This window comes from Spirosoma arboris (assembly GCF_009754945.1).
Taxonomy (GTDB): Bacteria; Bacteroidota; Bacteroidia; order Cytophagales; family Spirosomataceae; genus Spirosoma; species Spirosoma arboris.
The window spans coordinates 115,343-155,944 of record NZ_WPIN01000020.1; the positions used below are offsets into that span (position 1 = coordinate 115,343).

Annotated in this window: 29 protein-coding genes (1 of these 29 running past the window's edge); 4 read left to right on the top strand and 25 right to left on the bottom strand. The window is 45.4% G+C overall.

All coding sequences use genetic code 11. The features are described 5' to 3' along the window. From murC to GO755_RS34250, 19 genes are all read right to left on the bottom strand, one after another. Positions 1–44, bottom strand: the 5' end (the start) of a protein-coding gene (murC, locus tag GO755_RS34160) for a UDP-N-acetylmuramate--L-alanine ligase (RefSeq protein WP_157589930.1). The gene continues 1,342 nt to the left of window position 1, outside the view; 44 of the gene's 1,386 nt are visible here — the first part of the coding sequence; its start codon is at positions 42–44; its stop codon lies off the left edge, out of view. Positions 45–86: 42 nt separating this feature from the next. Beyond that, positions 87–1,199 carry an undecaprenyldiphospho-muramoylpentapeptide beta-N-acetylglucosaminyltransferase gene (murG, locus tag GO755_RS34165; protein ID WP_157589931.1) on the bottom strand — a complete coding sequence of 371 codons (1,113 nt, stop codon included), beginning with the start codon at positions 1,197–1,199 and terminating at the stop codon, positions 87–89. A gap of 89 nt (positions 1,200–1,288) precedes the next feature. Continuing rightward, on the bottom strand, positions 1,289–2,410 hold the full coding sequence (locus tag GO755_RS34170) for an FtsW/RodA/SpoVE family cell cycle protein (protein WP_157589932.1): 1,122 nt from the start codon (positions 2,408–2,410) through the stop codon (positions 1,289–1,291). A gap of 56 nt (positions 2,411–2,466) precedes the next feature. Further along, positions 2,467–3,822 carry a UDP-N-acetylmuramoyl-L-alanine--D-glutamate ligase gene (gene murD / locus GO755_RS34175; RefSeq protein WP_157589933.1) on the bottom strand — a complete coding sequence of 452 codons (1,356 nt, stop codon included), beginning with the start codon at positions 3,820–3,822 and terminating at the stop codon, positions 2,467–2,469. 89 nt (positions 3,823–3,911) lie between these two features. Then, a complete protein-coding gene (mscL, locus tag GO755_RS34180; RefSeq protein WP_157589934.1) occupies positions 3,912–4,244 on the bottom strand; it encodes a large-conductance mechanosensitive channel protein MscL in 333 nt (110 codons plus the stop codon). A 75-nt stretch (positions 4,245–4,319) separates the two neighbouring features. Next, positions 4,320–5,333, bottom strand: coding sequence for a DUF3078 domain-containing protein (locus tag GO755_RS34185; protein WP_157589935.1), 1,014 nt, complete (start codon positions 5,331–5,333; stop codon positions 4,320–4,322). A gap of 74 nt (positions 5,334–5,407) precedes the next feature. Beyond that, a complete protein-coding gene (locus tag GO755_RS34190) occupies positions 5,408–6,250 on the bottom strand; it encodes a mechanosensitive ion channel family protein (RefSeq protein WP_157589936.1) in 843 nt (280 codons plus the stop codon). Then, on the bottom strand, positions 6,247–6,450 hold the full coding sequence (locus GO755_RS34195; RefSeq protein ID WP_157589937.1) for a hypothetical protein: 204 nt from the start codon (positions 6,448–6,450) through the stop codon (positions 6,247–6,249). The genes GO755_RS34190 and GO755_RS34195 overlap by 4 nt, the downstream gene beginning before the upstream one ends. 7 nt (positions 6,451–6,457) lie before the next feature. Beyond that, entirely contained in the window at positions 6,458–7,063 is a 606-nt protein-coding gene (locus tag GO755_RS34200; protein WP_157589938.1) for an RNA polymerase sigma factor, read from the bottom strand. 512 nt (positions 7,064–7,575) lie between these two features. Beyond that, the gene (tsf, locus tag GO755_RS34205; protein WP_157589939.1) at positions 7,576–8,409 is read right to left on the bottom strand and encodes a translation elongation factor Ts; all 834 of its coding nucleotides are present in this window, start codon (positions 8,407–8,409) and stop codon (positions 7,576–7,578) included. 208 nt (positions 8,410–8,617) lie between these two features. After that, a complete protein-coding gene (rpsB, locus tag GO755_RS34210; RefSeq protein ID WP_157589940.1) occupies positions 8,618–9,451 on the bottom strand; it encodes a 30S ribosomal protein S2 in 834 nt (277 codons plus the stop codon). A gap of 152 nt (positions 9,452–9,603) precedes the next feature. Beyond that, on the bottom strand, positions 9,604–9,990 hold the full coding sequence (rpsI, locus tag GO755_RS34215) for a 30S ribosomal protein S9 (RefSeq protein ID WP_093825819.1): 387 nt from the start codon (positions 9,988–9,990) through the stop codon (positions 9,604–9,606). Between the two features lie 6 nt (positions 9,991–9,996). After that, positions 9,997–10,440, bottom strand: a complete 444-nt coding sequence (gene rplM / locus GO755_RS34220) for a 50S ribosomal protein L13 (protein WP_317166015.1) — start codon at positions 10,438–10,440, stop codon at positions 9,997–9,999. 123 nt (positions 10,441–10,563) lie between these two features. Further along, on the bottom strand, positions 10,564–11,772 hold the full coding sequence (mraY, locus tag GO755_RS34225) for a phospho-N-acetylmuramoyl-pentapeptide-transferase (protein WP_157589941.1): 1,209 nt from the start codon (positions 11,770–11,772) through the stop codon (positions 10,564–10,566). A 107-nt stretch (positions 11,773–11,879) separates the two neighbouring features. Beyond that, positions 11,880–13,358 carry a UDP-N-acetylmuramoyl-L-alanyl-D-glutamate--2,6-diaminopimelate ligase gene (locus GO755_RS34230; RefSeq protein ID WP_157589942.1) on the bottom strand — a complete coding sequence of 493 codons (1,479 nt, stop codon included), beginning with the start codon at positions 13,356–13,358 and terminating at the stop codon, positions 11,880–11,882. 107 nt (positions 13,359–13,465) lie between these two features. Beyond that, entirely contained in the window at positions 13,466–15,580 is a 2,115-nt protein-coding gene (locus GO755_RS34235; RefSeq protein WP_157589943.1) for a penicillin-binding protein, read from the bottom strand. Then, on the bottom strand, positions 15,570–15,968 hold the full coding sequence (locus GO755_RS34240) for an FtsL-like putative cell division protein (RefSeq protein WP_157589944.1): 399 nt from the start codon (positions 15,966–15,968) through the stop codon (positions 15,570–15,572). The genes GO755_RS34235 and GO755_RS34240 overlap by 11 nt, the downstream gene beginning before the upstream one ends. Positions 15,969–16,051: 83 nt before the next feature. Continuing rightward, positions 16,052–17,545: a M20/M25/M40 family metallo-hydrolase gene (locus GO755_RS34245; protein ID WP_157589945.1), complete on the bottom strand. Its 1,494-nt coding sequence runs from the start codon at positions 17,543–17,545 to the stop codon at positions 16,052–16,054. A 220-nt stretch (positions 17,546–17,765) separates the two neighbouring features. Beyond that, a complete protein-coding gene (locus GO755_RS34250) occupies positions 17,766–18,440 on the bottom strand; it encodes a DUF3431 domain-containing protein (RefSeq protein ID WP_157589946.1) in 675 nt (224 codons plus the stop codon). Positions 18,441–18,634: 194 nt separating this feature from the next. On the opposite strand from GO755_RS34250, the gene GO755_RS34255 reads away from it, so the two are divergent. Beyond that, positions 18,635–20,710: a S9 family peptidase gene (locus tag GO755_RS34255; protein WP_227687192.1), complete on the top strand. Its 2,076-nt coding sequence runs from the start codon at positions 18,635–18,637 to the stop codon at positions 20,708–20,710. A gap of 129 nt (positions 20,711–20,839) precedes the next feature. Next, entirely contained in the window at positions 20,840–22,402 is a 1,563-nt protein-coding gene (locus GO755_RS34260; RefSeq protein ID WP_157589948.1) for an FG-GAP repeat domain-containing protein, read from the top strand. On the opposite strand, the gene GO755_RS34265 is transcribed toward GO755_RS34260, so the two are convergent. The 5 genes from GO755_RS34265 to GO755_RS34285 all read right to left on the bottom strand — a co-directional run bounded on the left by GO755_RS34265 (position 22,380) and on the right by GO755_RS34285 (position 31,312). After that, positions 22,380–23,753: a glucoamylase family protein gene (locus tag GO755_RS34265; RefSeq protein WP_157589949.1), complete on the bottom strand. Its 1,374-nt coding sequence runs from the start codon at positions 23,751–23,753 to the stop codon at positions 22,380–22,382. The genes GO755_RS34260 and GO755_RS34265 overlap by 23 nt on opposite strands. A gap of 100 nt (positions 23,754–23,853) precedes the next feature. Further along, positions 23,854–25,521: a glucoamylase family protein gene (locus GO755_RS34270; protein ID WP_157589950.1), complete on the bottom strand. Its 1,668-nt coding sequence runs from the start codon at positions 25,519–25,521 to the stop codon at positions 23,854–23,856. A 75-nt stretch (positions 25,522–25,596) separates the two neighbouring features. Continuing rightward, the gene (locus tag GO755_RS34275) at positions 25,597–26,517 is read right to left on the bottom strand and encodes a LamG-like jellyroll fold domain-containing protein (RefSeq protein WP_198175014.1); all 921 of its coding nucleotides are present in this window, start codon (positions 26,515–26,517) and stop codon (positions 25,597–25,599) included. A gap of 176 nt (positions 26,518–26,693) precedes the next feature. Continuing rightward, on the bottom strand, positions 26,694–28,229 hold the full coding sequence (locus GO755_RS34280) for a RagB/SusD family nutrient uptake outer membrane protein (RefSeq protein ID WP_157589952.1): 1,536 nt from the start codon (positions 28,227–28,229) through the stop codon (positions 26,694–26,696). A 14-nt stretch (positions 28,230–28,243) separates the two neighbouring features. Continuing rightward, positions 28,244–31,312 (bottom strand): SusC/RagA family TonB-linked outer membrane protein, encoded by a 3,069-nt coding sequence (locus GO755_RS34285; protein WP_227687193.1) that lies wholly within the window; start codon positions 31,310–31,312, stop codon positions 28,244–28,246. A 230-nt stretch (positions 31,313–31,542) separates the two neighbouring features. On the opposite strand from GO755_RS34285, the gene GO755_RS34290 reads away from it, so the two are divergent. Beyond that, positions 31,543–34,401 carry a two-component regulator propeller domain-containing protein gene (locus GO755_RS34290; RefSeq protein WP_198175015.1) on the top strand — a complete coding sequence of 953 codons (2,859 nt, stop codon included), beginning with the start codon at positions 31,543–31,545 and terminating at the stop codon, positions 34,399–34,401. An 85-nt stretch (positions 34,402–34,486) separates the two neighbouring features. Here the strand turns inward: GO755_RS34290 and GO755_RS34295 are convergent, their stop codons facing one another. Continuing rightward, on the bottom strand, positions 34,487–35,770 hold the full coding sequence (locus tag GO755_RS34295) for a Gfo/Idh/MocA family protein (protein ID WP_157589954.1): 1,284 nt from the start codon (positions 35,768–35,770) through the stop codon (positions 34,487–34,489). Positions 35,771–36,049: 279 nt separating this feature from the next. Here GO755_RS34295 and GO755_RS34300 point away from each other — a divergent pair, with 279 nt between their 5' ends. Then, the gene (locus tag GO755_RS34300; protein ID WP_157589955.1) at positions 36,050–40,501 is read left to right on the top strand and encodes a beta strand repeat-containing protein; all 4,452 of its coding nucleotides are present in this window, start codon (positions 36,050–36,052) and stop codon (positions 40,499–40,501) included. Positions 40,502–40,602: the final 101 nt, after the last annotated feature.

A 40,602-nucleotide genomic window follows, 5' to 3' on the forward strand; every position in this document is an offset into this window, starting at 1 on the left:
CCGATACCGAGGAAATAAATGTATTTGAATTGGTCTAATGTCATTTTTGTCTGGGTCAAGCTCAACCTTGGCCCGTTAAAATATAGTTATACGGCCAAGCCTGAGCTTGGCCCAGACAGCTTAATTACTTCACTTGCAATGTCGCGGGCAGCATTGGGCTTGGCTAACGTTTTAATTTCGACACTCAGCTGCTGCCGTTGAGTCGGATTGTTCAGCAAATTTAAAGCAGCAGTAACAAGTTCTTCACGTGCCGTTCGATCATTGACAAGTAAGGCTGCCTTATGATCAACTAAGCTCATCGCATTTTTGGTTTGATGATCTTCGGCGGCTGTTGGTAAGGGAACCAGAATAGCCGGACGACCTACCAGACATAATTCAGATACTGATAAGGCTCCTGCCCGAGATACGACAGCATCGGCAACGGCATACGCTTTATCCATATCATAAATAAAATCGTATGGCTTAATTAATGATGAGCCAAGCGTGGCCACAGCTGTTCGTGCCCGTTCAATGAAGGCCGGCCCTGTTTGCCAAATAACCTGAATACCTGCATCGACAAAACGCGCCAGCCCACCTTCTATACTCTCGTTTAGAGTTCGTGCACCCTGACTGCCCCCAATAATTAATAATGTTGGTCGGTTAGTTTCGAGGCCAAACAACTTAAGGCCAGCATCCACTTGCTGATCAGCAAACTGAATATCACTCCGAACAGGGTTTCCGGTTAGTTTAATCTTATCAGCCGGAAAGAACGCGTCCATACCAGGGTATGCAACGCAAATGCGTTGTGCCCAGCGAGCTAAGACTTTATTCGTGAGACCAGCATACGAGTTTTGTTCCTGGATGAGCGTCGGGATTCCTTTTAGCGATGCCGCAAGTAAAAGAGGACCGCTGGCATAGCCACCTACACCTACGGCAACATCGGGCTGGAAGTCACGAACGATTTGCCTCGCCTTAAGTAAGCTCCGACCTAATTTTAGTGGAAAACCAAGGTTGGCCAGTGTTAACTCTCGTTTGATACCTACGACAGGTAACCCCACGATTTCATACCCTGCACGAGGTACTTTTTCCATCTCCATCTTGCCTTCGGCCCCAACAAATAGAATCTTCGTTGATGGATCTATTGCCTTCAGCTCATTGGCAATGGCAATGGCTGGATAGATATGGCCACCGGTTCCGCCCCCACTGATAATAACTTTCATTCTATGTAGAATTCAATGTTTCAGGTTCAATGTTTCAGGTTCAATGCTTATTAACATGAACCTTGAAACCTTGAACTTGGAATGACAATCTATATTTTACTTTCATCGGCCTCATCACGACTAACACTAAGAACAATGCCAATCGCTAAACCTGTGAATATCAATGATGTTCCTCCCATACTCAATAAGGGTAAAGGTTGACCTGTTACAGGTGCTAAGCCAATAGCCACACAAATACTGGCAAATGCCTGAAAAACAATACTGAATGTGAGGCCTGCTGAGAGTAACCCACCAAACGGTCGAGTTGCTTTCTGGAGCGTTTTCATACCTCGCCACAAAAACCACAAATAAGCTAGCACAACGGGAATACCGCCTAATAGAAGCCCATATTCTTCAACAATAATGGCGTAAATGAAATCAGAAAATGGATTAGGCAGTGTATTGCGCTGATGGCTGTTGCCAGGCCCTTGACCGGTCAGTCCACCATTGGCAAGTGCGATGTACGACTGCTCGACCTGATAGACGATGGTGTCTGAGTCTGAAAAACTTTTAACTCGATTAACGGCTGTTCCCAAACGTTGACCTGCCGCTAAGGCAATGCCCCCAAAGACGACGCAAACAGCAATCATATAGCCCAAATAGCGAACTGGAACACGGCCAATATACATTAGCAGAAAGCAGGTTGCGCCTAATAAAAGAGCTGTAGATGTATTGGAGAGGATTATAAGCGAGCAAATAAGACCTATCCAGAGAATAAGATTGAACAACACTGTTGGGTCATTCATAAAACGCTGCCGTTTGGCTAGCATCGCAGCTAGATTAGAAATGAGCGCCAGTTTTGCTAAATCAGATGGCTGGAACGTCTGATTTATAATGGGAATGGTTACCCAGCGCGATGCATCATTCAGAGTCGAGCCTTTAAAGAAAGCCCATAACAACAGAGGGACAGAAAGCCAAAGTCCATATTTCGACAGACGGGCATAATACACATAATTAATCTTATGAGCGAAATAGGTGCAGGCCAATCCAATCAAAAGGAGAGACCCATGCTTGAGTAGAAAAACTTCAGTGTTTCCGTCGAGTTCCCGAAATGCCTTCGTTCCAGTTGCGCTATAAACAACCAGAACGCTCATAATCGAGAGATAGAGAACGATCCACCAGATTTGGCGATCGCCTTTAAGATGCGTACGAATCCACTCGCGGAGGGCCATGTTTTCTGAATGATGAATGATGAATGATAAATGATAAATGCAACCTGCGGCATTCATCATTCATCATTCATCATTAGGTTTTTAACTGCTGCTTTGAACTGGTTACCGCGATCTTCGTAATTTTTGAACAAATCAAAACTGGCGCAAGCAGGCGAAAGTAGAACCGTATCCCCTGATTGCGCTAGCTCAAGTCCTTTCGCTACGGCATCGATAATTGACTGTGTTTCATAAATGACCGGTACTTTCGAGCCGAAATACTCCACTAATTTATGGTTATCGACGCCAAGGCAAATCAAGGCTTTTACTTTCTGATCGACTAATTTATCTAATTGGCTATAGTCGTTGCCTTTGTCCTGACCACCAGCTATCCAGATTGTGGGAGCATCCATACTCGATAAGGCATAAAAAACAGAATCGACATTCGTTGCCTTCGAGTCATTGATGAATTGAATATGATTAATCGTTCCGGCTGGCTCAAGCCGATGAGCTGCATTCTGGAAGGTTTTTAGCCCAGTTGTAATCTCATCATTAGCTACTCCTATCGACTGAACTGCCAGTATGGCTGCCAACATATTGATTGCATTATGCGGACCCCGTAAGGGTGTTTCAGACTGCGAAATTGCAAATGAATGCGCCTTATTTGTTGCTATTAATTCTCCATCATCCAAATAACCACCTTGCGAAACGGCTTTTTCTAATGAGATAGGAAGTTGATGTACCGATGGATTATGTTTGGTGAGTTCGTCCAGAATGGGCTGACTTTCTGCGAAATAAATAAAGTCATCGGTGGGAACTGCATTTTGCAAAATCCGAAATTTAGACGCTACGTAGTTCTGGAAGTTGTATTCATAGCGGTCCAGATGGTCAGGTGTAATATTGAGTAACACCATTACATTGAGATGCACTTTATACATATCGTCTAACTGGAAACTACTTAGTTCCAGCACAAAATAGTCGAATGTATCTGTAATGACTTGTTCCGCAAAACTATCACCTATATTTCCTGCGAGGCCGACATTCAGCCCTGCCGTTTTAAGCAGATGATAAATTAATAATGTTGTTGTGGTTTTACCGTTGCTTCCGGTTATACCAATCAGTTTGGCGTTCGTGTAACGGGCCGCAAATTCAATTTCTGAAATAATGGGTGTTCCCTGCGCTCGGAGCTTTTGTACTAAGGGTGCCTTTTCGGGGATACCAGGACTTTTTATTACTTCGATAGCATCCAGGATGCGTTCTTCTGTGTGATAGCCCTCTTCAAATGCAATAGTTTCTGCCTGGAGCGTTGCCCGGTAGCTTTCTTTCAGCGCTCCTTTATCGGATAAAAAAACATCGAACCCTTTGGCTTTTGCTAGCAAAGCAGCACCCACACCGCTTTCGCCCCCACCAAGAATAACTATTTTCTGGACTGCCATAGTGAATCTATACTACTGGCAAAATAACGCATAAATGAAGAAGCCCCGACTATTGGCCAGGGCTTTTCAAGCAAATTTTGTAAAAAGATTTATTCTTTCGGTGCCATTGAATTTGACAATCGTGCGCGGTTGGCGGCTTTTACGATGAGAAAAATAACCCATGCAATAAGCAAAAATTGAATTAATGTGTTAAGGAAATTACCGTACCTAATAGCGACCTCGGGTGTTGTACCTACTGCTTCCTTTAGCACAATCTTTAACTGGCTAAAATCAACTCCACCCAGCACTAAACCCAGAATTGGATTAATAATATCCTCAATTAACGACGTGGTAATTTTACCAAAGGCAGCGCCAATAATGACGCCAACGGCCAGGTCGAGTACGTTACCCTGAGCAATAAAAGTTCGAAATTCGCTTAACATAAGGGCGCATTGTTTAGGGTTAGAAATATAACTAATACGGATACATACGGTAAAGTATGCACTCTTTAGTTCAAATCAAAATCGGCCTTCGCCGGGTTTCGCGGGATCCTTTTTCGTTTTAAAGGAACTGATGTTATAAGATAACCCAATAGCCAGCGTTTGCTGAACCTGTAGTGATGAACTAAAATCTTTATTGTAAAGTAAAATCAGCCCGAATGTAGTATTCAGATAACGACTTGCTTTAGCGGTCATAATAAGATCGAGCCGATGGTTGATATTATCTAAGCTTGCATACTGCGTAAAGAGTTGATAACGAGCATTTACCGATACATTCTGACTTATGTTTCGATTTAAGGCTGCTTGTAATTGAAACGCCAGCCATTCTGTCCGGCTACTTTTACCTGGAGCAACACCATAAGCTGTTTGAGTAGCATCAGGAATATAGGTACCATCTGCCAATTGTCTCACTCGAACGCTCTGGTCGGCTAAGAATGTAAAACGTGGGGCTATGGGGCTAATTCGGAGGGCAAACCAGTCGTTGGGTTTATAAGCTAAACCGGCAGCCAACGTCAATTGCGCAGGGGCAAAAAAGTTAGATACGCGCAGCCGGGTTTGGTCGGCAGGAAGTTGATCGTACCGATAACCAGGGGCAAAAAACGTATTGAACGTTCCTGAGGCAAACAAATCCCATTTTGGCGCGATTTTATGGCCTAATACCGAAATGATAATGATCTGGTCGGCAGCTTTGCGGGTATTTCCTAACTGAGTAACATAACCCAATTGTAAATCAGCCGTATTATCCCAGGAGGTTTTCCCTTTTTCGTAGAGGGCACGAGCTGCCACAACGCCACCTATGGCAACTGAATTAACGCCACCGCCCGACCAATTACTAAACGATGCCTGATTGAAGTTGACCCCTCCACTGAATGATCGCTGCCAGTAAGACGTGTCTGGCTTAATAGCCACTATATCTTTAAAATTCGTTGTGACCCGAACGGAATCGGGCGGGACAACCTTGGGTGAGTCCTGAGCCAACGCATGGTTCAGGCAAATCCCAATCATAAGTACAGATAGTGCACTTGTTTTCATAGCGTGTATTGAAAGTTACAGTCCCTCTGACGAGGTAGGTAGTCTTTGGTAACGACTGTCCACCTCGTAGCAGGTTATACGGCAGTAGGATTATCAAATACTTCTACTTTTTTCATTTGCAACGTTTGGAGTGGCACCACTGTAGTTGTTGACCCTGTGCGGAGTGTAAGCGATAAATTATCCACTTTTATGATTTCGCCCTTTGCATCATCGACCTGAATAATCTGGCCTTCTCTATACTTGTTTTTTGTATAGAATGATGACAGGATATTGGCCATCAAATCGCGTGAGGCAATTCCATAACCTATAGCAAAAGCGAAGATGACTCCTCCAATAATAAGATTAAAGCTCGATTCAAGTAGCTCTGTATTGATACCTGCCTGCCCCAGCGCACTAATAACTGTAATGACTAAAAAGAAGACAAATACAATCATACTGAGCAGTCGACCTGAAGCAATATTAAAGGATTGACATACACTTACAACAGCTCCTCTTAACGTATCGGCTAACAAAACACCAACTTGTAGCATAATAGCTGCTGCAATCAGTTTAGGGATAAAATTGATCAACGAGGCAACCATCTCGGTGATTGCAGCTACGCCTAATTTCTCGGTAGCGGCTTTAATGAAAACCAACAGAATGAAGTAATAAAGAACTTTCGCGATGATTTCGCTCAGTTTGATTTCAGTTTTTAACTGTTTAATAATACTGATTTCGTTCAGGCGATTACCAATTTTATCAAAGCCAACTTTCCCAAGTACCCGGAGTACAATGAACGATACTAATCTGGCAAAGCCAATTCCAATTAACATAATGATTATTGCCCCGAGTAAGCGTGGAACGAACTCGACGAATTGGTCAATCAGGGTTTGAAATGTATTCCGTAAAACATCAGTCAATGCAGGAAGTTCTTTCATAAAGGGGGTGTTGTATTATCAGAAGTTACGTAAGGTGGGTTAACAATAGCAGAAGCCAGATCGAATAAGTCGCCGATGTAGAGATCTATAATTGTTATAACATTTCGAATCAAATCAATTTCTGAAACTAATTCTGTTTTCAGATTCGGTGGACAAATAGCGTCCGACTCAAGTTCTTTAAAAGGATTTGTGTTTTCCATAGTTTGGTTAACGAAAAGGCCAGCGAATAGATAATACCATTTTAATAGCCAGTAATAGCCAAAATACAACTCCTTCGAGGTAGTGTTTACGAAGTTTATCCCGAGACCGTTTAAGGCGCATCTTGACGGCGCTCTCCGTAATCCCATTTATGTTAGCAATATCTCGAATGCTAATATCATCCTGATACTTCATGAGGAGCATAGCCTGCTCATCGGGTGGAAGTTGATGTAGCGCATGCTCAAGTTGACGCGCTTCCATCTCCGCCAATTCAGCTAAACCATCATCTGCACCTACATCTAACCGCTCCCAACCATCGTCCATATAGACTTCCCGACGCAGGTTATGTGATCGAAGTTGATCCGTGCAGTAATTATAAGTAATTGAATATAACCAAGTTGAAAATTTAGACTGTTCCCTGAACCCACTGAGTTTAACGACTAATTTCAAAAATATATCATGAGTCAGGTCTTCTGCCCGAGTCGGATCTTTTGTAAATGACAAACATTTCCTGTATACTTTATCACAGTAACGTTCATACAATCGCTCAAAATAGACGTTCCGCTGTGTTTCGACATATTGCCGAACCAACTCCTCGTCCGAAAAATGTTCCATTTTATACGGTGGTGGCTGTTAAGACCTGAAAGTTTAATAAAAGTAACTACCCCTAGAGACCAATATTAGGGAAAAGCTCGGTTACATATTAAATAAAGCAAAAGCTTCGCCAAACAGACGAACTCTACTTTAATTAGGTATGGTTTTCATCATTTTGGGCTGATTATCAACTACAAACAATTTAGATAGTAAGACCCAAATGTATTCTAATTGCAGTGACAAAACCTACTATACAATTACTTAAATCTCATTTTTTAAAGCATTTTTAACCTATGAAGCCCAATTTGATACTTATCAAATACTGACATTAGTTTTATAGCAGATGCTATTAAAATCATAGAAATCTAATTAAACTTGATCCATGTTTAATTTTAAGTGTGCTAATAAATATCACGGGTTACAAAAATATAATGAGAATAACATTGAGTAATTGATGGGTAAATCGGTATATGGTATAAATGAAAATACCCAGCTATTCAGCTGGGTATTTTCATTTATATTCCTTCAAATGATTAGCCAATAGCTACCCGTTTGAAAGCTGATACTGTTAAACCTTTGCTGGTTTTTTCTAACAGTTGCGCGATCGTCACCGAGCTATCTTTCACAAATTCCTGATTGAGCAGTGTATTGTCCTTGTAGAACTTGTTTAGCTTACCCATTGCAATCCGTTCGAGCATGGCTTCAGGTTTACCTTCCTGGCGAGCCTGTTCTTTGCCAATTTCGATTTCGCGTTCTACAACAGTAGCATCAACACCGTCCTTGTCCAAAGCAATGGGTTTCATAGCCGCAATCTGCATGGCAATATCCTTCCCAACTTCAGTAACGTCGGTGCCATTTGTATTGTTGAGGGCAACTAATACGCCAAGCTTACCATTTGAGTGGATGTACGAAACAACTTTATCTGCTGAAACAATTTCATACGAGGCCACGTCAATTTTCTCCCCGATTTTACCCATCAGATCCGTGATATGATCCTGTAATGAGCGACCATCTGCCTGAGGAGTAGCCAGCAATGCGGCCTTATCGGCAGCATCTGTTGAAACGGCGGTGCTCATAACAGCCATTGCCAGGTTTTGGAAATCGGCGACTTTTGATACCGGTTCTGTTTCGCAGGCTAATGCAATTACTTTGCCTGATGTGCCATCAGGACTAACATGGGCTAAAACAATACCTTCGGCTGTTGTATTATCAGCCCGCTTATCAGCTATTTTCTGACCTTGCTTACGCAGGATTTCTTTTGCTTTTTCAAAATCGCCATCGGCTTCGGTAAGGGCCTTTTTGCAGTCCATCATACCGGCTCCGGTCTCTTGCCGAAGTTTGTTTACGTCAGCAGCAGTGATTGCCATAATAAAAGGGTGTTTATGTAATTAAACGCCAAAAAAAAATTGGGTATAGTAAATTATAGTCTGAAATGGAATAGCCCATAGCGGCTGGCTACGGGCTATTTTTGAGTTATAAAACGATCCGCCGTAGCGGTTGTATAGTTACAGTGTTATGAAGTAGTAGTTAGTCTGAACCTTGATAACTCCATAACCATCTAACTCTATAACTCATTTATGCTTCCTGCTCATCGTCAGCCACGGCAACTGGTGCGGCTTCTGCTTCAGGTTGAGTTGCGCCTTCGGCACGAGCCTGAGCCAGGTCTTCGTTCCGCTTAGCTTCTTCTTCTTCCTGAACGCGTTGGTCGTCTTTGTCCTGTTTCCGCTCCATCAGGCCTTCTTCAATGGCCTTACCAATGGCAAGTGTAATCAGAGCAATTGACTTATAAGCATCATCATTGGCCGGAATTGCGAACTCTACGTCTTCTGGGTTCGAGTTCGTATCGCACATAGCAAATACGGGGATACCCAGGCGATGTGCTTCGGCAACAGCAATGTGTTCACGCTTAACGTCAACCACAAATAGAGCGGCTGGTAAACGAGTCAGGTCAGCAATACCACCCAATACGCGTTCCAGTTTCTCTTTATCGCGGGTGCGAGTCAAACGCTCACGCTTGGCAATACTCTTGACGGTCTCCTCGTCTTTCAGCATTTTGTCCAGCGTTTGCATTTTCTTCAGCGACTTACGAATTGTAGCGAAGTTCGTTAACATACCGCCCTGCCAGCGATCTGTAACGTAAGGCATTTTCAGGCGACGTGCTTCTTCCGAAACGATTTCCTGGGCCTGTTTCTTTGTAGCTACAAACATTACTTTCCGGCCCGAACGTACAATGCCTTTAATTGCATTGCAGGCTTCGTCAAGCGCAGCAACTGTTTTATTGAGGTCAATAATATGGATACCGTTCTTCTCCATGAAAATATATGGAGCCATCCGGGGATCCCACTTACGCGTAAGGTGGCCAAAGTGCACACCAGCGTCTAATAGATCTTTATATTCGATTTGTGCCATTTTCGTATTGAAAAATGAATGTTGTAAAAAATACGCAGCACCACCCGTCGGCATCATCTAAGGGCAGTCTGGACAAATGAGTAGTAAGTGGTAAGTTGTCAAGCCGTAAGTAACAATACCTACCACCGCAACTTGTTAACTTACTAACTGAATTAACGTTTCGAGAACTGGAACCGGCGACGGGCTTTTTTCCGACCTGGTTTCTTCCGTTCAACCATACGTGAATCCCGTGTCAGGAAGCCTTCTTTCTTGAGGGCTGGACGGAATTCAGCGTTCAGTTCGACTAACGCACGAGCAATCGCCATGCGGGTAGCTTCGGCCTGACCAGCCACACCACCACCACGAACGTTTACTTTTACGTCGTAGCCACCTACACCGTTAACGGTTGCAAATGGTTGGTTCAAAATGATTTGCAGGACTTCGGTAGGGAAATATTGTTTGTAATCTTTCCCGTTTACCGAGATGGCTCCGCTGCCCGCCGACATATAAATGCGGGAGATGGCAGTTTTACGGCGGCCAATGGTATTAATACGATCCATTATGACTTAGAATTTAACTGCTGTTGGTTGCTGAGCCTCGTGCGGGTGTTGGCCACCAGCATAAACGTACAGGTTGGTGTACAACCGACGACCAAGCCGGTTTTTCGGTAACATACCTTTTACAGCATGCTCGATGATGCGCTCGGGATGTTTTTCGAGCAGCAACCGGGGCGTTGCGAACCGTTGACCGCCGGGGTAACCCGTGTGGCGAACGTAAATTTTGTCGGTCATCTTAGCACCCGTCAGGCGCACCTTATCGGCGTTGATGACAATCACGTTATCTCCGCAGTCAACGTGTGGAGTGAAGTTGGTTTTGTGTTTGCCGCGAATCAGGCGTGCGATTTGGCTGGCCAGCCGACCGAGCACTTCACCCTGAGCGTCAACCACAACCCAATCCTTCTGCACCGTTTCTTTGTTGGCAGAGATGGTTTTGTAACTGAGCGTATTCACTGTTATGGAGACTAATTGTTTGATTTATAATTGCTTACCCACAAAAAATATGGGCCCGTTCTGAAACGGGAGTGCAAATATAGGTGGTATGAGTCTGAAAAACAAGGGTATGCAAAGAATTCCTTATCGCAGCTTTAGCGTTACCAATGCCAGAACGGCCAGCATGATACCGACAATCCAGAAACGCGTTACGAGTTTGGCTTCGTGATAGCCTTTCTTCTGAAAGTGATGGTGCAGGGGTGACATCAGGAAAATTCGCCTACCCTCGCCGTATTTACGCTTTGTATACTTGAAATAACTGACCTGCATAATTACGGACACAAGCTCAACCAGGAAGATTCCGCAGATAATCGGAATCATTAATTCCTTACGGATGGCTAAAAATAAAACCGCGATAACTCCACCGAGCATTAAACTGCCCGTATCGCCCATGAATACTTGAGCAGGATAGGAATTATACCATAAAAATCCGACGCAGGCACCCACAAAAGCAGCACAGAAAATCACCAGCTCACCGGCATTCGGGATGTACATAATGTTGAGGTACTGCGAGAAAACTTTATTTCCTGATAAATAAGCTAATACCCCGATAGTCAGGCCGATAATAACAGAGGTGCCTGCTGCTAATCCGTCAATACCGTCGGTAATGTTTGCTCCATTTGAAACCGCTGTAATGATAAAAATACAGATTAGTACGTAGACAATCCAGGTGTAGCTATCTGGTAAAAAACCAAATAGAAGCGAACTATAATCGAATTCGTTGTTTTTAACAAACGGTACAGTCGTTAGGGTAGATTTAATGTCGGTATAGATATCGGGTACGTTCGACGTGCTGAGGAGACGGGGTGCGTATTTGCGTATTTTAACGTACTGATTAAAGGATAGGGTAAGGCCAACAATTAGCCCTAAACCGACCTGCCCTACGACCTTGAACTTGCCCTGTAAACCTTCTTTGTTCTTTTTGAAAACTTTAATGTAGTCATCCAGAAAACCAATCATGCCAGTCCAGACGGTAGAGACGAGCGCCAGGACAACATAGACGTTGGAAAGTTTCGCAAATAGCAAAGCTGGGATTAAGAGTGAGGCTAGAATAATAAAGCCGCCCATAGTTGGCGTACCTCGCTTTTGCATCTGTCCTTCCAGGCCAAGATCGCGAATAGATTCGCCAATTTGTAACCCACGCAGTATATCAATAATACGTCGACCAAAAATTGCTGCAATAAGCAGCGAGGTTATAACCGCGCCGAGTGCACGAAATGAAATATATTGGAAAACCCCCGCACCAGGGAAGTTGTAGCGTTCGTCAAGAAACTGGAAGAGGTAATAGAGCATAGGTGATTAATGAGTGAATGAATGAATGAGAAAATGAGTGAATAAAGTCGTAGAAACTATTCGCTCATTCTCTCATTCATTCATTCACAATTATACATGTGCCAAAGTTACTGATTTCCGCGTTCTGCGAAAGTGTCCCTCAGGACAGTCCGGTCGTCAAAGTCGTATTTGACTCCTTTAATTTCCTGGTAGGTTTCGTGGCCTTTGCCCGCTACTAGAATAATGTCATATGGATGAGCGAGTGAAACCGCTTTACGTATAGCCTCTTGCCGATCTTCAATGGTTTGCGTTTTTTTTGCATCTACCGGAGGAACACCAGCCTGCATTTGCTCCAAAATAGCCATCGGGTCTTCGTTGCGGGGATTATCGGAAGTTAGAATAATGCGGTTACTGAACTTACAGGCGATTCCAGCCATAATCGGGCGCTTGGCTGCATCCCGGTTTCCACCACAACCCACAATAGTAATAATCTGTGGAAGGCGACCCTGCTCATCCGTATGGCGCAACTCGGTGATCGTTTCCAATACGTTCTGTAGCGCATCGGGCGTATGGGCATAATCGACAATTCCGACAATGTTATCATCTGAAACAACCTGCTCAAAACGACCTTGTGGCGGAGTAATACCCGACAGTAAGGTTAATACTTCTGTAGGCTCCTCGCCAAGTAATGCAGCTGTACCATAAACACTTAGCAGATTATAGGCATTAAAGCGACCGATAAGTTTAAACCAGACTTCGCGATCATCGACCAGCATATGTAAGCCAAATAGACTATCGGCTATAATTTTACCTTTAAAGGTGGCTAGTGTTTGTAACGAGTAACTTTCTTTACGAGCAGCTGTGTTCTGAAGCATCACCAACCCCCGCTTATCGTCAACATTGGTTAGAGCAAAGGCCGACGAAGGAAGCTGGTCAAAGAACCCTTTTTTCGCCCGAATGTAATTATCGAAGGTTCCGTGAAAGTCAAGATGGTCGTGAGTGATGTTCGTGAAAATGCCACCTACGAAGGTTAAACCGGCAATTCGCTCCTGCACAACGGCATGTGAACTAACTTCCATGAAGACGTGCGTACAGCCATGAGCACGCATCTTCACTAGTAGTTGATTTGTAGTGATGGCGTCTGGCGTGGTGTGCGTAGCTGGAATAACCTCATCATCAATCTGGTTCTGAACTGTCGATAGCAGGCCACACCGGTAACCCAACCCGCGAAACAGTCGGAAGAGTAAGGTGGCAACAGATGTTTTACCGTTAGTACCGGTTACACCTACGAGTTTGATTTTTTGGGAGGGATGTTCGTAGAAATTTGCCGCAGCTAATCCCATCGCCCGGGCCGAATTCTGCACCGATACAAAGGCCACTGATGGATTAACTTCTGAAGGGAATTCTTCGCACAGGATAGCTGCTGCTCCCTGGCGAATAGCCGTTTCAATAAATTCATGACCATCAACAACGGTTCCACGAATGGCAATAAACAAACTGCCGGGTCCGACTCTGCGCGAGTCCATCGTCAAGTTTGTGATCTCTGTATTCATGCTGCCCGACGTTGCTAGCAGCGGAATTTTATAAAAGAGGTCTTTGAGTTGCATACAGATATAACGAGCAGCACGTTCGTTTGGCGTCTGCAAAAAAACGGCTTGAGTGCGGGACTACCTAATTTGCTCGAAAAGTACTGTGACTAAAAAATGGCTGAATACTAGCCCAACGTCAGCGTTATAGACTTTCCTGCCGTTTTTTCGATGCCTATTCCCGGCGAAACAGACTGGTCTTTAACCTTACCCCGACCTTCAACTGATACCCGGAAACCCCGATTTTCAAGTAGGAACAGCGCATCACGTAGCGTTAGTCCACGTACGTCAGGTACCTGATCAGTACGAGTTGGGCGCGATTTCCAGCGTCCGCCCGATGTTGATTCTACCCAACCTTCAGTGGAAGGTTCGTTGGTAATATTCAGTGTTGAGCCGATGGTGTGCAGATCGTCGGCATACCCTGCTATTATACCTGTTGTTGAGCCGGGTTGTGATGTACGACTCCGGATAGGGGCATGTATTCGATAATCATAAGCCACAATTCGGTCGGCGACAGTTTTGAATACGGGCGCAGCGACAGCACCGGCATACAACAAATCAATATTGTCTCCCTGTGGGCTGTCGACAACTGTAATCATGCTGTATTTAGGATTATCGGCAGGGAAGTAGCCAATAAATGAAGTATAGTATTTACCTACCTGATATTTACCATTCACGATTTTCTGAGCAGTACCCGTCTTTCCGGCAATGGCGTAATAAGGGTTGTTAATATGCTTAGCTGTACCATGTTCAACCACTCCGCGCAGTAGTTGTTGCGCTTTCCGAATCGTTGCTGGTGAGCATATTGGTTCTGGTGCTATATAAGGTTTGTTATCTTCAATGATCTCGTTTGCAAGCTTGATCTGCTTGACAATAACGGGGCGTACCCAATGACCGTCATTGGCTACTGCGTTGTAAAACGCCAGCATTTGCAGGGGTGTAATCTGCATTTCGTAACCGTATGACATTGAGGTGAGCGATACCTTGCTCCAGCCTTTCATATCAGGGTTACGCACAACAGGTATTGCTTCACCTTTCATGTGAATACCTGTTGGTTTCGTTAGATGAAACTGCCGTAGATATTGACAATATAAATCGGGCCTTCGATAGAAATAGCTGCGCATAAGCAGGTGAGTACCAACATTTGACGATTTCTCAAATACCTGTCGGGCTGTAATCGTTCCATGTCCTGCCCGGCTGGCGTCGTGAATGCCCAGTCCATTGTAAGTGGCAGAACCGTTTCCTGTGGCTACCATCTGGTCGAGCGAAATGGCCTTTTCCTCCATTAAAGCCATCATGGTAGCTAATTTGAAGGTTGAGCCAGGGTCGGTACGATCTGCCAGAGCGTGGTTGAAGTTTTCGACATAACCATCGCCCTGTTTCGTAAGGTTGGCCATGGCCCGAATTTCGCCGGTAGCTACCTCCATGACAATAACACAACCTTTAGCGGCATTGTATTTTTCCAAAGCTGAGCGCAGGGCCGATTCGGCCATATCCTGATAATTGACGTCGATCGTTGTGTAGAGATCCATGCCGGGCTCAGGCGTCATGTCGGGGCCATCTTCAACGGGTTTTCGAATTCCACCCGATAATACTTCCACTAGACCCACGGCATTTTTACCCGCCAGAGCGGGTTGAAAACTAGCTTCCAGGCCAATCAGACCTCGATTGGTTTTAGCATTAAGATTCCCAATGGTACGTTCGGCCATTTGGCCATAGGGATGATATCGTTCGTAATAAGGACGTAGAACACCACCACGGGCAGCAACCTTGGCAGATGATCTGAAAAAAGGCCATTTAAGCATTTCCTGCCGTTCCTTAAACGTCACTCGTCGACGATTCAGTAAGAGGTACCGGCGCTTATGGTTGCGAGCAGCAACAATATCTTCTCTATAGTCGTTGGCCGAACGATCTCGATAAATTCTGGATAGCAAAAGAGCCAGCGAATCTATTTTTTTAGCAAAATATTCAGGTTTTGCCATTGTTGGATCGAGCCCGACGACATAGGTGGGCAGCGACGTTGCCAGCAGGCTTCCATCATTAGCGTAGATGTTACCACGCATGGCTGGAATCGTGTCGCGCCGGATCAGTGTTTCTTCTACACGAGAGCTATAGAACCGACCTTTTAAGTCCTTCTTGAAGTACTGAACAGATACAAGGCGTACAACAATGCATAAGGCAAGGGCAATAACGACATAGAAGATGTGATTGGCCCGCTGAATAATATCCTGCTTAATGTTCATCTGACTTGACGACGATTTTATGGGGTGGTGTTTGGCTATCCGCTAAACCAAGTCCTACAACACGTTTACTGATTTCAGATTGTTTGCCGCTTTTATTGAAATCTGCCTGCAACACAGTGAACTGCGAGCGCAATTCATCGACCTGTGTTTTGGTGCGCTGAATGCGTCGAACCAATCGTTCTGCGTTGTGATTCAGTCCAATATAGAGTATGAGTAAAAACGTGACCCACAAAATGCGGTCAATATGCTGAATGGGCCAGGCATTATCTTCGCCGAAAAGTCTGTCCAGACCAATGGCATCATTGAGCCAGGATGCCAGTTTGAGTTTGCGCCGTTGCTGCTTTTGTTTAGCAACTCGTTCGGGCTGACGGAAGGTATTTTTAGCCATGGCTGGGTTAGGACACGATGGTAGTACAAATAAACAAAAACATCGTTGCCTAACCGATACCCAATTTTTCTTTCACTAGAAAATTACTCTTTCCAGCGCCATTCGTTGGCAATCTGCAAAGGAGTTCGTAAGCCCTGTGTTACCAGGTAATCACGGGTTTGCGTATCGGTCTGTCGTTTTGTTGGAATTGCGTCGGCGTCGGCTAGGGCATATAATAACATAGTCGAATAGCGAACCGTATTTTTTAGTTGGTCGGCATTGACGAGGTTCATTCGATCGCAATTAGCATGATAGCAATCGAGTACTTCCCGGGCGAGATGACCGTTCATACCCACCACCGGAACACCTTCGAGCATAAACGGCTGATGGTCGGAGTGAAGGCCTGCCTGATTCTGCATCTGATTGGCAAACACCGGTTCAATTTGTTTCATAGTTTCGCCAACTGCATTTAGAAAAGGAACCATATCCGTACGACCAAACGCATTCATACCATTAGGGTCGTTGGTCATATCCAGGTTCATCATATAGCGAACCTGATCTAGCTGCCCGGATTTCTTTAATTTCTCGACCATTGCCTTCGAACCCAGCAGTCCTTGTTCCTCGCCCATAAAAAGAACAAATTCAATGGTGCGCTTTGGTTTCAATTTCAGAGCTTTAAAAGTTCGGGCAATGTCCATGACTGCAAATGACCCAATGCCATTGTCGATGGCTCCAGTAGCCAGATCCCACGAATCCAGATGTCCGCCAACAATGATTTTCTCTTCGGGGTATTTCGAGCCTTTTAAGGTAGCCACTACGTTACGAGCCCGAATCTTGCGACTGGTGTTCGTCATGTTAATCTGGGCATGAAGCGGGCCACGTTCATCCTGCATCCAGGATCTCAGCGCTTCTCCGCTTTCGTACGATATGCAGACCGATGGGACAGAAATTAATTTTCCGGTTACAGAGGCTGTACCCGTGAGCAACACATTACCGGGTACCAGATTAACCATTATAACGCCTGATGCTCCATATTGAATGGCAAGCGCAGTTTTTTCAGAGCGATGGAGGTTTCGGGCTCCTTTGGTTGGCGCGGCTAAGCCAATATTGACTAGGGCAACTTTGCCTTTCAATTTTCCCTTTAAGGCGGCAAAGTCACCTTCAAGGCCATTGCCTACATCAACAATCTCTCCTCGTACATGGGCTTCTACGGGCGAGTGTGCCAGTGATACTACTGGTACTTCCCGGAAATTGTCACTTTTGTTGGGTACAACTGAGAGTGTTACCGTATCACGCATCCAGGCTTCTACCTCAAAAGGCTCGTAGCGAACTTCTTTAAAGCCATAAGAGGACAATAAATCGAATGCATACGCTTCGGCCCGTGTGCCGTTTGGACTGCCTGTTAGCCGGTGACCAACCTGCTGAGAAGCGTTGGTGAGCGTTTCGTAGGCACGGCTGTGTTCACTTACCTCCTTATTAATACGGGTAAAGGCTTTCTGAAAAGAAAGTTTGTCGGGGTAAAAAGCAGTTAGCGCACCGGCAGTACCGATACAGAACAGCACGAGCCTAAATTGGGGCACGTAAAATGTCCGAGCCATGGGTGGTAGAATTCTTTGCTAAAGATACAAAAAAGGCAACTGATTTCGATGCTGAATGATTAGACGCACTAACCCGTGAAAGCGTTCGGTCAAATTGAGAAAAAAGTAAAAGATTTACGCAAATGGCGCTATTTGAGATTTATATTCTACTAAATAGGAACTTATAATTCGCTATTAGTCAACATAAATAGAAAATATTGCTCTATTGACTGCTATTAGTTTAGCCGACCTGTTGATGCTTCATTGGTTTTAGCTGAACGGTTAATCGTCCGGCAAGCCATTCAGGGTTAAGCCCTACTACGTCAAAAACGCGATCCCAGCTTCGTTCGAAACAATGCGCAGCATCAGGGAAAGATACTGATACATCTAATGCCCGCTTATAGAACGATACTGGTTTTTGCCGCAAAAGGTTGCGGTGAATGACAAATTGTGCCCCTAGTACGAAGGTATATGTCAATGGGCCACCGGTATCAAACAGGGCATAGTGAAATCCACGTAGATCAAGTCCGCGTCCGTCTTCGTTTTTACTCCAGGGCTGAAAAAGTCGGTGTCCCTGATCATCGTCTGTATCAATAAGATGGCCGAGCCAATGAAACTGTTTTTCTTCTAAAGTCAAAGGATCTGCAACTATGTCACGCAACGTTTTCTTGAAATTGTAAGCATGATCGAAAGGCTTACCCTGGCAGAAAATTGTCCACTCAGCTAACGAATCATATCGATTGACGATGTGATGTAGATACGTATGGGCTTCCCGCCCAACATTAGGTAATGGAATAACGGTATGTTCTAAGGAATGATCTGGTCCTTTGCTATAGATCGTTTTTTGCAAACCAGCAGGTACGTTCCGGAGCCAGTTCAGGTTTTCGGTATAATGGGCGACGACAAGCTCGGGCATGACTTTTAACACAAAGGCGCAAGGGAAATCGCAAAGGTCGCAAAGAATTAATGGTTTACGACCTTTGCGCTGGATCGACGGAACGGTTGAAGAAAATCCTATTTTTACAGCCAATCTTTTGAAACAAACTGAAACGACGTCCTCGTATGAAACGGACTTGTCTTCTATTCATAAATTTACTCACGCTATATAGCATGACTCAGGCACAGAATCCGGCGGTAAATCCGCCCAAAGCGGCTATCAAACCGAAAGAGTTGATTACAAACGGGCATAAACGGATTGATAATTATTATTACCTCAACGAACGCGAGAATCCAGAGGTTATCAAATACTTAAACGCCGAAAATACTTACCTCGACCAAGTGCTGGCTCCCGTGAAGGACTTGCAGACTAAGTTGTTTGAGGAAATGAAAGGGCGCATCAAACAACAGGACGAATCTGTGCCCTATAAAGAAGGTGCTTACTACTACTACACTCGATTTATAACAGGGGGCGAATATCCTATTTACTGCCGCAAGAAAGGTTCGTTGCAAGGCACTGAGGAAATTATGTTCGATGGGAACGCTATGGCGAAAGGACATAATTATTATCAGTTGGGTGGATACGAAGTGTCAGACAATGATGAACTGGCCATTTTTGCGGAAGACACTGTCAGTCGTCGACTGTATACGTTGCGAGTCAAAAATCTGAAAACGGGTAAACTCTATCCCGAAGCCATCCCCAATACCGAAGCGGGCAGCTTTGCCTGGGCAACGGATAATAAGACGCTCTTTTACATCAAAAAAGACCCACAAACGCTACTTGGTTATCAGGTGTATCGGCATGTGCTCGGTACCGATTCGAAGGCCGATGTGCTGGTTTATGAAGAGAAAGACAATCAGTTCTACATGGATCTGGGTCGCTCGAAATCAAAGAAGTACATTACCATTGGTTCTGATCATAACGGTGTTTCAACCGAATATCGCTTACTGGAAGCCAGTAAACCGACTGGTGAGTTTAGTGTGTTTTTCCCTCGCGAAAAAGGACATGAGTACGATATTGTCCATTATAAAGACAAGTTTTACGTCCGTACAAACTGGAAAGCGGAAAACTTCCGACTGATGGAAGTGCCCGAAGGCAAAACCACTGACCGTGCTGCCTGGAAAGAAGTGATCGCTCACCGCCCTGATGTGTATCTGGCCAATATGGATGTGTTTGCCAATCATCTTGTTCTCGGTGAGCGTAAGGCAGGGTTAACAAATATTCGGGTCATTAATCAACACACAAAAGCCGATGAGTACCTCGATTTCGGTGAACCGGCTTATGTAGCAGGCATCAGTTACAATCCCGATTTCAATACCAATATCCTTCGTTATAGTTATTCGTCGTTGACAACACCCAACTCGACCTTCGACTATAACATGGATACGAAGGAGAAAACGCTGAAGAAACAGCAGGAGGTATTGGGCGGCTTCGATAAGAATAATTACGTTTCAGAGCGCGTGTACGCTATTGCCCGGGATGGAGTAAAAGTGCCCGTTTCGCTGGTTTATCGGAAAGGGACGAAGAAGGATGGCACATCACCTTTGCTACAATATTCCTACGGCTCCTATGGTTACTCGACCGATCCCGGCTTCAGTTCGACGCGCCTGAGTTTGCTCGATCGGGGATTTATTTTCGCTATTGCGCACATCCGGGGTGGACAGGAAATGGGCCGTCGCTGGTATGAAGACGGCAAGATGCTAAAGAAGAAAAACACGTTTAACGACTTCGTGGATGTGTCGGAATACCTCATCAAAAACAAGTACACCAGTGCCGATAAACTCTTTGCCATGGGCGGTAGCGCGGGTGGTTTATTAATGGGCGCCATTATCAATCAGGCCCCACAACTTTACAGAGGTGTTGTGGCCGCCGTACCATTCGTGGACGTTGTTACGACGATGCTCGACGAAAGCATTCCGCTCACAACCGGTGAATTTGAGGAGTGGGGTAATCCAAAAAATAAGGAGTATTACGATTATATGCTGTCGTATTCTCCTTATGACAATGTTGAAAAGAAAGCCTATCCCAATCTGCTTGTCACGACGGGTTTGCACGATTCACAAGTGCAATATTGGGAACCTGCCAAGTGGGTTGCCAAGCTCCGAGCTTTGAAGACAGATACTAACCAGTTATTGCTTCATACCAATATGGAAGCTGGTCATGGTGGTGCATCAGGGCGTTTCCAGGCATTGAAAGAAATCGCATTGGAATATTCCTTTATATTAAATCTGGTAGGAGAGCGGCAGTAGCAGGATGAATGCACACTTAGTATAGACTACAGATTGTTATAATTGATATGATAGGTCAAAGCACCACTTAATCATATTGATCGTGAGAATCTGCGGTCTATTTTCTTTACAAAGTCAGTGTTTGCTATAATGACTTCTACAAAAACGCCTTTTCGCCAAGCTTACATATGGTTCCTATCCTTAGCCGCTGCTGGACTAATCATTGGTAGTTGCCAATCAGGCAATAACAATGCTGCGCTGAACAACCCGCTCATTGCTGAAGGGAAGCAGTTGGCGCAACAACATTGTGTTACTTGCCATCAACTGCCATTACCTGAACTACTGGATAAAGAAACATGGGTAAAACATGTTTTGCCGGCTATGGGGCGGAATTTAGGGCTGGAAGTCTACCCAGAGGGTCTCTATTACGCCGGACCTAAAGCGGCTATTTCATACAATAATTGGCAGAAATTAATTGCCTACTACCAAACCCTCGCTCCTGAAGTACTAAAACCCGCCGACAAGCCTGAGCCTGCTGTAGATGACTGGGCTATGTTTTTGCTGGCAAAACCACAGGTAGATACGTCCCAAACGGCCATGACTACCCTGGTTGCAATTGATACAATTGGGCACAAGTTATACTCAAGTGACGCGTTCCGAAGTGACGTAACTCGGTGGGATCAGCAGCTAAAGCCGACACTATTTAAACAGCTTCATTCGGCGGCTGTCGATGCCCGTTTTTTTCGTGACCCAACTGGTAATGAGCGCGGCTTGTTCACCACGTTAGGTACCATGCGGGCGGCTGATATCTCGAAAGGTGAGCTTATACTATTGCCGTTAACTGATCGGGGTAATGCCGATTCGATGGCAGTTGCTACGGAATTACCCCGACCCCTTCAATCAATAGCAGCCGATTTTAACAAAGATGGCTTGACGGATTGGGTAGTTTGTGGATTCGGGCATTTACAAGGTGGATTATATTGGTTGAAACAGCAAGCTAATCGCCAGTTTACGAAACTGCCCATTAAAGAGGTGCCCGGTGCTAGTCAGGCAGTTGTGCAGGATTTCAATGCCGATGGCTGGCCCGATCTGATGGTTTTATTTGCTCATGCGGACGAAGGAGTCTGGTTATTTCTGAATGACAAAAAGGGAGGATTTACAGAACGGAATCTGCTCCGATTTCCATCGGTTTATGGCTCTACCAGTTTTCAGTTAGTCGACTTTAATAAAGATGGACGCCTGGATATTTTATACACTTGTGGCGATAATAGCGATTATTCTAAAGTGTTAAAGCCATATCATGGCGTTTACATCTACCTCAATCATGGCGATTTTAAGTACAAACAAGCCTATTTCTACCCCATAAATGGCTGTACCAAAGCCGTCGCCACCGACTTTGATCAGGATGGTGATTTAGACATCGTGACGATTGCGTTCTTCGCTGATTTTAAAAATAATCCATCCGAAGGTTGCCTGATTTTTGAACAGCAAAAGCCGTTACAGTTTCGTCCACATGCTATGCCCATCAGTGCGTATGGGCGCTGGATTTGCATGGATGTGAACGACATTGATCAGGATGGTGACGCTGATATAGTACTGGGCAATTTTTCGAAGACGTTCATCATTCAGGAAGGATTGAAGCCAACCTGGGATACACATTTGCCGCTGATTGTCTTGAAGAATAAAACCCTTACTTCAACCACCCGCCCGTAAATCCCGCGCGTTTTAATCCTCGCTGAATATGTGGGTTACGCTTCATCAGGTTCCAAACGAAATTTGTTCGGGCGTTTTCGGCCATTAGCAAAATCGGACCCTGGTCGATGCCGAGGTAATCTATGTCGAACCATCCGTTGGTTGTAGAACCATTAGCGAATGCAGAAGGGTATCGATAGGTTGGATTAAAGGCATCCCGGAAACCATAGTTTCCATACAGTTTACGACCATATTTCATCTTCATAGCCTTTAATGCAGGTAGACAGATTTCAGGTGCGAAGGCCATTGAGCCACCTGCCGCTGTTGGGGCAATGGTTCCATCGTCCACTAATTGCTGAATGGCAGCTCCCCGCGCTCGATAGGAGAAGAAATTTCGACTGGCCACGGTCGTGTCTTTCGGGCCGTCGCAGGCCGTCAGCCCCCAGATGGTCGGGCCATAGTCTTGCCATTTAGCGGGATTTTCTACGCAGTAAGCTCGATTGGCGTAGGTAGCTCGACGCGAATTCTCGGCATAATCGATGCCTTTACTCTGCATGTATTTATCCTTAATGCCTCGGAAATCAATCCAGACATGAGAGTATTGGTGGCCAAATAGCGGATCGAAATTTACATGCGGTTGGCCTTGAAATGTCGCCCAATCGTAGCTTTTGGTCCAGGCTGGCCAAACGTCTTCGCCAACTGGGTGAGTGGGTGAACCTAAAGCCAATATGTAAAGTAACATGCCTTCGTTATACCCTTTCCAGTCGGCTGGAATAAAGCCTTTTTCGGGATGCCAGCCCATCGACACATAGGGCTTGCGAGCCTGAATCCACGTCCAGTCTACACGTTCATAAATCTGTTCAGCCAATTGTCGAATTTCGGTTTCAACAGGTGTACTCTTGTCGAAATAAGTCTGAGAACTTAAAATGCCCCCCAACAGCAGAGCCGTGTCAATCGTGGATAACTCGACTTGTTTGAATCGTTCTCCGGTTTTCATATCCAGAAAATGATAGAAAAAACCTTTGTAACCAGCTACACCCGTTGCTTTGTCTGACTGTGGAGCTTTTGCAAAAAAGCGAAGCGTTTGAAGCGTTCGTTCCGCGGCCTGGGCGCGGGTGATGTATCCACGCTCAATACCCACTAAGTATGAGGTAAGACCGAAACCCACAGCGGCAATACTGGCAAATGAGTTGGTTGGTGCACGGTCGGGTATTAGGCCATTTTCTGGATTCGTCGTATCCCAGAAATACCGAAACGTGTCGTGTTCCAGACTATCCAAAAACGCATTGTCTGTTGTCGTGAATCGATAAGCTGGTTTCGGTTGGGCAAAAGCAATGCTGAGGGTCAGGAAAAAGAAGAGGATTGTTTTCATGATAGATTTTATTGAACGCAGAGTCAGGCGAGTAAGCGCAGAGAAAACAGAGATTCCTCTGCGAACTCTGCGTTACCTCCTCTTTCTCTGCGTTTAAAATTCAGTTTAGATTTGGGCTTTGGAAACCTAAGCCTTTCATTCCCTTTTTGACTTCGGGGCAACTCATAAATAACTTCCAGAGCAGTTGTGAGCGCTGGTTCTCGATCATCACAATAATTGGCCCTTGGTCGATAGCTAAGTACGAATCGGCAAACCAGATGTTGGTCAAATTGAACGCATCCACAAAACCCTGGTCTTTCCAGATTTTATCGCCCAGTTTATAGTAGAAAAACCGGAGTGCCTGCATCGACTCGGTAGGTGTGTAAGGCATCGATGCCAGAGCAGCAGTTGGTGCAATTGTACCGTTGTCGTTTGTTGGATCACGGGCGGAATAACCGTCCTGTTGATCACTCGCAGTTAGTCCCCAGCAATCCTGACCGTAGCCAACATATTGCTTGGGATTGGTCTTACAATACGTGTAATTAATTTGCGAGTGCGCCGTATTTTGCTGCCAATAATCGGCGTAGGTATCCGTCAAGTCATGCGGATTGATACCTAAGAAAGAGTACTGCGAGAAGAATAACGGTCCACCATAAGCCGGGCCTAGGGGTAGTTTAATGCCGTAGTAGCTATTGCCATTGACCATTTTTCCGTTCTGCGCCCAGCTTATATCGTAAACGGTTTTAGGAATCGGGCTGGTGTTTGACGAAGCCGCTAGTACATACGTAATCAGAGCTTCGTTCCAACCGCGAATGGGCAGATTCATGTCCCAATTGTAGTTGGGCGACCAATGCCAGTACAGGTTGGTTTCGGTGCCGCTTTTGGTGAACCAATTCCATTCGACGCCATCCCAGAGCGCGTTGATCGTTTTCCGTAAGGCAATTTCATTCGCGTCCGTCGAACTATTAAAATACTGACGGGCTGTTAATAAGCCCTGCATCAGATACGACGTTTCGACTAGGTCGGCTCCATCGTCTTTAGCACTAAAAGGAACCGTTGCGCCCGTTGCCCCATTGAGCCAGTGTGGAAAGGCACCGTGGTATCGTTTCGCGTTGTTGGTCAGGAAATTCGTAATCGTTGTGAGTCGGGTTAATCCTTGTTGGCGAGTAATAAAATTCCGATTTACGCCAACGAGGATCGCCATAATACCGAAACCACTACCTCCCGAGGTGACTATGTCGCCCGATGAATTACGCTCTCGAGCCAAACCTGAAACTGGATGGCCAAAATCCCAGAAGTATTTAAACGTCTGTTTTTGAACAAGATCGAGTAAGAGCGAATCGCTGATGCGTGGGAATTTGTCGGTGTTATCGAGGGATGTTGTCAAGTTTACGTTTACCGTTGAGTTCAACACCGAGTTCCGGGCCGACGTTAGCGTTGGCTGTACCGTAAACTGATAGGCTGTAAGCGCGCTCAGCGAACTCTGGGGCGTTGCTGTTACAAGTGTATCGCCACTGGAAACGGTATAACTCAGTGGGACAGATACTCCCGTCGATTTCTGGGTGAGCTGAATAGCTTTTGAAACGGATTCTTTCTGAACGGGCGCCGAGAAGGATACGGTTATGACTGGATTCGCACCAACATTCTGAAAACTCATGCTGGTCGATGACTGCCCATTCACCTGAACCGAATGGTAGAAAAACGATTCTGGTGGCTCAACGTCCTGCGTTTTTTTGCAGGATAAACCAGTTGCTACCAGAAGCAGCACGATTAGTTTAGTCGTATTCATATCACTGTTTTTCAGAACGTTAGTAATAAGGGCTGTTTTCACAGAGAAAACAGCCCTTGATTTGGCAATTTTGACTTATCGTCCTGCTAGTTCGAGTTGATATAAGTAGCCAATGTCAGTTGCTGACAATGCATTATTATATACCCGAATTTCATCAATAAGACCTGTGTAGAGGCCCTGCCAGCTTTGAACTGCTGAATTTGTGTAGCCTACACCAGAGTTTGGCATGCTGCCTATAACTACCTGAGTAGGAGTCGACATAGTTAGATTTCCAACAGGAGTTACACCATCAGGTAAGGTCCTTTTTTGGAAATTTTTATTTGACACAGGTTGACCATTCGCGTATACGTCGAAAGTGGAGGCTGATCCATTGTAAACCATTACATAATGAACCCATTTATTAATCCCTTTGACAATCTGGAAATCAGTTCCTACGGTACCATAAGCATTAACATTGTCTACACCAACGCCATAGTTGCCATTCAAATACGTATGTGCGGCTCCATGGAGTTGTAAGGTGTCACTAGTGGCAGGGTGAGCGTTTGTCTCAACATACATATTAATTGGGCCCTGGTTCCAGTCTCCTTGTGCCGTTAGGGCTTGTGTTAGCGCAAAGACCGAAGAAACGGTCTTATTATTATTAGCTAGATTAATCCAGGCACTTACTGTTACACTTGGAAGCGCGCTAGTACTACTCAGTGCCGATATTGTGGGATAGACCAGATAGCCGGAACTTAGTTGAAGGGCCTGGCCTTTAACTCCCGTTCCGAACGAAGCATTACTGCTATTGGATGGAGCCGTTCCTGAAATTGCTTCGTTATTTGTACCATCGAATGTCCAGTGGGCTTTCAGATTGCTCGCTGCTACATCATTAGAAGTATTATAGCCTCCAATAGGAGGTAAAGCTGCCACATCGTCACTTTTTTTGCAGGCAGTGAACATTGTGCTCATTACCATACCGGCCATCACCCACGCTGAGATTTGTCTCGTTTTCATGATAAATTGGTTTAATTGTACTTGGAAATTGGGTTTGTATTGTAATCGAAAAATTCTTGTTGAGATTGTCATCTCTATTTTTTTTGTCATGCTGACGAAGGAAGCATCTTAATGTGCCCTTATTGACTATTAGAAGCCTTTAAGATGCTTCCTTCGTCAGCATGACAAAACCAAAATCAGTAACCAGGATTCTGATCCAGTTTACCTCCACTCAATTGTATTTGCAGACTCGGCACAGGCAATAATTCGTTTTTACCTGCGACGAAATTCTTTCCAGCAGCCTGCATCACCTGGGCTGCCCGACCTGTTCGGACTAGATCGAAAAATCGATCATGTTCCATCGCCAGTTCAATCCGGCGCTCGTTCCAGATAGCCGTACGCAGGTCGCCCTGAGCAGCAGCTTTGGTAGCAGCTAACCCGGCCCGGGTGCGTATTTGGTTCAGGTATGTAATGGCTGTTGCCGATTGCCCTAGTTCGTTATTGGCTTCGGCGTTCATCAACAACACATCCGCATAGCGCAACAGGCGAACGTTTTTCTGTTTTTTATCGCGGTTTCCCAGATAGGGTTCTATGCTTGGATTCTCACTGGCGTAAGCTTTGTAGTTGTAGTAGAGATTCTGTACCGAATCGGCACTGGGGATACGGAAACCATCATACAGTACTGTTCCAACGTGTTTACCACTATTGTCAATTGAGATAATGGTAGAGGCTTTACGCTTATCACCCGTTTCATAAGCACTCACCAAATTCTGGCTTGGCGTATCGAAACCATAGCCTAAATCGGTCCAACCGCCTTTTCCGCCTACACGTGGACCTTGCCAGGTGCAATACCCACCCACAGCAATGTCGCCGTTATTGAAAGTGCCACTCTGGGTTTCAAAAATAGATTCACTATTGTTATCACCAACGTATCGCCAGATGGTCGTATAATCCGGTACAAGCGAATACTGCCCTGAATTAATCACCTCCTGCGTCAGTGCCTGTACTTGCTGCCAGTTTTTACGATACAGATAGGTTTTGGCCAGGAGTGACTGGGCCGCTCCTTTGTTCGTATGACCTACGCCAGCTTGTGCCCGTAGTGGTAAATTGGCAATGGCGTACTGGAGATCCTGCGTGATGACATTGTAGATCGTATCAATCGGAGCCCTTGTTTGAAAAGCTGGATCAGTATTCGCATCCTGGGCATCTTTTGGTACCCGAACGACTTTGGGTACTTTACCAAAAAAACGAACTAAATTGAAGTAGTAGTACCCACGAATAAATCGGACTTCGCCAACAAGTTGTTTTTTAGTTGCTGCATCGATTGAGGCTGTTTCCAAAGCGGCCAGTGCTTGATTTGCTCGGGAAATACCGCTGTAATAGCCATTCCATAAAGCCGCTACGAAGTTGTTGGTTGGCGTAGTCGCAAAGTTGTCAATATCCTTCAGGCTTGGCTGATCACTATCAAAGCTGCCTTTATCAGCATCATCGGAAATAATATTGGTAGCTGCAATGAAGCTGATACCGTGGACATCGCCCCCGTCCCCACCAAAAGCCTCACTATTATACAGGCTGTTATATACGCCCGTGACTAAGTTGATAGCGAGGTTGGGGTCAGTAGATGTAGTCGCCTGACCTTGCACAGGGACGTCCAGAAAACTTTTCTGACAGGAGGCTGTCAGTAATAAGGCTGCAAAGCCGGTGCTTATATAAAGAAATGTAGTGCGTTTCATGTCTGTCGAGTCGGTTAAAAGCCAATGTTTAGCCCAGCTACAAGGGTACTGGGAGTGGGATAGGCGTTTAATTCAATTCCCTGGGTAGTTGGGCTACCTGTCGTTACGATACCGGCGCTACTGGTTGTGTTAAAGCCGGGTAATTCTGCGGTGAAGCCGCTGTATTTTTTGAGCGTGAATAAATTCTGCCCTGTTACAAAGACGCGCACATTGCTGGCACCTATTTTTTTCAGCACAGCATCGGGTACGCGATAACCCAGTGTCAGGTTGTTGATCCGCGCGAAATTGCCTGATTCAATAAAGTAAGTAGAAGGAGGGAGGTTGCCGCTGTTGGCAGCTGGCTCGGTTTGGATACCGCTGCCTGCCGACCAGCGCTTGTATGCAACCGACTTTTCGACGTTATCCAGTGCGCTTTGGCGGAACGCTCGTTTACCGTTATAAATCTGGTTGCCTACGTTGCCGTAGAAATCAACACTGAGGTCGAAGCTTTTATAGGTTAAGCCCAGATTTAGGCCGAAATACGCCTTCGGTTGGTACGACCCGGCAAATACCCGGTCGTTATCGTCGATCTTGCCGTCGCCGTTGGTATCCTGATATTTGAAATCACCGGCATTAGCCGAAGGCTGAATGACCTGACCCGCTGCATTTTTGTAGTTCGCTATTTCGTCGGAATTTTGGAAAACGCCCAGTACCTGCAATACATAAAAGCTGCCTACAGGTTGACCATTATCAGTTCGAGTCGTGTATTGCTGGTTAGCCCCAATACCCCCGTCAAGAATGGGCTGGCCGCCGTTCAGACCAATAACTTTGTTCTGATTCAAGGTGGCATTACCACCAATACGGTAGGAGAGATCATTCGTGATTTTGCCCCGCCAGTTCAGCGTAAATTCAAATCCCTGATTCTGAATCGAAGCCGCGTTTGTTAGTACTACGCCATCCGCATCACCAGCTACGGACGGTACCTTGACATTGATCAACAGATCTCTGGATTTCTTGTTGTAGTAGTTGACTTCGCCGGTGAGTTTGCCATTCAATGCTGTGAATTCAACGCCGAGATCAGCTTCTTCTGTCGTTTCCCACTTCACATTTGGGTCTTTAATCTGGGTAATGGCGTTGCCAGGAGTGGCGATGCCACCGCCAAATGGATAGGCCAGATTGGGCGCTACTGTCACAGTATAAGCATCGGTTGGAATCCGGTCGTTACCCACTTTGCCCCAACTGGCTCGCACTTTAAGCATGTCGAACACCTGCTGACTAGCCATGAAACTTTCATTGGTAATGACCCAGCCAGCACCCACCGATGGGAAATAACCCCACCGATTCTGGGCTGGGAAGCGGGATGATCCATCGGCCCGAATCGTTGCCGTGAACAAATATTTGTCGTTGTAATTGTAATTAACCCGGCCGATGTACGAATTCCGGTTGTATTGATCACCTGACCCATCGTTGGTTGATGTATTGGCGTTGCCGGTGTTGATGTACCACAGATTTTGCGCGGCTGGAACATCTTTACGGAAGGCGGTGAAGCTGGTGAGTGTATACTTTTCAGCCGTTGTACCAACCAGCACGGTCAATGCATGTTTATCAAACTTCTTATTGAACGTGATCAGGTTATCCCAGGTCCAGTGAAAAGTTCGGGTATTAATGAACTTCAGGTTACTGTTGGGATTTCGCTGATTACCACCGGGGTTGATAAAAGTAGTCGTATCGTTGTTGAACTGATAGTTATACTCGCGGGTATTCAGATTGACCCAGTCGCCACCGATATTGGTGCGGTAGGTGATCCAGTCAACAGGTTTGATTTCGAGATAGGCCGATCCTAACAACCGGTTGTCGGTTGCGTGGTTGTTATTCTTCTCAATGTCCATCAATGGATTCCCGACGTTCTGGTAAACGGACGTATTGCCATATTTGCCATTCTCCTTCGACTGAATGAGTGGTGCCGCCCGATAGGCATCATTATATGCCGTTCCGAGATTAGCAATCTGATTATCGCCATTGGCATAGGAAGCTGATATCCCTACTTTGACATACTTATTGAAGGTGAAATCGTTGTTGGCTCGGATCGAAAACCGTTTGTATTGATTGTCGATCACAAGTCCTTGGTCGGTATAATAACCAGCACTTAGGAAGTAGGTCGATTTGTCGGTACCCCCATTTATAGAGATCCCGTGGTTTTGTTGAAAGCCGTTTCGCAGAATCTGTTTGTACCAGTCGGTAGATGTAGTGCCTGGACTAACAATGTTGCCTGTGGCCGCACTAACGTAGTTGGCATATTCGGTTGAGTTGGCCATCGGGACTAAATACGAAGGCATTCGAAAGCCCGCATTGCCCGAATAATTCACAGTCATTTTACCAACCGTGCCGCGTTTGGTTGTAATGATCACAACTCCATTTGCTCCACGTGAGCCATAAATGGCAGTTGCTGATGCATCTTTCAAGACGTCTACATTCACGATATCAGCCGTATTGATATTCGAAATGTCATCGGTCAATACGCCATCGACAACAAACAAAGCCGCTGTACCACCCAATGCACTCCCTGTTCCCCGAATCCGAACTACGGGTGAGCTACCGGGTTGCCCACTGCTGATGATCTGTACCCCAGCTGCTTTGCCTTGTAATGCCTGCGTAGCTGTCAATACGGGTTGCTTGATTAGTTCGTCTCCTTTGATTGTTACGGTTGCTCCTGTGACATCCGATTTACGTTGCGTCCCATAACCAACGACAACTACTTCGTTCAATGATTTGGTGTCTTCTACTAAAGGGACATTGATTGTTGTTCTGCCACCAATAACGATTTCTATTTTCTGATAACCGATGCTGGAAAAAACCAATGTTGCATTATCATCGGCCTGAATTGTGTAGGAGCCTGTTCCATCTGTAACAGTGCCGGTTGTGGTTCCTTTTACCTGTACTGTAACACCAGGTAAGCCTACACTTGACGTGCCATCTGTTACTTTACCTGTTATACGAATTGGGGGTTGCCCCGCTAAAGCAGGGTGAAAAAATAGCATGACAAGCAAGCCAATAAGCAGGACTGCCCGCCTTCTTGGTTGCTGGTGGAGCGAGATGTTTTCCATAAAAAATCTTAGTTGAGCTGTTATTACTACAACATGCATTCTCAGCCATTGCGAGCGCTACTGTGTCTGTAACAAAAAATAGCACGAACTTTCTTATATTTTTTTGCACAAAAGTATGGTTACCTTAACTTGCCTCCTAAAAGGGGCCTACATCATTACCACATCATATCGGCTTTTTTAGCCTGATTTTGATGTTTTTTATCACATCATGCCCCTTTTGCTCGGTTATAATGAGTGGATTTAATGGACATCTTATCCCAAATGGCTTTCGACAAACTTTCATTTGTTTTTTGCTGGCCTTTGGGAGCCGGTTGGCAGTAGCCCAGTCAGCGTACAGTTTCTGCCAACCAGAATTAATTCAATATGCGAAGCAGACTTATAGAGCCTACAATCAGAATTGGGGGGTGGCGCAAAACAGGCACACTCGGTTTCTCTATTTCGCCAACTCAAAAGGATTGCTCGAATTTGATGGTAGTAGTTGGAAGGTGTATGAATTGCCCCGAAAACAGCGCGTTCGGTCGGTAGCAGTGGATGGGCAGGGACGAATTTATACAGGCGCCCTAGGCGAATTTGGCTACTGGTTTCCTAATGTGGAGGGGAAGTTAGCCTATCATTCATTAGGCTCACTGATCCGAGAGAAAGCCTTTCGAAATGAGGAAATCTGGAATATCCTGATTACACCACAAGGCGTGTTATTCCAATCCTTTGCGTTTGTGTATCGGTACCAGCAGAATAAAGTTCAGCTGATACGTCCCCCGGCCACAGTACTATTTGTCCATCAGGTTCGTAAGCAACTGCTGCTTGAAGTGCTGGAGAAGGGCCTTTACGAATTGCAGGGCGATCAGTACAAATTCGTGGAAGGCAGTGAGTTTCTGGGCCGCGAAACGGTCAATACAATTTTGCCCATTGGCGATCATGATATACTAATTGGTACAGAACGGGCCATTTATCGGTACGATGGTAAACAATTTCGACCGTTTAATGCTCATATTAATGACTTCATGCAGCGGAATCGCCTTAATCGAGGGTTGCTCATTGGACCTGATCTGTATGCGTTTGGGACCTTATTGAATGGGGTACTTATTGCCACCACCGATGGGAAAATCCGCTATCATTTCAATCAAAAAAATGGCTTGCAGAATAGTACCGTCTTGTCGATGTGTCAGGATGCTGATCATAACCTGTGGGTGGGTCTGGATAAGGGGATTGATCTAATTAATCTTAGCTCACCTATCCAATATTTTATTGATCATGCCGATGATTTGGGGACAGTGTATGACATGGCTCGTTACGGAGACAATCTGTACCTGGGCACCAATCAAGGTGTTTATTATAAACCTCTGAATCAGGCTGATGAGCCGTTTCAATTGATTTCGGGTACGCAGGGGCAAGTCTGGGATCTGGCCGTAGTTGACAACCAACTCTTATGTGGACATAATAAAGGTACTTTTCGCATTGAGGGAACAAAAGCGCAGTTGTTGTCTGATATTACGGGAGGGTGGGTTTTGGGGCGGCTGAAAAATTACCCGAATAAGCTTATTCAGGGAACCTATACAAGTTTGTGTATTTATCAGAAAGATGTCCGGGGAAAATGGATTTTCTCTCATAAAGTTGCTGGCTTTTCGGCTCCGGTTCGGCAATTGGACGAAGATGGGGATGGTAATATATGGGTAAATAAAGCAGCTAATCAGGGGCTGGAACGGCTTCGTTTATCAACCGATTTACGTCGTGTAGAACGTAGTAAGACCTATGCCGATGCAGAATTTCACAGCCCCGTTCTGAATCTTTGTCGTGTTCAAAATCGGATTGTAGTCACGTCGACCAAAGGCTTGCGGGTATATGATGCGCAACACGATCGGTTCGTGCCTGATCAGACGGCTTATCCCTGGGCTGAATCGAGCATTCGCAAGATTTTTCCGATGCCAGATTCGACACTATTCCTATTGCGACAGGATGGATCTGTGAGTTGGACACAACCTCATGAACAAGTGTCCAGCGATATACCTGTCGAAGCCAATCAATGGGTTGAAGATTTTGAGAAAATTGTACCGCTTGACACCAGTTATATAGCCCTTTGCCGCGAAAACGGGTTTGCGTTACTACCTCGAACGGAATTAAATCATCTCAGTGACTCAGCCCCTAAGTCTGTTATTCGAACTGTGACGTCAGTAGAAGATCCTTCTATAAGTTATACATTTCAGGGAACGTCGACGTTGCCTAAACTGTCATTTTCACATACACAAGCGAATCTGCTGATTAGCTTCTGCACGCCTTACTACACGCAGCCAGTAAACTATAGTTATTGGCTCGAAAATAGTATGAAAGCATGGTCGCCCTACACAACTAGTAAGCAGAAAGAATTTAATAATCTACCGCCGGGGCAATATGTGTTTCATTTGAAGTCGAACCTGAATCCCAAGGAAAGCCTGATCATGTTCGAGATTCGGCCGCCCTGGTATTGGAATACCTGGAGTAGATTGTTGTATATACTGTTCCTTGGCTGCCTATTCTGGCTCTTTTATCAATTACACCTTCGAAGAGTAGCTGTACAACAGAATCGGATTCGGGAAAATCTGGAAGAAAAGCTCCGGCATCAGGAAGAAGAAAGTCAGCGGGAGATTATTCTGTTGCAGAAAGAGCAACTGGAACAGGGGCTTATTCAAAAATCGGAAGAACTGGCTAATTCAACAATGGCACTTATTCAGAAGAACGAGTTGCTGGTACAGTTGAGAGAAGAATTGAATCGAGTGAAAGTTCGTTCGGGAAGTCGTTTACCGGGTGATGATTTTCAGCGGATAAACACATTGATCGATAACAATATTTCGAGTGAGCAGGACTGGAAACTGTTTGAATCGAACTTTAATAAAGTGCATGAACAGTTTTTGAAACATCTTTTAGAGAAATACCCCGATCTGGGCCAGGGCGATCTGAAGCTGGCTGCTTATTTACGGATGAATCTATCCACCAAAGAAATTGCTCAACTGCTCAACATCACCCATCGAAGCGTTGAACTGAAGCGGTATCGACTCCGGAAAAAACTTGATCTGGACGCAGAAACAAACCTGAGTGAGTTTATGATTAAATATTAAAAGGTGTTTCAAGTTCAAGGTTCAATGTTCCAGATTTCAAGCTACTGCCTACAAACCTGGAACATTGAACCTTGAACTTGAAACATCAAATTAAGTCCCAGCCTTTGCGATATTTTCGTGATAGCAGTGCATTCGCATCCGCGTTATGTCTGAATTTCTCTTTGCGCGCATTCCATTCTAACGGCTGACCGAGCCGATACGAAATCAGACCGAGGTGCATAGGCATGGTCATTTGTCGGGCATAAGCTAAATTCGATTCGGGTTGTTTGCGGGATTTGACCGAGTCGATAAAGTTCTGCTGATGTCCTGGCGATCGTTCAAGCGTAATGGGAACTTCAGGTACATCGGTCATCGTGACCCCGTTGATCGTGATTTCGCGGGTGTTATAGTCGCAGAGGAGTGTTCCTTTATCGCCTTCAAAATAGGCACCAATGCCTTTCTTCTCCGCGCCTGGAACGTTAGGAGGAGTGCTGGTCCAGTGTAGCGACAACCCATCAAATTCGTAATCAATATCAATCCACTTTGGAGCATCTCCAATACCTTCGGGCGCTCCACCTTTAGCACTTACGCTTTTTAAACCGGTCGGATTAATGGCCCACCAGACAACATCGGCAATATGACACCAGAAGTCCTGGAACACGCCACCCGAATAATCCAGAAAATACCGATACGTAAAATGACACCGTTCGGGCGTGTAGAGTGAAGCGGGAGCTGGCCCTTGCCACATATCCCAGTTTAGCGTAGACGGTGGCGTTTGGTAATTAGCCGGACCAAGTACGGGCGGAAATCCTGTTTTCCAGATTCTTACCGTATTCACTTTGCCAATGGCTCCAGACTTAATGATTTCTACAACCCGGTGATAATTGTCGCCTGCGTGAATCTGGGTGCCCAATTGAAAAATACGATCGTACCGGTTGAGTGCTTTCAGCATCTTTTGCCCTTCCCGAACACTATAGGATAACGGCTTTTCACCGTATACATCTTTCCCGGCCTGAAACGCCATAATGGCTATTTGCGCATGCCAGTGATCGGGCGTGGCACAGGTGATAGCGTCAATGTCATTTCGGTCGAGCAAGTAACGGAAATCGGCGTATGTCTTGGCTGTCGTGTTAGGCTGCAATGTCTGCAATGTACTGAGTGCTTTAGCCAGATGTGTTTCATCGACATCGCATAAACCGACAACATCTACTTCTGGCAGTTTGGCAAACCAGTTGAGGTGATTGGTGCCCATTCCATTTATACCAATATGGGCTACCCGAACGCGATCGCTAGGAGCAACTTTGCGCTTTAGGCTAGGAAACAGAGCCAGACTAAGGGCGGCCGCGCTGCTCTGTTTTAGAAAATCACGGCGATTGGGTTGGTGGGTCATAAGAAAGAGCCGATTAAGTTGGTTAACGATTACTTGTTATTTCAAATGGTTAAAAAAAGAGGAATCTACTGGTTTTTTATTGGATTATGTGTAGATACATTTAAGGCGGTTACATTATTTTAACCGAATAATATGTTTTTTTTACACATAGTAACATTGCTCTACTTTTATGAGCCCGACTGATTAATTGGATAAATTAATGTAAGAGTTAAATTATATTAATTGTCAGTTAGGTAACTATCTTTTAATAACTCACGTATTTTTTAATGACTAACGTTTATGGAACAAATCTCTACGCCCTCGCTCAGGAGGGGTATGCCGCGCCTTATCTGGGCCACAATCTGTTTGTTACTGGCAATTTCACCAAATGTATTTGCGCAACAAAGTAGTGCTACATGTAATACGTTCATACCACTTACCAGCTCAGCGTTCAATAGTCTCTCAGTTACGTCTAGTACTCATCTTGCTGGCCTACCACCAGCACAAGTAGATGATTTTTCTTCAAAAGGTAATCTTATCGATGCAAGCACAACAAATACTGCAGATTACAGCTTTTTAATAGCCGGTTCTGCGTTTATTGAGGTAAAAGATAATGCGGCCACAGGAGCCGATGTGTACCCCGCGGGTACGTATGCCGGATTTGTTATTAGCGATAATACACTTCTCTCAGCTTTTGGGACAACTACCATCTCAACCTATTTAGGAAACACTCCACAGGAGAGCTTCCCTGTATCATCCCTATTGAGTACCGGTCTTTTAAGTGGTCAGGCTAAGGTAGGATTTATAACCACAAAAAACTTTGACCGCATACGAGTCAGTTTCAGTGCATTAGGTGCTGGAACAGTAACGGTCTATTATGCCGTAGTCGAACGATTCTGTACGAGCCAGGCCCTAGCTTGTAACACGCCTTCGGCTATGAATAATCCAACGTATGCAACTGCCGTTAGTGCTGCCAACACGGGTTTTAGCGGTGTTAATGTGGCTACGATCAGTGACCCGGATAATGCAGTTAGCTCTAGCACAACTGATGCTGCCTCCATTGATTTGCTGGTATCTGCGGGTAGTGCTTCATTTGCAATTAAAGATCAAGTTACTGACTATCCAGTAGGTACTTTTGCCGGACTTGATATTTCTAATCCTGGGTTAGTGAATATAGGCGCTTTGAGTGGAGTAACTATTTCTACTTACTTAAATGGGGCATTCACTGGACAAAGTGTTTCGGGGGCAAATCTGCTCTCTGTAGGCAGCTCTCTATTAAGTGGTACGGGGCGCCAAACGCTTGGATTTATTGCTACGGCGGCCTTTGATGAAATCAAACTTACTGTTACAGGGGTAAATGTAGCGGGAGTTACGAATATATATGGAGCCGTTTTTGAGAAGTTCTGCGCTGGTCCAAGTCTGGATTGTGCTGATAATACAATTCCGAAAAATACGATAACGCCACTCGTTAATCCTGCATCTCCTGTCTATGTAAATGGCGCCAATACAGGCTTTGATGGGGTGGCTTGCGTAGGTTGTAGCCTCAACAATTCTGAAAATATAGTTGATGCCACGACAACAAACTCAGCAACGCTTGTATTGACGGCAGGGGTCGCAACTACAGCATCTGTTGGTGTGGCCAATGCACTGGATACATATCCGGTTAATAGTTTTGCCGGGTTCGATATTGAAACGAATGCATTGCTGTCTGCGAATGTCCTCAGCATCGCCGTTATTACGTTGTATAATAATGGCAGCGCTGTTCAAACGAGTTTAAATAATGGATTAATAGTTGGTGCGGCTAGTAGCCCGCTATTGAACGGTAGAAGCCGTCAGTATGTAGGTGTTGTGGCGAATGTCCCTTACGATGAAGTTAAGATTTCCTTCGTAAACCTAGTCAATGCCGATCTTGGGACAATTAATATCTATAATGCAGTATTCGAGAAAACCTGTGCAGCCGTTATTGCCTGTAATACGGCCTATAATTTAAGCAACCCAACATTCCCGGTTGTCATTGATAATGCCAATACGGGGGTTAGCGGGGTTGTCTCTGCGGGAACAACGGTTGAGAATCCCTGGAATGTCGTTTCGGCAAGTCCCACTGATTTTGCTAAAATCAACACGACTGGAATTGTAGGTTCTGTTGCTTCAATAGCTGTACTGGACCCAATTAGCACCTACCCTGTTGGTACATTTGCCGGTTTTGCTGTTCAAAAAGTTACAGGTATACTGGCCCTTGATTTATTTGCGAGACTAACGGTTTCTACCTATAATAATGGTGTATTTGCAGAATCCAGGAGTGGAGTTGGCTTATTGGATTTGTCAATAACACTATTTGGTACAACCAGCCAATTTTTCAACGTAGGCTTCGTAACAACGAAACCCTTCGATGAAATAAAAATAAGTGTGGCTCCTCTGGTTGGTGTAGCCGCCTTGTCTGCACTGGGAGGTAGTCTTAATGTATTCGGGGCGTTTGTCGATACGCGTACATCAACAGGTGGTGGCTTAGTTTGCGCCTTGACCACAAATCCTGACTTCAACGTCACGAACAAGAATGTACCTGCCAAAGGAAATGTCAAGACGAACGATATTGTACCTGTTGGCACCACCTATGGACCCGCTCCCGCATCAACTACGCAGCCAGCAGGCTCTTCGCCAAGCTTAACGGTAAACTCCGATGGTACTTATACTTTTGTTAGTGCTACTCCGGGGGTATATGTTTACAATGTACCTGTCTGTGGTGCTGGCTTATCCGGAACAGGTTGTGCTACTGAAACGCTGACAATTACCGTTCTTGATCCAACGGTGAACACGAATAAGCCCGTAGCAAATCCGGATGTGGCTTCCATGCTAGGATCAGACACTAATCCATCGCCCGTCACGATTAATGTTAAAGCCAACGACGGACCGGGTAATCCAGGCGGAACATTAGGCACGCCCACGATTGCTACGGCTCCTGCTAATGGCTCGGCAACGGTAGATGGAAGTGGCAACGTAATTTATACCCCGGCTGCTGGATTTTATGGAACGGATATGCTCACCTATACGGTCTGTGAAACGCCTGGCACAAGTTTGTGTGCTTCAGCTACTGTAACTATTACTGTCAGCGCAACAGGTAGTCCAAACACTACGCTAGCTGCCGACGATTATGTCAGTACCTATCAGGGCACACCTGTTTCTGGTAATGTTAAAACCAATGATACTGATCCTGAAGGTGATACGCAGACAATAACTGCCCAGAATAGAACTATTCCTGGAATAGGTACACTCGCATTGGCTACTAATGGTACCTATACATTCACACCTGTAGCTGGCGCAACTGGGCCGGTCGACTTCTCGTACACGACCACCGACAATGGCTCTCCATCAGTCTCTGCGAATGGAACGCTGCACATATTGATCAAGCCGTTTAATCCAAATCCGGATTTCAACGTCACTGACATTAATGTACCAGCCCCAGGTAATGTAAAAACCAATGACGTGGTACCTGTTGGGACCACGTATGGTCCAACCGCTACGCTAACCAGTTCGCCTGGTGGTTCCAGTACTACCTTGACATTGACCTCAACGGGTAGTTATACCTTCACGGCAGGTACACCAGGAGTATACACCTATAGTGTTCCTGTTTGTGTGACTGGAACGCCCCCTGTATGCACAACCCAGACGCTGACTATTACAGTGGTTGATCCGGATGTTACTACGAATAACCCTGTCGCAAATCCTGATTTCGCGACGACTACAGGAGCACCTAGTAGCCCGACGGCGGTTACGGTTAACATTAAAGCCAACGATGGGCCTGGTAATCCGGGAGGTGCGTTACAAAATCCGACTATCCCTACGCAGCCTGCTCATGGTAGTGCCAGTATTGACGGGAGTGGTAATCTAGTGTATACCCCAACGGCTGGTTATTATGGAACCGATATCGTAACCTATCAGATCTGCGAAACACCAAGTACGCCTGCATGTGCTACGGCCACTGTGACAATTACGGTGAACGCCCCTGGCAGTCCGGCTACTGTATCGGCCAATGATGATTATATTTCCACGGGAGGGAGTCCTGCCAGTGGTAATGTACTCACCAATGATTTAGGAAGTGGACTATCAGTATCGAATGACGGAACGACCGTAACCTCATCGGGTACACTGGTCTTGACATCTTCGGGAAGCTACACGTTCACCCCAGCTCCTGGAGCTACAGGGCCGGTCGACTTCACATATACAGCCTGTGATAATAACACGCCTTCAACTTGCGCCAGTGCAACGCTGCATGTTCTGATTAATCTGATTGTTCCAGATTTAACACCGACTATCGATATGCCTCAGGCGAACTTTGGCTCAACAGCACCTAATAATGCTAGAGACTTTGTTGTCAATATTCAGGAACTCGCCGGGCAATCTACCTCTAGCGGTAACGTCGCCATTACCATAACAGCACCTAAAGGGTATACTTTATCGTATTCCAATGCAATTACCAGTATCAATATTACGGATGGTACCAGTAATCCAGTAGCTGTGGATAATACCAAATGGACGGTGGTCAGTACCGATGGTGAGCAAATTTCACTGAAGATTAATACTGGGCAATTTATTGCCGCTAACACTACGGCTAAGCTTGGTTTTACCATTACCCGAACTACGGCTAATGCAGGAAGCGCATCAAATATTACAGTTAATGTGAACGATGATGTTTCTCATACGTACGATGGAAATCCGTTAAATAATGTTTATGCCAGAATTATATCTGGTTTGTAAAGTTTTTCTTGCCCCAAATGTCTTTTTTTAGATCTTTGGGGCAAGTTAGTATCCCGCTACAGAATTCTCTAAACTTTGTATTCACGATTATGACCAGAAAG

What these genes read in the sequence shown, in the direction of transcription:
- tsf (WP_157589939.1), bottom strand. Translation starts at nt 8,409, where the DNA reads ATGGCAATCACTGCTGCTGACGTAAACAAACTTCGGCAAGAGACCGGA.
- GO755_RS34285 (WP_227687193.1), bottom strand. Translation starts at nt 31,312, where the DNA reads ATGGAAAACATCTCGCTCCACCAGCAACCAAGAAGGCGGGCAGTCCTG.
- GO755_RS34270 (WP_157589950.1), bottom strand. Translation starts at nt 25,521, where the DNA reads ATGAATACGACTAAACTAATCGTGCTGCTTCTGGTAGCAACTGGTTTA.
- GO755_RS34185 (WP_157589935.1), bottom strand. Translation starts at nt 5,333, where the DNA reads ATGAAAACAAGTGCACTATCTGTACTTATGATTGGGATTTGCCTGAAC.
- GO755_RS34235 (WP_157589943.1), bottom strand. Translation starts at nt 15,580, where the DNA reads ATGAACATTAAGCAGGATATTATTCAGCGGGCCAATCACATCTTCTAT.
- GO755_RS34245 (WP_157589945.1), bottom strand. Translation starts at nt 17,545, where the DNA reads ATGGCTCGGACATTTTACGTGCCCCAATTTAGGCTCGTGCTGTTCTGT.
- GO755_RS34255 (WP_227687192.1), top strand. Translation starts at nt 18,635, where the DNA reads ATGACTCAGGCACAGAATCCGGCGGTAAATCCGCCCAAAGCGGCTATC.
- GO755_RS34195 (WP_157589937.1), bottom strand. Translation starts at nt 6,450, where the DNA reads ATGGAAAACACAAATCCTTTTAAAGAACTTGAGTCGGACGCTATTTGT.
- murG (WP_157589931.1), bottom strand. Translation starts at nt 1,199, where the DNA reads ATGAAAGTTATTATCAGTGGGGGCGGAACCGGTGGCCATATCTATCCA.
- mscL (WP_157589934.1), bottom strand. Translation starts at nt 4,244, where the DNA reads ATGTTAAGCGAATTTCGAACTTTTATTGCTCAGGGTAACGTACTCGAC.
- GO755_RS34265 (WP_157589949.1), bottom strand. Translation starts at nt 23,753, where the DNA reads ATGAAAACAATCCTCTTCTTTTTCCTGACCCTCAGCATTGCTTTTGCC.
- GO755_RS34230 (WP_157589942.1), bottom strand. Translation starts at nt 13,358, where the DNA reads ATGCAACTCAAAGACCTCTTTTATAAAATTCCGCTGCTAGCAACGTCG.
- GO755_RS34170 (WP_157589932.1), bottom strand. Translation starts at nt 2,410, where the DNA reads ATGGCCCTCCGCGAGTGGATTCGTACGCATCTTAAAGGCGATCGCCAA.
- rpsI (WP_093825819.1), bottom strand. Translation starts at nt 9,990, where the DNA reads ATGGATCGTATTAATACCATTGGCCGCCGTAAAACTGCCATCTCCCGC.
- GO755_RS34300 (WP_157589955.1), top strand. Translation starts at nt 36,050, where the DNA reads ATGGAACAAATCTCTACGCCCTCGCTCAGGAGGGGTATGCCGCGCCTT.
- GO755_RS34280 (WP_157589952.1), bottom strand. Translation starts at nt 28,229, where the DNA reads ATGAAACGCACTACATTTCTTTATATAAGCACCGGCTTTGCAGCCTTA.
- GO755_RS34250 (WP_157589946.1), bottom strand. Translation starts at nt 18,440, where the DNA reads ATGCCCGAGCTTGTCGTCGCCCATTATACCGAAAACCTGAACTGGCTC.
- GO755_RS34295 (WP_157589954.1), bottom strand. Translation starts at nt 35,770, where the DNA reads ATGACCCACCAACCCAATCGCCGTGATTTTCTAAAACAGAGCAGCGCG.
- murD (WP_157589933.1), bottom strand. Translation starts at nt 3,822, where the DNA reads ATGGCAGTCCAGAAAATAGTTATTCTTGGTGGGGGCGAAAGCGGTGTG.
- GO755_RS34190 (WP_157589936.1), bottom strand. Translation starts at nt 6,250, where the DNA reads ATGAAAGAACTTCCTGCATTGACTGATGTTTTACGGAATACATTTCAA.
- GO755_RS34200 (WP_157589938.1), bottom strand. Translation starts at nt 7,063, where the DNA reads ATGGAACATTTTTCGGACGAGGAGTTGGTTCGGCAATATGTCGAAACA.
- GO755_RS34290 (WP_198175015.1), top strand. Translation starts at nt 31,543, where the DNA reads ATGAGTGGATTTAATGGACATCTTATCCCAAATGGCTTTCGACAAACT.
- rpsB (WP_157589940.1), bottom strand. Translation starts at nt 9,451, where the DNA reads ATGGCACAAATCGAATATAAAGATCTATTAGACGCTGGTGTGCACTTT.
- GO755_RS34240 (WP_157589944.1), bottom strand. Translation starts at nt 15,968, where the DNA reads ATGGCTAAAAATACCTTCCGTCAGCCCGAACGAGTTGCTAAACAAAAG.
- GO755_RS34260 (WP_157589948.1), top strand. Translation starts at nt 20,840, where the DNA reads ATGACTTCTACAAAAACGCCTTTTCGCCAAGCTTACATATGGTTCCTA.
- mraY (WP_157589941.1), bottom strand. Translation starts at nt 11,772, where the DNA reads ATGCTCTATTACCTCTTCCAGTTTCTTGACGAACGCTACAACTTCCCT.
- GO755_RS34275 (WP_198175014.1), bottom strand. Translation starts at nt 26,517, where the DNA reads ATGAAAACGAGACAAATCTCAGCGTGGGTGATGGCCGGTATGGTAATG.